The sequence below is a fragment of the Flavobacterium sp. 3HN19-14 genome (genome assembly GCF_051373205.1).
In the GTDB taxonomy this organism is placed as follows: domain Bacteria; phylum Bacteroidota; class Bacteroidia; order Flavobacteriales; family Flavobacteriaceae; genus Flavobacterium.
In genome coordinates this window covers 2,881,723-2,939,393 of sequence record NZ_JBPPZT010000001.1, presented here as the reverse complement: position 1 = coordinate 2,939,393, position 57,671 = coordinate 2,881,723, and the positions used below count along the sequence as shown (strand labels likewise).

General features: G+C 41.4%; 45 protein-coding genes, 2 tRNA genes, 3 rRNA genes and 8 pseudogenes (2 of these 58 only partly in view). 31 read left to right on the top strand and 27 right to left on the bottom strand.

Annotated features, from left to right (window positions below):
• The 4 genes and pseudogenes from ACSLFW_RS15845 to ACSLFW_RS15830 form a co-directional block, all read left to right on the top strand.
• Positions 1–83, top strand: partial view of a hypothetical protein gene (locus ACSLFW_RS15845; protein ID WP_436556564.1) — the final stretch only. 298 nt of this gene lie to the left of the window's left edge; 83 of the gene's 381 nt are visible here — the last part of the coding sequence; the start codon falls outside the window, past its left edge; its stop codon occupies positions 81–83.
• A gap of 88 nt (positions 84–171) precedes the next feature.
• A pseudogene (locus ACSLFW_RS15840) lies at positions 172–1,246 on the top strand (efflux RND transporter periplasmic adaptor subunit).
• 26 nt (positions 1,247–1,272) lie between these two features.
• Positions 1,273–4,430, top strand: a pseudogene (locus tag ACSLFW_RS15835) (efflux RND transporter permease subunit).
• A gap of 1 nt (position 4,431) precedes the next feature.
• Positions 4,432–5,860: pseudogene (locus ACSLFW_RS15830) on the top strand (TolC family protein).
• Positions 5,861–6,104: 244 nt separating this feature from the next.
• On the opposite strand, the gene ACSLFW_RS15825 reads toward ACSLFW_RS15830, so the two are convergent.
• On the bottom strand, positions 6,105–6,422 hold the full coding sequence (locus ACSLFW_RS15825; RefSeq protein ID WP_436556563.1) for a GIY-YIG nuclease family protein: 318 nt from the start codon (positions 6,420–6,422) through the stop codon (positions 6,105–6,107).
• A 458-nt stretch (positions 6,423–6,880) separates the two neighbouring features.
• Between ACSLFW_RS15825 and ACSLFW_RS15820 the strand changes: the two genes are divergently transcribed.
• From ACSLFW_RS15820 to ACSLFW_RS15805, 4 genes are all read left to right on the top strand, one after another.
• Positions 6,881–10,510: a two-component regulator propeller domain-containing protein gene (locus ACSLFW_RS15820; protein WP_436556562.1), complete on the top strand. Its 3,630-nt coding sequence runs from the start codon at positions 6,881–6,883 to the stop codon at positions 10,508–10,510.
• Positions 10,492–11,013 carry a response regulator gene (locus ACSLFW_RS15815; RefSeq protein WP_436556561.1) on the top strand — a complete coding sequence of 174 codons (522 nt, stop codon included), beginning with the start codon at positions 10,492–10,494 and terminating at the stop codon, positions 11,011–11,013. The genes ACSLFW_RS15820 and ACSLFW_RS15815 overlap by 19 nt, the downstream gene beginning before the upstream one ends.
• Positions 11,014–11,112: 99 nt before the next feature.
• On the top strand, positions 11,113–12,231 hold the full coding sequence (locus tag ACSLFW_RS15810) for a dipeptidase (protein ID WP_436556560.1): 1,119 nt from the start codon (positions 11,113–11,115) through the stop codon (positions 12,229–12,231).
• Between the two features lie 77 nt (positions 12,232–12,308).
• Entirely contained in the window at positions 12,309–13,013 is a 705-nt protein-coding gene (locus ACSLFW_RS15805) for an aspartyl/asparaginyl beta-hydroxylase domain-containing protein (RefSeq protein WP_436556559.1), read from the top strand.
• A gap of 95 nt (positions 13,014–13,108) precedes the next feature.
• On the opposite strand, the gene ACSLFW_RS15800 is transcribed toward ACSLFW_RS15805, so the two are convergent.
• Positions 13,109–14,398 carry an alkaline phosphatase family protein gene (locus ACSLFW_RS15800; RefSeq protein WP_436557476.1) on the bottom strand — a complete coding sequence of 430 codons (1,290 nt, stop codon included), beginning with the start codon at positions 14,396–14,398 and terminating at the stop codon, positions 13,109–13,111.
• Positions 14,399–14,711: 313 nt separating this feature from the next.
• Here ACSLFW_RS15800 and ACSLFW_RS15795 point away from each other — a divergent pair.
• Positions 14,712–15,577: pseudogene (locus tag ACSLFW_RS15795) on the top strand (DUF808 domain-containing protein).
• Here ACSLFW_RS15795 and ACSLFW_RS15790 read toward each other — a convergent pair.
• Complete coding sequence (locus tag ACSLFW_RS15790) at positions 15,578–16,477, bottom strand: phospholipase A (protein ID WP_436556558.1); 900 nt, start codon at positions 16,475–16,477, stop codon at positions 15,578–15,580.
• Positions 16,478–16,630: 153 nt separating this feature from the next.
• Between ACSLFW_RS15790 and ACSLFW_RS15785 the strand changes: the two genes are divergently transcribed.
• From ACSLFW_RS15785 to ACSLFW_RS15765, 5 genes and pseudogenes are all read left to right on the top strand, one after another.
• Positions 16,631–17,137: a hypothetical protein gene (locus ACSLFW_RS15785; RefSeq protein ID WP_436556557.1), complete on the top strand. Its 507-nt coding sequence runs from the start codon at positions 16,631–16,633 to the stop codon at positions 17,135–17,137.
• 224 nt (positions 17,138–17,361) lie between these two features.
• Positions 17,362–17,801, top strand: a pseudogene (msrB, locus tag ACSLFW_RS15780) (peptide-methionine (R)-S-oxide reductase MsrB); the annotation flags it as partial.
• A gap of 66 nt (positions 17,802–17,867) precedes the next feature.
• A complete protein-coding gene (locus ACSLFW_RS15775; RefSeq protein ID WP_436557475.1) occupies positions 17,868–17,996 on the top strand; it encodes a peptide-methionine (S)-S-oxide reductase in 129 nt (42 codons plus the stop codon).
• Positions 17,977–18,354: a peptide-methionine (S)-S-oxide reductase gene (locus tag ACSLFW_RS15770; protein ID WP_436556556.1), complete on the top strand. Its 378-nt coding sequence runs from the start codon at positions 17,977–17,979 to the stop codon at positions 18,352–18,354. Before ACSLFW_RS15775 ends, ACSLFW_RS15770 begins: the two co-directional genes overlap by 20 nt.
• Positions 18,351–18,857 carry a peptide-methionine (S)-S-oxide reductase gene (locus ACSLFW_RS15765; RefSeq protein WP_436556555.1) on the top strand — a complete coding sequence of 169 codons (507 nt, stop codon included), beginning with the start codon at positions 18,351–18,353 and terminating at the stop codon, positions 18,855–18,857. Before ACSLFW_RS15770 ends, ACSLFW_RS15765 begins: the two co-directional genes overlap by 4 nt.
• A gap of 312 nt (positions 18,858–19,169) precedes the next feature.
• On the opposite strand, the gene ACSLFW_RS15760 is transcribed toward ACSLFW_RS15765, so the two are convergent.
• From ACSLFW_RS15760 to mnmE, 10 genes and pseudogenes are all read right to left on the bottom strand, one after another.
• Positions 19,170–19,493 carry a hypothetical protein gene (locus ACSLFW_RS15760; protein ID WP_436556554.1) on the bottom strand — a complete coding sequence of 108 codons (324 nt, stop codon included), beginning with the start codon at positions 19,491–19,493 and terminating at the stop codon, positions 19,170–19,172.
• Positions 19,494–19,653: 160 nt separating this feature from the next.
• Entirely contained in the window at positions 19,654–20,160 is a 507-nt protein-coding gene (locus tag ACSLFW_RS15755) for a hypothetical protein (protein WP_436556553.1), read from the bottom strand.
• A 109-nt stretch (positions 20,161–20,269) separates the two neighbouring features.
• Positions 20,270–21,526, bottom strand: a complete 1,257-nt coding sequence (locus ACSLFW_RS15750; RefSeq protein WP_436556552.1) for a lipase family alpha/beta hydrolase — start codon at positions 21,524–21,526, stop codon at positions 20,270–20,272.
• Between the two features lie 514 nt (positions 21,527–22,040).
• Positions 22,041–22,607, bottom strand: a complete 567-nt coding sequence (locus ACSLFW_RS15745) for a hypothetical protein (RefSeq protein WP_436556551.1) — start codon at positions 22,605–22,607, stop codon at positions 22,041–22,043.
• 20 nt (positions 22,608–22,627) lie between these two features.
• The gene (locus ACSLFW_RS15740) at positions 22,628–23,803 is read right to left on the bottom strand and encodes a protein NO VEIN domain-containing protein (RefSeq protein ID WP_436556550.1); all 1,176 of its coding nucleotides are present in this window, start codon (positions 23,801–23,803) and stop codon (positions 22,628–22,630) included.
• 170 nt (positions 23,804–23,973) lie between these two features.
• Complete coding sequence (locus ACSLFW_RS15735) at positions 23,974–25,155, bottom strand: AlbA family DNA-binding domain-containing protein (RefSeq protein ID WP_436556549.1); 1,182 nt, start codon at positions 25,153–25,155, stop codon at positions 23,974–23,976.
• Between the two features lie 148 nt (positions 25,156–25,303).
• Entirely contained in the window at positions 25,304–25,978 is a 675-nt protein-coding gene (locus ACSLFW_RS15730) for a hypothetical protein (RefSeq protein ID WP_436556548.1), read from the bottom strand.
• A 99-nt stretch (positions 25,979–26,077) separates the two neighbouring features.
• The gene (locus ACSLFW_RS15725) at positions 26,078–26,491 is read right to left on the bottom strand and encodes a helix-turn-helix domain-containing protein (RefSeq protein WP_436556547.1); all 414 of its coding nucleotides are present in this window, start codon (positions 26,489–26,491) and stop codon (positions 26,078–26,080) included.
• A gap of 127 nt (positions 26,492–26,618) precedes the next feature.
• Positions 26,619–26,930, bottom strand: a complete 312-nt coding sequence (locus ACSLFW_RS15720; RefSeq protein WP_436556546.1) for a hypothetical protein — start codon at positions 26,928–26,930, stop codon at positions 26,619–26,621.
• Between the two features lie 276 nt (positions 26,931–27,206).
• Positions 27,207–28,600, bottom strand: a pseudogene (gene mnmE / locus ACSLFW_RS15715) (tRNA uridine-5-carboxymethylaminomethyl(34) synthesis GTPase MnmE).
• Between the two features lie 295 nt (positions 28,601–28,895).
• Here mnmE and ACSLFW_RS15710 point away from each other — a divergent pair.
• Together ACSLFW_RS15710 and ACSLFW_RS15705 are read left to right on the top strand one after the other, a co-directional pair.
• Positions 28,896–29,735 carry a universal stress protein gene (locus ACSLFW_RS15710; RefSeq protein WP_436556545.1) on the top strand — a complete coding sequence of 280 codons (840 nt, stop codon included), beginning with the start codon at positions 28,896–28,898 and terminating at the stop codon, positions 29,733–29,735.
• 53 nt (positions 29,736–29,788) lie between these two features.
• On the top strand, positions 29,789–31,555 hold the full coding sequence (locus tag ACSLFW_RS15705; RefSeq protein ID WP_436556544.1) for a MutS-related protein: 1,767 nt from the start codon (positions 29,789–29,791) through the stop codon (positions 31,553–31,555).
• Here ACSLFW_RS15705 and ACSLFW_RS15700 read toward each other — a convergent pair.
• The gene (locus tag ACSLFW_RS15700) at positions 31,552–32,097 is read right to left on the bottom strand and encodes a hypothetical protein (protein ID WP_436556543.1); all 546 of its coding nucleotides are present in this window, start codon (positions 32,095–32,097) and stop codon (positions 31,552–31,554) included. The genes ACSLFW_RS15705 and ACSLFW_RS15700 overlap by 4 nt on opposite strands.
• Before the next feature lie 169 nt (positions 32,098–32,266).
• Between ACSLFW_RS15700 and ACSLFW_RS15695 the strand changes: the two genes are divergently transcribed.
• The 3 genes and pseudogenes from ACSLFW_RS15695 (at position 32,267) to ACSLFW_RS15685 (ending at position 33,630) form a co-directional block, all read left to right on the top strand.
• Positions 32,267–32,656, top strand: a complete 390-nt coding sequence (locus ACSLFW_RS15695) for an aldehyde dehydrogenase family protein (RefSeq protein WP_436556542.1) — start codon at positions 32,267–32,269, stop codon at positions 32,654–32,656.
• Positions 32,608–33,371, top strand: a pseudogene (locus tag ACSLFW_RS15690) (aldehyde dehydrogenase family protein). Before ACSLFW_RS15695 ends, ACSLFW_RS15690 begins: the two are co-directional and overlap by 49 nt.
• A complete protein-coding gene (locus tag ACSLFW_RS15685) occupies positions 33,307–33,630 on the top strand; it encodes an aldehyde dehydrogenase family protein (RefSeq protein WP_436557474.1) in 324 nt (107 codons plus the stop codon). The pseudogene ACSLFW_RS15690 and the gene ACSLFW_RS15685 overlap by 65 nt, the downstream one beginning before the upstream one ends.
• Positions 33,631–33,803: 173 nt before the next feature.
• Here the strand turns inward: ACSLFW_RS15685 and dnaN are convergent, their stop codons facing one another.
• The 7 genes from dnaN to ACSLFW_RS15650 all read right to left on the bottom strand — a co-directional run bounded on the left by dnaN (position 33,804) and on the right by ACSLFW_RS15650 (position 39,222).
• Entirely contained in the window at positions 33,804–34,922 is a 1,119-nt protein-coding gene (dnaN, locus tag ACSLFW_RS15680) for a DNA polymerase III subunit beta (RefSeq protein WP_436556541.1), read from the bottom strand.
• A 151-nt stretch (positions 34,923–35,073) separates the two neighbouring features.
• A complete protein-coding gene (gldG, locus tag ACSLFW_RS15675) occupies positions 35,074–36,102 on the bottom strand; it encodes a gliding motility-associated ABC transporter substrate-binding protein GldG (protein ID WP_436556540.1) in 1,029 nt (342 codons plus the stop codon).
• A complete protein-coding gene (locus ACSLFW_RS15670; protein WP_436556539.1) occupies positions 36,087–36,794 on the bottom strand; it encodes a DUF7088 domain-containing protein in 708 nt (235 codons plus the stop codon). The genes gldG and ACSLFW_RS15670 overlap by 16 nt, the downstream gene beginning before the upstream one ends.
• A 23-nt stretch (positions 36,795–36,817) precedes the next feature.
• Positions 36,818–37,543, bottom strand: a complete 726-nt coding sequence (gldF, locus tag ACSLFW_RS15665) for a gliding motility-associated ABC transporter permease subunit GldF (protein WP_436556538.1) — start codon at positions 37,541–37,543, stop codon at positions 36,818–36,820.
• A gap of 99 nt (positions 37,544–37,642) precedes the next feature.
• Entirely contained in the window at positions 37,643–37,939 is a 297-nt protein-coding gene (locus tag ACSLFW_RS15660) for a putative quinol monooxygenase (RefSeq protein ID WP_436556537.1), read from the bottom strand.
• A gap of 20 nt (positions 37,940–37,959) precedes the next feature.
• The gene (locus ACSLFW_RS15655; protein WP_436556536.1) at positions 37,960–38,355 is read right to left on the bottom strand and encodes a hypothetical protein; all 396 of its coding nucleotides are present in this window, start codon (positions 38,353–38,355) and stop codon (positions 37,960–37,962) included.
• Positions 38,356–38,358: 3 nt separating this feature from the next.
• Entirely contained in the window at positions 38,359–39,222 is an 864-nt protein-coding gene (locus ACSLFW_RS15650; RefSeq protein WP_436556535.1) for an SAM hydrolase/SAM-dependent halogenase family protein, read from the bottom strand.
• A 105-nt stretch (positions 39,223–39,327) separates the two neighbouring features.
• Between ACSLFW_RS15650 and ACSLFW_RS15645 the strand changes: the two are divergent.
• Positions 39,328–40,277, top strand: a pseudogene (locus tag ACSLFW_RS15645) (PhoH family protein).
• Between the two features lie 78 nt (positions 40,278–40,355).
• On the opposite strand, the gene ACSLFW_RS15640 reads toward ACSLFW_RS15645, so the two are convergent.
• Positions 40,356–41,549 carry a hypothetical protein gene (locus ACSLFW_RS15640; protein ID WP_436556534.1) on the bottom strand — a complete coding sequence of 398 codons (1,194 nt, stop codon included), beginning with the start codon at positions 41,547–41,549 and terminating at the stop codon, positions 40,356–40,358.
• 739 nt (positions 41,550–42,288) lie between these two features.
• On the opposite strand from ACSLFW_RS15640, the gene ACSLFW_RS15635 reads away from it, so the two are divergent.
• The 3 genes from ACSLFW_RS15635 (at position 42,289) to ACSLFW_RS15625 (ending at position 44,190) form a co-directional block, all read left to right on the top strand.
• Complete coding sequence (locus ACSLFW_RS15635) at positions 42,289–43,236, top strand: phosphoribosylaminoimidazolesuccinocarboxamide synthase (protein WP_436556533.1); 948 nt, start codon at positions 42,289–42,291, stop codon at positions 43,234–43,236.
• Positions 43,237–43,410: 174 nt separating this feature from the next.
• Complete coding sequence (locus ACSLFW_RS15630) at positions 43,411–43,728, top strand: hypothetical protein (RefSeq protein WP_436556532.1); 318 nt, start codon at positions 43,411–43,413, stop codon at positions 43,726–43,728.
• A gap of 75 nt (positions 43,729–43,803) precedes the next feature.
• The gene (locus ACSLFW_RS15625) at positions 43,804–44,190 is read left to right on the top strand and encodes an ankyrin repeat domain-containing protein (RefSeq protein WP_436556531.1); all 387 of its coding nucleotides are present in this window, start codon (positions 43,804–43,806) and stop codon (positions 44,188–44,190) included.
• Between the two features lie 116 nt (positions 44,191–44,306).
• Here the strand turns inward: ACSLFW_RS15625 and ACSLFW_RS15620 are convergent, their stop codons facing one another.
• The gene (locus ACSLFW_RS15620) at positions 44,307–45,395 is read right to left on the bottom strand and encodes a M42 family metallopeptidase (protein WP_436556530.1); all 1,089 of its coding nucleotides are present in this window, start codon (positions 45,393–45,395) and stop codon (positions 44,307–44,309) included.
• Between the two features lie 173 nt (positions 45,396–45,568).
• Between ACSLFW_RS15620 and ACSLFW_RS15615 the strand changes: the two genes are divergently transcribed.
• Positions 45,569–46,171 carry a DUF4294 domain-containing protein gene (locus tag ACSLFW_RS15615; protein WP_436556529.1) on the top strand — a complete coding sequence of 201 codons (603 nt, stop codon included), beginning with the start codon at positions 45,569–45,571 and terminating at the stop codon, positions 46,169–46,171.
• Between the two features lie 65 nt (positions 46,172–46,236).
• Here ACSLFW_RS15615 and ACSLFW_RS15610 read toward each other — a convergent pair whose 3' ends face one another.
• The 4 genes from ACSLFW_RS15610 to ACSLFW_RS15595 all read right to left on the bottom strand — a co-directional run bounded on the left by ACSLFW_RS15610 (position 46,237) and on the right by ACSLFW_RS15595 (position 49,840).
• Complete coding sequence (locus ACSLFW_RS15610) at positions 46,237–47,139, bottom strand: ASPIC/UnbV domain-containing protein (RefSeq protein ID WP_436557473.1); 903 nt, start codon at positions 47,137–47,139, stop codon at positions 46,237–46,239.
• Positions 47,140–47,285: 146 nt separating this feature from the next.
• Positions 47,286–48,722: an FG-GAP repeat domain-containing protein gene (locus tag ACSLFW_RS15605; protein WP_436556528.1), complete on the bottom strand. Its 1,437-nt coding sequence runs from the start codon at positions 48,720–48,722 to the stop codon at positions 47,286–47,288.
• A gap of 30 nt (positions 48,723–48,752) precedes the next feature.
• A complete protein-coding gene (locus ACSLFW_RS15600; protein WP_436556527.1) occupies positions 48,753–48,881 on the bottom strand; it encodes a hypothetical protein in 129 nt (42 codons plus the stop codon).
• Positions 48,882–48,904: 23 nt separating this feature from the next.
• The gene (locus ACSLFW_RS15595; RefSeq protein ID WP_436556526.1) at positions 48,905–49,840 is read right to left on the bottom strand and encodes a hypothetical protein; all 936 of its coding nucleotides are present in this window, start codon (positions 49,838–49,840) and stop codon (positions 48,905–48,907) included.
• A 790-nt stretch (positions 49,841–50,630) separates the two neighbouring features.
• On the opposite strand from ACSLFW_RS15595, the gene ACSLFW_RS15590 reads away from it, so the two are divergent.
• The 7 genes from ACSLFW_RS15590 to ACSLFW_RS15560 form a co-directional block, all read left to right on the top strand.
• Positions 50,631–52,141, top strand: a 16S ribosomal RNA gene (locus tag ACSLFW_RS15590).
• Positions 52,142–52,235: 94 nt separating this feature from the next.
• A tRNA-Ile gene (locus ACSLFW_RS15585) sits at positions 52,236–52,308 on the top strand.
• A gap of 122 nt (positions 52,309–52,430) precedes the next feature.
• Positions 52,431–52,504, top strand: a tRNA-Ala gene (locus tag ACSLFW_RS15580).
• A gap of 105 nt (positions 52,505–52,609) precedes the next feature.
• Positions 52,610–55,489 (top strand): 23S ribosomal RNA (locus ACSLFW_RS15575).
• Positions 55,490–55,612: 123 nt separating this feature from the next.
• A 5S ribosomal RNA gene (gene rrf / locus ACSLFW_RS15570) occupies positions 55,613–55,721 on the top strand.
• The 16S, 23S and 5S rRNA genes sit together here with 2 tRNA genes alongside, the layout of an rRNA operon.
• Before the next feature lie 438 nt (positions 55,722–56,159).
• A complete protein-coding gene (locus ACSLFW_RS15565) occupies positions 56,160–56,450 on the top strand; it encodes a hypothetical protein (protein WP_436556525.1) in 291 nt (96 codons plus the stop codon).
• A gap of 84 nt (positions 56,451–56,534) precedes the next feature.
• Positions 56,535–57,671, top strand: partial view of a proline dehydrogenase family protein gene (locus ACSLFW_RS15560; RefSeq protein ID WP_436556524.1) — the 5' portion only. It continues 33 nt past the right edge of the window; the window shows 1,137 of its 1,170 coding nt (coding positions 1–1,137); it begins with the start codon at positions 56,535–56,537; the stop codon falls past the right edge of the window.

Here is a 57,671-nt window from a genome sequence, read left to right as displayed (position 1 = left end):
CCTTCACAAAATTTAAAAACTTTCCGGCCGTCATCGGCTATTCTTCTCCGATTTACATCGTACATCGGGTTTTACGAATTTGATTATTAGTATTTGGTGAACACTGATTACCGATCACTGATCACCGAACACTTTACACAATCACATTCTAAAAAATCCACATTTGTTACTATGAAAAATCTATTCACGGGTTTAATCGCCCTGTTGTGCCTTGCAAGCTGCACGACTAAAAAAATTGAAAAGAAGAAGCCGGAAAATTCAGTGTCACCAATCCAATAGCAATTGACACTTCATTTACCAAAGAATACGTGTCGCAGATTAAATCTGTGCGCAATGTTGAAATCCGCGCCCAGGAAAAGGGTATCTCCAGAATATTTATGTCGATGAAGGGCAATACGTTCAGGCCGGACAAGTATTATTCCGCATCATGCCGACCTTGTACCAGGCAGAATTGCAGAAAGCAGAATCTGAAGCCAAAGCCGCTTCAATCGAATTCCAGAATGCAAAAATGTTAGCCGATAAAAATGTCGTTTCCAAAAACGAGCAGGCGATGGCACAAGCGAAATTAGAACAGGCGAAAGCTGAGGTTTCCTTGGCGAAATTACACCTTTCGTTTACTGAAATCCGCGCCCCGTTTTCAGGAACAATCGACCGTATTCCTTTAAAATTAGGAAGTTTAATCGATGAAGGCGAATTGCTGACAAGCCTTTCAGACAACACCCGCATGTTTGCTTATTTCAACGTTTCCGAACCGGAATACATCACTTATCAGACCGATGTAAAAGACCGCGGCAATAGTGAAGTAGGTTTATTATTGGCCAATGGTGAGCCTTTGAAATACAAAGGAAAAGTGGAAGTCATCGAAAGCGAATTCGACAACGAAACCGGAAATATAGCATTCCGGGCAGGTTTCCCGAATCCCGATAAACTACTAAGAAACGGCGAAACCGGAAAAGTCTTAATGACAATCCCGATGAAGAAAGCACTAATCATCCCGCAAAAAGCGACCTATGAAATCCAGGACAAAATGTATGTTTTTGTGGTGGATAAAAACAATGTCGTCAAATCAAAAGAAATCACGATCAAAGGTGAAATTCCCGACTTATATATTGTCAACAGCGGCATCGACGTAAACGACAAAATCCTTCTTGAAGGCGTACAGACTGTCAAAGACGATGACAAAATCCAGTATGCTTACCAGAAACCGCAGGATGTCATCGCTAACCTGAGACTCAAAGCAGAGTAATCCGTAACCCTTAAAAATTTAAAGCCATGTTTAATAAATTTATACAGCGGCCGGTTTTATCTATCGTGATATCACTGATCATTGTTTTTTTGGGTGTGATTGCACTCATACAACTGCCCGTTACGCAATTCCCGTCGATTTCTCCGCCAAAAGTTAACGTTACCGCTGAATATCCGGGCGCTAATAACGAGTTGATGATTAAATCGGTCATCATTCCGCTCGAAAGAGCGCTCAACGGTGTTCCCGGAATGAAATACATCACTTCCGACGCCGGTAACGACGGTGAAGCGTCGATCCAGGTGATCTTCAACTTCAGGAACCGACCCGAACCAGGCGTCTTTGAACGTGCAGAACCGTGTGGCTTCTGTAGTGAATAAACTCCCGCCAATCGTTGTGCGCGAAGGCGTAAAGATCACGCGTGAAGAATCGAACATGCTTTTGTATGTGAATCTTTTCAGTACCGATCCGCACACCGACCAGAAATTCCTCTTCAACTTTGCCGATATTAATTTATTGTCTGAATTGAAAAGGGTTGATGGCGTAGGAAATGCCGATATCCTCGGAAACCGTGAATATGCGATGCGTATCTGGCTGAAACCTGACCGCATGCTGGCCTACAAAATTTCTGCCGATGAGGTAATGGAAGCACTGAGCCAGCAAAGTCTCGAGGCTTCTCCGGGAAAAACCGGTGAAAGTTCAGGAAAACGTTCTGAAACTTTCGAGTATATCCTGAAATATCCGGGAAGGTTTACTACAAAAGAACAATACGGAAATATTGTCATCAAAGCGAGCCCGAACGGTGAAATCCTTCGTTTGAAAGACGTAGCAAATGTCGAATTCGGGAGTTCGATGTACGATATTTATTCGAACCTGAACGGACGCCCTTCTGCGGCGATCGTTTTGAAACAATCATATGGCAGTAACGCCAGCCAGGTAATTAAGGATGTAAAAGCGAAACTCGCCGAGATCAAAGCCAGTTCTTTCCCCAAAGGAATGGATTATGAAATCAGTTACGACGTTTCGAAATTCCTTGACGCTTCCATCGAAAAGGTGCTCCACACTTTGATCGAGGCGTTTATCCTGTTGGATTGGTGGTGTTTTTATTCCTCGGCGACTGGCGCTCGACGCTGATTCCGGCCATTGCGGTTCCGGTTTCGCTTGTCGGAACATTTATGTTCATGTCTTACTTCGGAATTACATTAAATTTAATCACATTATTCGCATTGGTATTGGCGATTGGTATCGTGGTTGACAACGCAATTGTTGTCATCGAGGCCTGCCCACGCCAATATGGAGACGAAGCATCTCGGGCCGATAAAAGCCACCAAAGCGGCAATGCAGGAAGTAAGCGGCGCGATTATCGCAATCACGTTCGTAATGGCGGCGGTATTTATTCCGGTGGCATTCATGTCGGGTCCGGTTGGAATTTTCTACAGGCAGTTTTCGATTACAATGGCAACTTCCATCATTCTTTCGGGATTGGTAGCTTTGACATTAACGCCGGCATTGTGCGCGATGATGCTTAAAAATACGCACGGAAAACCGAGAAAGAAAACGCCTTTAAACAGGTTATTAGATGGCTTTAATAATTGGTTCAACGGATTGACCGGAAAATACACGAATTTCCTGACCAAAATCGTAAGCAAAAGATTGATCACATTCGCAATGCTGATTGGTTTCTGCGTTGGAATCTTTTTCTTAACAATTCGCTTCCGACAGGATTTATCCCGAATGAAGACCAGGGAATGTTCTATGCCGTAATCCAGACACCGCCGGGTTCTACACTCGAAAGAACGAACCAGATTGCCGAAAAATTACAGAAAATTGCAGAGAAATTACCTGATGTAAAATCGGTTTCTTCGTTGGCGGGTTACGAAATCCTGACTGAAGGAACGGGTTCAAACTCAGGAACCTGTCTCATCAACCTGAAAAGCTGGGATGAGCGTTCACACACCGCACAGGAAGTAATCGACGAACTTGAAGCCAAATCGAAAGACATCACCGGTGCGACCATCGAATTCTTCCAGCCACCTGCCGTTCCCGGTTATGGTGCCGCGGGCGGATTCGAATTGCGTTTGCTCGACAAAGCCGGTTCCGGTGATTATAAAAAGATGGAAACTGTCGGGAATGATTTCGTAAAAGAACTCAACAAACGCCCGGAATTATCTTCGGTATTTACATTCTACAGCGCAAGTTTCCCGCAATATATGCTGCATATCGACAATGATCTGGCGCAACAAAAAGGCGTGACGATTGAAAATGCGACGAATACTTTGGCGACGCTAGTCGGTAGTAATTACGAAATCAGTTTTATCAAATATGACAGGCAGTATAAGGTAATGGTGCAGGCTTCTCCGGAATACCGTGCGCTTCCTGAAGATATTTTGAAATTATATGTGAAAAACGACCGCGATGAAATGGTGCCTTTCTCTGCTTTCATGACAATGGAAAAAGTTTACGGATTATCTGAAATTACACGCCATAACATGTACAATTCTGCCGAAATCAGCGGTCAGGCCGCACCGGGCTACAGCAGCAGCCAGGCCATTGCGGCAATCAATGAAGTCGCCGAAAAGAAATTGCCTAGAGGCTTCGGAATCGACTGGGCGGGTATTTCCAAAGATGAGGTAAGCCGTGGTAACGAGGCGATTTACATCTTTATTATCTGTCTCGCGTTCGTTTATTTGATTCTGGCGGCACAATATGAAAGTTTCATCCTTCCGTTTACGGTCATCCTGTCGCTTGTCGCGGGAATTTTTGGGGCGTATTTAATGCTGATGATCTGCGGCCTCGAAAACAACATCTACGCTCAGGTCGCGATGGTAATGCTTATCGGATTGCTCGGTAAGAATGCGGTATTGATTGTTGAATTTGCCGTACAGCGGCATGCCAACGGCGATTCTGTTTTCAAATCTGCGATTGAAGGTTCTGTCGCGCGTTTCCGTCCGATTTTGATGACGTCGTTTGCATTCGTTGCCGGATTGATTCCGCTGGTATTTGTATCTGGGCAGGGTAAAGTCGGTAACCGCACGATTGGTTCTGCCGCTTTCGGCGGAATGCTCATCGGTACGATTTTCGGGGTAATTATCATTCCGGGACTGTACTATATTTTCGCGACCATTTCCGAAAAAACGAAATTCGTTAAGAAGAAGAAGAAAATCCGTTAACCGAAGAAATCCAATAACATGTATAAATTCAAATCATATTATCTTATTCCGCTGGGCTTGTGCCTGGCGGTGATAAGCTGTAAAGCGCCTGCGATTGCAACGCAAAATGACAAAGCGCCGGTTCCTGAAGCTTATGTTTCAGGAAAGGATACAACGAATATGGCGACTCGTTCAATGGCGAAAATTCTTCAAAGACCAGAACCTTGTTGACCTGATTGACATTGCCCTGAAAAACAACCAGGAACTCAACATCACTTTGCAGGAAATCGAAATCGCTAAAAACGACATCCGTGTCAGAAAAGGCGCTTTATTGCCGACAGTCGGTGTAAGGGCAGGGCCGGAGTAGAGAAAGTAGGCCGTTATACAAGTCAGGGTGCAGGCGACGCTTCGACAGAAATTGCGCCAGGCACAGAAGTCCCGGATCCGTTAACAGACTTAACACTTGCCGCTTATGCCAATTGGGAAGTTGATGTTTGGAAAAAACTCCGCAATTCTAAAAAAGCCGCGGTAAGTAGATATTTGTCAACTATCGAAGGTAAGAATTTCGTCACTACAAATCTTATTAGTGAAATCGCCGATAATTATTACGAATTATTGTCGCTTGACAGCCAACTCGAAATTGTAAGACAGAATATCGGTTTGCAAAACAATGCGCTTGACATTGTAAAAGTGCAGAAGAAGCCGCGCGTACCACGGAACTTGCGGTGCAGAAATTCCAGGCGGAAGTATCGGCTTCGAAAAGTATGGAGTTCGACATCTTACAACAGATAAAAGAAACGGAAAACCGCATCAATTTCTTACTGGGCTGTTATCCGCAGGAAATCAAACGGGATAAAACCAATTTTATGACGTTATTGCCTGCCGAAGTCAACTCGGGGATACCCGCACAATTGCTCGATAATCGTCCGGATATCAAACAGGCAGAATTGGAATTGGCAACTGCAAAATTGGACGTAAAAGTGGCGCGTGCTGAATTTTATCCATCGCTTGACATTTCGGCAGCGGTAGGATTACAGGCATTCAAACCTTCTTATTTCCTGAAATTCCCGGAATCGGTTTTGTATTCGCTTGTCGGAGATGTTGCCGCGCCGTTGATCAACAGAAATGCGATCAAGGCAGAATTCAATAGCGCCAATTCAAGGCAATTACAGGCACTATACAATTACCAGCGCACGGTTTTGAATGCTTATCTGGAAGTGTCTAATCAGCTTTCGAAAATCGAGAATCTTGGCAAAAGTTATGCGTTGAAATCACAGCAAGTGGCTTCTTTGAATTCTTCGATAGATATTGCCAACGATTTATTCAAATCGGCACGCGCCGATTACTTTGAAGTACTGATGACGCAACGCGATGCACTCGAATCAAAATTAGAATTGATTGAAACGAAAAAGAACAGCTTAACGCTGCAGTGCACGTTTATCGTGACTTAGGCGGTGGCTGGAAATAAATTAGATTTTGGATTGTGATTGTTGAGAAGCCGGTGATTTAATTGCCGGCTTTTCTTTTTATTAAAGATCAATTGTAGTATCCAGCCCCTCGACTGCGCTCGGGGTGACAAAATTCGGTCGCCGAAAATACTTACATTTAGTAGCAGGATCTGTCACCCCGAGCGCAGTCGAGGGCCATTATAGAAAGAAGTTTAATTGCAGCAAAATCTGTCACCTTGGGAGAAGTCTGGGAACTATATAATTTTATTTTTCCGGTTTATAATTCGAATGTGTCGCATTTCTACATTCTGCCAGTGTCTGTATCAGATCAAAATCTCCTTTTACAAGCGCTTCCTTCTTTAATTTTGACCAATTTTTTAATTTCTTTTCAAAGTAAATCGCTTGTTCCGGATCGGTGAAGTCTTGGTAGAATACTAAATGTACGGGTCTTCGCGAATGCGTATAAGCATCTTGGTACTTTCCTGCATTGTGCTCGATAATTCTTCTTTCTAAGTTGCTGGTGATTCCGGTGTATAATGAGTTGTCCTTACATCTTAAAATGTATACGTAGTAAAATTTCATCTGGTTGGCGTTTATTTTATTATTCAAATGTAATAATTAAAAGCCCCTCGACTGCGCTCGGGGTGACAAAATGAGGTCGCGAGCATACTTGCAATTAGTTGCAATATCTGTCACCCCGAGCGCAGTCGAGGGCCACTGTAGATAAAACGTCTAATTTGGTAGTAGAACTGTCACACCGAGCGCTTCCGAAGAGTCGGGAGGGGAGCTTCTCAGATATAATTTTTTTTTCAAAATCAAATCCATCTTCCTTAAAATTTCGTAACTAAGTCGGAACGACTTAAAGTCAAAATCACCAGACCAGTTGAAGATTTTCCCTGAATTTTTATCGACTGGTAATGTTATCTTTGTAACTTTAAGCCGATTTTTAACCTAAAACAAATAATCCACACCCCCGGGATTCCACGATGAAATACATTTCAGGAAGAATGCTTCAGGTCTCAGAAAAGAAGCGTCTCAACATGAAAAATATCTTTTTATGGTTGCTGCTTGCAGTCGTAACACCTTCGTTTGCGCAAATTTCACAAGAGCGCCTGCACCATATCAGTACTGAAAATGGCCTCAGCAATACCACCATCAACTGCATCGCACAAGGCTATCGTGGATTTATGTATTTCGGCACACGTGACGGGCTCAATCGTTACGACGGTGTGAAAATGACTGTTTTCCGGAACGACCCCGAGAATCCTTACAGCATCAGCGATAATTTTATCCGTTGTATTTATGAATATAAAAACCATGAATTCTGGGTGGGAACTTCTTACGGGCTCAATCAATTTGACCGTGTTGCCAGCATGTTTAAGGTATACAGGCACAATCCGAAATATCAGAATAGTCTTGCATCGAATGTAATTACCGGCATCGCCCCTGCTGATGAAAATCATCTCTGGATTGGTACTTTAGACAGTGGACTTGATTATTTCGATACCAAATCGGCTGTTGCGAAGCATTTCAGGCATACTGTGCAGCATCCACAGACAATTAGTTCTGATTCCATCAATTGCCTGTTCAAAGATTCTAAAAACCGACTGTGGATTGGCACGCAAAATGGTATCGATATGATTGATGCGAAAGGCATGGTTATTAGCAGCAATGTTCTGAAAAACCACAATTCTGTTACCGCGATTACTGAAGATATATACGGAAATCTTTGGTTCGGTGTAGAAAATTACGGCCTCGTCAATTATAATGCTAATACCGGTAGTATATTGTCTGTCCAAACAGAAAAAACGGGCGCAAATAAAAATACCATACTGCATCTTTTCGCTGACAAAAAAGGCAACGTTTGGGCGGGTAAAGTCAACTATGGTTTAACACAAATTAATGTCAGAAACCAAAAGACTTTTAATTATCACCCGGATTTTGGCGTTTCAGGCGGATTGTCAAGTGCCACGGTTTCAGCGATTTTCGAAGACCGCCAGGGCAATTTATGGTTTGGCACGCACCGTGGCGGCGTCAATTTGTATGCTGCCGGAGCGGATAAATTTAAATTGTACCGCAAAACCGCCAATCCGAATTCACTTACCTATAACGATGTAAAAACTTTCTTCGAAGACAATGACGGCAGTATCTGGATTGGAACCGACGGCGGCGGCCTCAACCGCTTAAATCCTGAAACCGGAAATTTCACGCTTTATAAGAACCAGCCAGACAATCTGAAATCCATCACGTCAGACGCCATACAAACTGTTGCTGTCGATGCAGAAAATAATATTTGGGTGGGCACATGGGGCGGTGGCGTTGATTTATTTAATAGAAAAACGGGAATTTTCACGCATTTCCGTCACGATGCAAAAAAACCGGGAACGATAAGTTCTGACTTCCTGCAAAAATTATATCTCGATAAAAACGGCAATTTCTGGGCGGCTACCTATTACGGCGGGCTCAATTTATGGAATCCGAAGACCCAGACATTTTCGCGCGTTACTCAAAGTGCAGATAAAAAAACTTCCTTTTCGGGAAATAATGTTGTGTCAATCGGCGAAGATAAAAAAGGAAATCTGTGGTTCGGAACTGATGACGGCGGATTAAACCGATACGATGCCAATACGCACCAATTCGCACATTATTTCAACGCAACCGGGCAAAAATCTGATTCGCGTGTGCTTTTCACCGACAGTAAAGGACAGCTTTGGGTCGGTATGAAAGGGCTTTATTTATTCGATGAAACTAAAAATACGTTCTCACTTTTTACTAAAAATGGCGGCTTGGGTGTCAATTTCATCAAAGGAATTACGGAAGATAACAATCATTTCTTATGGATTTCAACTTCTTCCGGATTGGTAAAAATGAATCTGAAAGACAAATCTGTAAAAGTGTTCAATACATACGACGGCCTTCAGAATATGGAATTTGAAGCGAATTCCTATCTCAAAACCCGAAATGGCCAGATGTTTTTCGGTGGCATCAACGGCATGAATTCTTTTTATCCCGAAGATGTAAAAATCAACGATTTCGTACCGCCGGTTTTTATCACCGATTTCCAACTCTTCAACAAACACATTTTTCCGTCTGAAGCTGCTGATGCCGGACTTCACAAAGATATTTCCTATACTAAGGAAATCGACCTGAATTATAAGCAGTCGTCGGCCACTTTTAGTTTTGCAGCGCTCAATTACATCAATTCCCAAAACAACAAATACCGTTACCGCATGGAAGGTCTTGATCCTGAATGGTCGATTCCGGGTGAAGACCGCAAGGCGATTTACACCAATATTCCGCCCGGAGAATATACTTTTCGCGTACAGGCTTCCAATAATGACGGAAAATGGAACCTGGTTGGTGCCGCAATAAAAATCAACATTGCACCGCCATTCTGGAAAACCTGGTGGTTCAAATCAATCGTCACCTTTTTAATCCTGCTCGGGTTTTACATCTTCTATCGTCAACGACTCAATCGTGTAGAAAAACGCAATAACGAACTCGAAAGGCAAGTAAAGGAACGTACACAAGAACTGGCCGTTTATGCCGATTCGCTACAGGAACTCAATGTTGAACTGACTGAACAAAAAGAACACGAAGCCGAAGCGCGCGAAGAAGCCGAAAAAGCCAATCAGGCCAAAAGCATATTCCTTGCGACGATGAGCCACGAAATCCGCACGCCGCTTAACGGCGTTATCGGAATGGCATCGCTGCTTTCTGAAACGCAACTCGACAATGAACAGCATGAATACACCGATACCATTGTAAATTCCGGTGAAAGCCTTTTGATGGTCATCAACGATATCCTCGATTTTTCTAAAATTGAATCGGGAAATATGGACATTGAGCATGAAGATTTTGATTTGCGCCTGGCACTCGAAGAGGTGATGGATATTTTCACATCGCGCCTTGCCAAAATGCAAATTGATTTGGTGTATGAAATCGATAAAAACGTGCCGCAACACATCATCGGCGACAGCCTGCGACTCAAACAAGTGTTGATCAACCTTGTCGGAAATGCAATGAAATTCACATCTAAAGGCGAAATTTTCGTAAATGTTGCTGTAGAAAAACAAGTCGGAGACCACTACGAAATCCGATTCAACGTTCGCGATACCGGAATCGGAATTCCCGAAGAGAAACAAGGGCAGTTATTTCAGGCATTTTCACAAGTCGATTCTTCGACAAGCAGGAAATATGGCGGTACCGGACTCGGATTAGCGATTTGCACGCGACTTGTGGCACTGATGAACGGAACGATTTCGGTTGAAAGTACGGTTGGAGAAGGCTCCGAATTTTCATTCACTATAAAAACCCAATCGGGAAAAATCGCTGCAAAGCAAAATGAAACCTGCAATCTTTCAGCATTCAAAGGAAATAAGGTTTTGATTGCAGATGACAACGAGACCAACCGCCGGATTCTGCAGCGTCAGATGGAACAATGGGAATTGGAGCCGGTATTGGCCGCTTCAGGCAAGGAAGCCTTGGAAATTCTGGCCGGAAATAACGATTTCAGCTTGGTAATCACCGATATGGAAATGCCGGAAATGAGCGGTGTAAAACTCGCAAAAGCAATCAGGAAAACCAATGAAAGCCTGCCGATAATCATGTTGAGCTCTATTGGCGACGAAGCAGGAAAAAACATCCGGGATTGTTTACCGCCATCCTGACCAAACCGGTAAAACAGCACCTTTTGTGCAGCGGAATCCAGACGTCATTGAGCGGTGCACCATCTGAACCGCAGCAGGAAAAACCACAAAGCATGCTGTCTGATGCATTTGCACAAACTTATCCGTTGCGGATTATGGTGGCGGAAGACAACAAAATCAACCAGAAATTTATCGAGCATATCCTGAAGAAACTCGGTTATTCCATTGATATGGTGCATAATGGAATGGAAGTGCTGAATCTGATGGAAACCAATACTTATGACGTCTTGCTGATGGATGTCCAAATGCCCGAAATGGATGGTTTTGAAGCGACTTCCATCATCAGAAGCAGACCCGGCTACCAGCCGATAATTGTTGCGATGACTGCCAATGCGTTATCTGATGACAAAGACTTGTGTATACAAAATGGTATGGACGATTATCTCGGAAAGCCAATGAAAATTGAGGAAGTGATGAACCTGCTGGTCAAGCTTTCCAATCAATTGCGCAGTGATAATTCCTGATTTTTCAGATTTTGTCGATACATTACAGGTTTCCGTCGAATGTAAATCCTAATTCTGACTGAAGTGTTTATATTTGAATAGCAATATAAGCAACTGAATATGGAAAAATTACATTACGATTGGTCACGGAGAAGCTTCATCACCACAATGGCAACTGCCGGAATGGGATTCTTGATAGACCCGAAATTGTCATGGACTACAACCCAAACCGATCCAAAAGTAACCGCTCTCGTTGCTAAAATAATGGGCATCGACACGCACAACCACATTGATGTTCCGCTCAACGCAGCAGATTTACCGGTTACTGATCTCGATTTAAAAGGTGAAATGAAAAAATCAGGCTTATCAGCCATTTGTATGACATTTGCCGTTGATTACCAGGAACTCCGTAATCCGGGCGACGCTTATGAGCGCTTTCTGAACGGAATGACGGCTATAGATAAAGTCCTCGAAAATAATAATATGAAAAGGGCTTTTACAGTTGCCGATTTAAACAAAGCGCATCACGAAAAACAGCCAATCGTAATCCAATCTGTCGAAGGCGCGCATTTCCTGGAAGGTCATATCGACCGCCTCAAAATTGCCTATGACAGGGGTTTACGACATCTTGGATTGCTGCATGATCATGATGCTTCGGTACCTTTGGGCGATGTTTTTACCAATCCCGCGCAGTGGGGCGGACTCACAACTTTCGGTTCAGATGTCATCAAAGAATGCAACCGGCTTGGGATTTTGGCAGACCTTTCGCATGCCACTAATGAAACCGTAAACGCTGCATTAAAAATAGCGGAACATCCCGTGCTTGTTTCGCATACCGGCCTCGATACCCGATTGGGCAAAAATGAACAAATGGCCAAAATGATGCGACCAAGGCTCATCAGCAAGGAGCAGGCTAAAATTGTAGCAGAAACCGGCGGCGTTGTTGGCGTGTGGACACATCTGGCGGATTCTCCACAAGAATATGCCGAAAATATCCGGGCAATGGTTGACGTTATTGGCGCTGACCATGTGTGCATCGGTACCGATACGAAACTGGCTTCAAAAGGCGGGCGACCGGGGCAAGGCACCAACGAATCCTGGAAAGACCAAAACGACGGTTTCCTTTATGTCGTAGTCGAAGCAATGTTAAAGGCTGGTTTTTCCGAAAATGAAATCGCTAAAATCGGAGGCGGAAATTTCTGCAGGATTTTCGAGGCTGCGACCGCCGGGCATCAATAATAAAACAGGTATTTCTACGCGTTGCTGCTCCGAATGTATTAAGTAACTTTCGGCTTTCGATTAAACTTTCGACTACCATGGATAACTTAATACGCTCGATAAAATTCCCAATCACTTTTGATGTCAGCAAACTGCAAAACGACCTGGACAAAATCATAGGCGGTAATTGGATTGATCATTACAACACTTTCGTGTATTCAGGAAAATGGACTTCCATCGCACTTATGTCAAAGACAGGAAAATCTGATGTGATCAATGCCCATCTGGAAATGAATGAAGAACTTGTTCCCACTGAAATTTTAAATATCTGCAGTTATTTTCAGGAAATTCTTGATGGATTTTTATTCGAAAAGACTGCGGTACGTTTATTAAAACTTGATATTGGTGCAGTAGTAAATCCGCACAAGGATTTCTGCCTCGGTTATGAAGACGGCTATTTCAGGCTGCACATCCCAATAATTACGAACAGCGAAGTCGAATTCATTCTGGACGACAAACGCATCATCATGAATGAAGGCGAATGCTGGTATATCGACGCTAATTTCACACATTCAGTTGCCAATCGCGGGAAACAAGACCGCATCCACCTTGTTATTGACGGCGTCAGGAACGATTGGAGTGACGCGATGTTTTATAAAGAAGCTGCCAGAGAAAGATTTATAAAGCAGGAGCGCGTTATCGCTGAGCCGCAAACGGAACAAATTATTGCTGAATTGCTTAGAATGAACACGCCGGCCGCACAAAATATCCTGAAAGATTTAGGCTATTTTTCTAAAAAATAATTTTCAACTACTAAACTCCCCGGATTAAAGTTGCTGTGCTACAGATTTAACGAATTCGCGCGCCTGGCCTCTTGTAACAATCGTCATGAATTCTGCTATTTTTGCACCGCGCACCAATTCGTTTTCTTCTTTTCGAGCTCGGCTTTCAGGGCGATTTGCAGAAACCCGATGTGGTTTCCGGCAGAAGATAAAGGCAGTAAATCAAGCGTCTTTTTATCAGCAAAATTCAAATCGTTTTTCTTCTGCTGCCCGTCATCAAAGGCATCAGGCAATTTTTTCGGGCAATCTGTCCTCGCTTCTGAAAGGTTTAAGATGCTTAAAAGGTCGCTGGCACTTCCGTCGCGGTCTGTCAATTGCCCCTGGCTAAACAGCGCATTCAATGTAGCGATAACTGAAGAATGGTCGTACACGGTTTTCGAAACCGTATTTTTCGCAATAAACGGAGAAATAACCATCGCAGGCACACGCACTCCGTATTTCGTAAAATCAAAATTATATTGCGAATATAACGCCTGACCATCATCCGGAGGTTGTGCATTGCCCGGAGCAACTGAATCATAGAAGCCGCCATGTTCGTCGTAAACAACAATCAATACGCTGGATTCCCATAAAGGCGAATTCCGTAACGCCTCATAGGTTTGCTTGATCAGCAGTTCGCCCTGATAAGTGCCATCCATAGGATGCTGTGAGGAACCGCCAATGTAAGTGCTGAAAATATCGCCATAAGAAGGCTCGATAAAAGTATATTGGTATGGATAATCGCCTTGCAAATCGTTTTCGAAATGGTCAAAATTGTGAATATCATCAACGTGCACATTCTTAATAGAGAGCACTTGCGGAATCCAGCCTTCTGCACGGCCCAAACGCTGGTTGTAAATCCGGCAGTTGGCCATTCCGAGCTTGTCGAAAATCGAACCTTTCGCATAAATGAAGCCTTCTGTGGCAAATTTAACGCTGTCCCAGAACGTAGGACTGTTATCCAATCCGCTCGAAGAAGCACCGTGCAGAAGAAGCGGTTCGGCCAGGTCTGGACCCGGAAGCGAGGAAAACCAGTGATCGCAGACGGCAAATTCGCTGCCAAGCGCATAGGTTACGGGTAATTCGTTCTGTGTATCGAAGCACTGCATGACGTCCTGCACTTCATCGGCAGTAGGAGGGCGGTGCGGCGGTTCGGTTGTTGATGTGGCATAATCTGATGCGAATCCGGAGTTGTCGATTGTCGGATAGCCATCTTTCGAATTGTATTCGGTTGTGCCGGTAAGTTGTTGCAGTGTGTCTAAAAATTCATGGCCAGGATCAGTCGGCATACTTGTCGGAGCACCTTTCTGCACGTTATAAGTTTTTCCGTTATACGAATTGGAATCCTGTGTCGTAGCAACGGTCAGGCCGGAATTCCCGACATGGCAAAAATATTGTCGAAAGAATGGTTTTCGAGCATGAGTACGAATACATGCTTAGGTGTAGCCATAATGTTGATTTTTAGTTTGTAATGCTGTAATTTTTCAAATGTAAATGAATATTTTGTAGCGTTTATGCGTATTTATACCTGATTTTAAAAAGGGAAATTCCAAAAAGCAAATTCTAACCATCCTAATCTTCAAAATCGGAATTTGGAATTTGTTTTTTGGAATTTATATATGTTCTTAACGGGGTAAATTCGTCGATTAATTCCTTATTTTTGCGATTAATTACAAATTTATGGCTTCAGGATTTTTTGCAATTCTCGACGACATCGCCGCTTTGATGGACGATGTTGCCGTGACCACCAAAGTAGCAACAGGAAAAACCGCCGGGATATTAGGCGACGACCTCGCGGTAAATGCTGAAAAAGCTACCGGATTTCTGTCCTCAAGGGAGTTGCCGGTATTGTGGGGCATCACAAAAGGTTCTTTGGTCAATAAATTAATTATTGTCCCAATCGCTTTATTGCTCAATGTGTTTTTTCCGATTGCGATAAAAATTGCACTTGTTTTAGGCGGATTTTACCTGGCTTATGAAGGCGTAGAAAAATCATCGAATATTTCTTTCATGCTAAAACTGAGGAGGGCCATGATGTAATCGAATCGGCAAATTATGACCTGGATATTGAAAAATCGAAGATAAAATCTGCGATTACTACTGATTTTATTCTGTCTGTTGAAATTGTAATTATTGCTTTAGGCACCGTACTCGAGGAAAGCGTAACCGTACAAGTCATCACCGTTTCTGTCGTCGCATTACTAGCAACTATCGGTGTTTACGGCATTGTTGCCCTTATTGTCAGGATGGATGACGCCGGTTACAAGCTTATCAGATACGGCAATAACAAAGGTTTTCTTTCTGCTCTTGGAAATGTTCTAGTGAAATCGCTTCCGGTTATTATAAGACTTTTGGGTGTAGTCGGAACCATAGCATTGATTTTAGTGTCCGGCGGAATTTTTGTCCATAACATTGGTTATTTGCATCATCTGCTTCCTTCGCTTCCGGACATTCTTAAAGAAGCACTTTTTGGGCTGGTTGCCGGACTGCTTACTGTTGTTTTGGTGACGGCCGTAAAGAAATTCATTGTTTTGATAAGACGATGATTAAAGCCATTCCACCAAAGAAATCCCTACGCCAACCGTCGTCTGTAAATGATTATAATCGATCATCGTTTCGCCGTAACCGTGCGATGCCTGTAGATAAGCTTTCAAATTGCCTTTGATCGGATACGACCACGAAAAGGTAAGATTTCCTTTTACAGCAGTGCCGAAACTTAAATTATGGCTGCCGATTAGCGAAAATACCTGTCCGTTGTGCGTGTAAATCACGTTCAGATCAGCACGCCCAAGCTTATCGGCAATATCCGGGTTATCATCTTCGGTATCACTTAACCGCAGCCAGGGCCTTGCATAAATACTCCACGCGCCTTTTTCAATCCCGACGTGAAAAATAATCCTGTTCCAGCTTCGTGAAAAAGGAAGGCTTTTTCCGTTGGATTGGTGGTTGAACGCAATTCCGGCCATTCTTACATTAAATCCTAAAATCTTAAAATGCAACGGAACGTTCAGGATAAGCTCAGGTTCATAATTGATTTCCCGAAACGGGCGCGACAACGAAGTCGTATACAATTGCCAATGTGAAACCTGCGTGTAACCTGCCCAAAGATCACAGCGATTCCACAAAATGCCCTGCAATAATTTGGTCTTAAAACTGATCTGGAATTTGACCTCGATATTATTGTAATTACTGCCTTCAGGAACGATATATTCTTCAGAATCATTGCCGGAATACGGCGTTTCGTTCGTACTGCTTGTCCATCGCACCGGCAGCATGAATATAGGCTTGTAGGGCGTAATCAGGAAAGTGCCTCGTGTTGCGGTCGAATCCAATTCCCAGCGTTGCGACATGGTTCTCGGTTTTTTAGTATCGCGTTGCAGCGCGTCAATCTGTGAAAAAGCGCTTAGTGAAGTTAACAAAAACAGCAGGAATAAAATTTTCCTCATGGTCAGGATATGTTGATTTTCTCAAAGATATTGCTTTTCACGCAGTGAAGACGACTAAAATCGCGTATTTCTACGCGCATTTATTCCAAATTTAGCTTTTAATTTTATCGAAGCATAAATTCAAAAGCCAATCAATATGGACCAACAAAAATAATGATTATCCGCCATGCCGAAAAACCGGGCGATTATGGCGGTTATACTTTAAACGGCATCAATCGCGCAGGACAGGCCGATGCTGAATCACTCGTTACGGCAGGATGGGAGCGGGGCGGTGCAATCGCCAATCTTTTTTATCCTACTAATGGCGCCTTCCAAGATGCAGCATTAGCGACACCGGATACAATTTATGCTTCAGATCCAGCCGATAAATCAAGCGGCAAAGAGCCGAGCCAGCGTCCGTATCAAACCATTACACAATTATACGCCAAGATCGGTTCGTCAGTAAATCTCATCCTGTCTTTTAAGGATAAGGACTATCACGATATGGTCAAAGATGCGCTCAAACAGTCCGGCACCGTTTTGATTTCATGGCAGCATCAGGATATTCTTCCCGAAAAAACAGGCGATGAATGTATCCTCACGCACCTGCTGAAAGAAACAGGTACAACGCCATCAAGTCTGCCGATTCCTACAGCTTCCGTGGCCGGGTTCGCGTTATGATATGGTGCTGGTTTTAGACAGGCCGTCGGGAACGGGAGCTTTTACCGCTTTCACGCAAGTGCCGCAAATGTTATTGGCTGGCGATAGTTCGGAACTCTTTCCTACGTAAAAGATTTATTTGCACTGCCAAAAAGGCGTGAATAGTTTCCAAAATCCATCCGGTAGTCGTTTGGCATAATTTTTATACTTCTCAGTACACTAATTATTTAAGAAAGGAAATTACCATGTTAAAATGGATCGATGTTATCAAATTCGCCACAACCGGCAACCCTGTCCGGACAAAAAAGTTACCAAAACTAATGATGAGTGGCGTGAGCTGCTTACACACGAACAATTCATAATTACGCGCCTCAAGGGCACCGAACGCGCGCACAGTTCAGAAATGTGTTCGCTGTTCGAACCCGGAAAATACGCCTGCGTTTGTTGCGGCACACCGCTTTTTGACGCTTCTGAGAAATTCGACAGCGGCACGGGCTGGCCATCGTTTACGCAGCCGGTTCAGGAAAACGCAATCGCTTACAACAAAGATGCCAGTCACGGAATGGTACGCGTAGAAACCGTGTGCAACACTTGCGATGCACATTTGGGGCACGTATTTCCTGACGGGCCAAAACCGGCTGGGCTGCGCTACTGCATGAACGCCGTTGCGCTTAAAAAAGTAGAGGGTAACGAGAAGAAAGCAGTATTCGGCGGAGGTTGTTTCTGGTGTACAGAAGCCGTTTTCAACCAGCTGAAAGGCGTTACGAATGTCGCAAACGGTTATGCCGGCGGGCAAATCGACAACCCGACTTATCGTGAAGTATGCAGCGGCAGGGACCGGACACGCCGAAGTAATCGAAGTGACTTACAATCCGGATGAGATTTCGTATGAAGATTTGCTGCGCATACACCTGAGTACGCACAACCCGACAACGCTGAACCGCCAGGGCGCAGATGCCGGGACGCAATACAGAAGTGTAATTTATTACAAAAATCAGGAAGAGCAGGAGCGTGCCCGACAAATCGTTGCCGAAATGCAAGCTGTTTATGAAGATGAAATTGTAACTGAAATCGCGCCGTTCGGGCATTTCTTCAAAGCGGAAGCCTACCACCAGAATTATTATGCGAACAACGCCACTGAAGGTTATTGCCGCGCCGTAATCGACCCGAAGCTCAAAAAGTTCAGGGAACTCTTCAAAAGCAAATTGAAAAATACCGAAGAAAATCCGGCTGTATGATAACCCAGGCCGGATTTGGCGGCGGTTGCCATTGGTGTACGGAAGCGGTTTTCAGTGCGCTCAAAGGCGTCGTATCAGTTCGTCAGGGATGGATTGCTTCAGATGGCGAGAACACGTCGTTTTCAGAAGGCGTTTTGGTGGCTTACAACCCTGAAATCATTCCGTTTGCTACGCTGATTGCGATTCATCTTTACACCCATGCCAGTACAAGCCAGCATTCTATGCGCGGGAAATTTCGCTCTGCAGTTTATACGTTTAATGATGAAGACAGCCGATCGGCAAGTGAGATAATCAGCAGTTTACAGTCAGATTTCGCAGCACCGATTATTACGCAAATTTTACCTTTCGCTGAATTTTCTGAAAGCAGGTCGGAGTTGCTCGATTACTATTTCAGCAACCCGCAAAAGCCGTTTTGCGAGCTGTATATCAATCCGAAATTGAAGGTGATTCTGGAGCAGTTTGCTGATTTTGCTGATGCAGGGAAATTGGGGCATTTGCTATAATGCCTGCTTTAATAAAACAGAAACACAAATTACCTTACAACATTTTCCAGCGAAAAGTTATATATCTTTTTTTTGTCGATGATGCGTTCGGTCATGACGATATCGGCGCTCTTAATGCCAAAAATATTCAGCTCGGTATTGATTTTTGAAATTTGTGCCGAGTTTAATATTTGCCCTTCTTCAGCCTGCGAAGTAATACCGATGCAAATAATAGGGCGAAATTCAAAAACTGCTTTCTGTTGCGGCGACAGTCCGTTTTTGATTGCAAGGAGTTTCCGCCCCTGAAGCAATGCGCATTAACGGTTCCTTGCATCAGGTGGTTGTGAATTTCGATTTCTTTTGGATTGATGGCAGTCCCGTAATACTGCATCGCATCGCCTGATATTGACCGTACAACTTCAAATGCCTCTCCGCCATAAGCCTCGGACGCCGGCGTATAGTTGCCCATGCATCGCTCGCCGAAACCTGAAAAATGAGCGGAAAAACAAACGGATGGTTATCGCCCGGCCCTAAAACTTTAATGACCTTCCACGCCACGGCAAGTTCGCTATAGTTGTCGGCATAATTTTTCTGCATGATCACAACTTCAAGGTTGTCTTCGTTAGCTAAGCTGATAAGGTTTAATTGGATTTCCATGTCGTTTAACTTTTGATTTTTTGGATTTGTTATGCTAAATTAGGGAAATGGATGGGTTTGGTTGCAGGTAGAAATACGTGGTTTGAAGAGAAAATGTAAGATTTCTACTTTTAGTATTTGTTATTTTTGTCCTAAAGGTTGCTGTTGACAGCAGTTCAAATCAACAGCCACAATAATATTCCAAGACTGTTTTTTCTTTAAATGTTTTTATTTGTAAGTAACAACCCGGATTACCATCTTCTTTTGGTTGATATCTTGTTTTGTCATTGTTCCAATCATTTTCGTTGGTCTTAAATAACCATTCTACATACTTTACGATTTCGCTTTTGGGATAAAACGGGAAGACTATTTTCACGTTATTTCCAGATTCTGAACAAAAATTTTGAGTCAATATTATCCCGGTTCCGAATTTATATTCCGCCGAACAAACCTGTTTGGATTCATCGAAACGTTCTAAAGTTTTTTCAGATTTTTTTCCAAGATATTTAGAAAGATATATTAAATCAGCATTGTCTTTAATATGAATTTGTTCGAGAAACGATTTTGATGGCACAGGTAATTTATTCGTTTGCCCGAAACAAATGATACTGAAATGAAATGCTAGCAGAATTATAATATTTTTCATGGGTTGGTGCTGACGCCTGACAGTCTTTGAAGTTGCGGGCAATTTCGAAGCGGAGTTCATTCGGTGACTGGAAACGAAATTACGGAAAATACTGGTTCAATTTTGCAGATTGTGCCGCAATTTTGTCACGATACTTGTTATAGGCAGTGTTTTATCCAAGACCAACATAATAGTTATGTAGAGATTTCCAATTAGAATTGTTGTCAAATACATCATTATGCTTTTTGTAAAAATCATAAGCGTAATGTGTTAAAACATGAATAACTTTCTGATTAATAAATGGTGGCGGAAAAAAATCATATAGATTGTAAGCTTTTCTATATCTAAGTGAATTAAAGAAAACATTTCTGTCAAGTCCATCGCCATTCCGTTGTACAATGTCGTCAAATTCGATATCATCTAGATAAATTGGAAATACAAAGTCAATTTCAGCATCGTCAACTCTCAATGGAATATAACATTCTAATTTAAGTTTATTCAACCTTTCAAGATTGGGGAATGCTCCAATTCCGGAATAGTTTAATTGATGATCTGAAATTATTTTCATTAAAATATCGGAATAAACTTCCAATTTATCATATCTAAATAAAGATGCTGAACTTAAGTCAAATAATAAATTTATTTTAAATTGTAGTATTATTTTTAAATCGTCAAAGAAGTCCAAATATCTTTTTGTATCTAATATTATTTTTTTGTTTTCATGAGAATCTTCGAGGGTCAATAATTTTGATATTTTATCTCTATATTCTTGTTCTTGTGATATACAAATGATAATATCATATTCTGATTTACGATCTTTTTTATATAAGATTTCCTCACAAAATAGTTGCACATTAGCATGAGTATCTATAATGTCAAAATAATGTGTATCAAAATTAAAGTCAACAGTTAATTTTAATTCACTATCCTTGATAGTTGCCGATTCTTTCTTGCTTGTTTTGGTAAGTTTATTTTTAATTTCAAGCATTAATGAACTATCTCCGGCAGGGCAAATAATTGAAGAGTGATCATCATTAGTGAAATTTATGCTTCCGCTTTGGAAGTCAATTGCCTTTGCTGAATTTTCTGTTACTACCCGATCTTCTTTGCCTATGAAATAAGTTGTTTTTGGAATTGATGATGAATACTGTAGCCATTCTCTTGTCATTTGGTCTGTCAAATTGCTTAAAACAGATAAATTTACCAATTGCATATTTTTCAAAGCTATTGAACCAATATTAGCTAATTGAGCACCTTGGTGCGGAACAGCTAATGAAATAAAAGATTTTACCTTCAACTCCCTGTTTTCCTTTATTTCGTTCAGTATATAATGTTTGCAAATTAGCCCTCCCATACTGTGAGCGATTAGTACAATATTTTGATAATCTGTACATTTAACACGTATCTCGGTTTCGAGAAGATCAGACAAATCGATTACACTTAGATTAAGCCTTGCTCTTCTTTTCGTCCCATAAATTTACTTATAAAACTCAAAGGAAGTTCGGTAATGTCTGTAAGTTTGGTGAAATAGTCGAAAATGCCGATATCATAATCGTGTAATATTTGATTGTCATCCAATAAATGTTCAAGAATTGATTTGCTATCGTCCGTTCGAAGCCAAGTTTCACGTCCTCCAATCAAACCATGTACAAATATTATTATACTATCCCTTTTTTCTTTTTCAAAAAGTCTAAACCATGAGTTCGATTTCCCTTCATGTCTTCTAATTATTTAGCCTTTTATAAGCTGTTTTCTTGGTGTAATTTTTAGTTTTTTTGTCTTATATATCGTTATATTCTTGATTCCGCGATAACATTGCCTGTAACGGCTTTGCGAAGCTGCTGCAGTTTCGGAGCCGAGTTCTTTCGGTGACCGTAACGAATTTATAAAAAAATATGCAAAGAATTTCGCAAAAAAATGTCCTAATGGAGTGAACGGGCTCATTAACTACTCGATAAGTTCTTTGGGTTTTTGGGATCATTTTCCCACCAGCGGTCATTTATTTCATAAATTAATTCGCCTAAAGTAAAACTAATTTCTTCTATATTATAAGCAATGCACAATATAGCGTCAGCCGTGATTTCTTCTCTATGTTGTCTGTAACCGCCTTTTGCTCGTGTTACATTTTTGTGACGCACTATTGTTTTGCTTTTTTCATGCATTCCATAAAATGAGTGGGTAATTGTATTTCGTTGCTGTTCTAATAACGTTGCTTGCTTAACAATTTCCTTGAACCTTAAACGTTCATCTTTTGTCGGTTCAAATAAGTCATGTAATCCAACTGAGACATTTACAAGTTGACGAAAACTAAATTCAGATAAAACAAGCTCGTTGTAAGGATATCCGGTATTCATATGCATGCCTGCAAACATTGAAAACATAAATTCTAAGTGTGCAAAATTAAGAGTTAACTTTCCAACAGCACTTGTAAATTCTTCGCTAAAACCTTGTGTTCCTAGAAGAATAGAATCTTTTTCTTCTGATTCTTCGTCCATATTTTTTTTTCTCATTGTAGGTTAACTAATGTTATTTACCTGCCGGTTAATAGTGTCAAAAATATTCTTTCTTCGTGTAGTATTTCGGGAGTTAGTAAATACGGGACGACTTGTCCATTTAGTATGCTGTCTAAAAGATTATCTATGCAAAGAGCATTCATTGTTGAATCAACATTAAAAACACGATATACCTGATATTTGCTTCTCATTCCTAAAAAATATTTCCACTCTTTCGGAGTCAAATAAAATGTAGGCTTTTCCTTGCTTGTTCCCTTACATTCAATAACTAATAAAATTTCGTGTCCCTCATCAAGAATTTCAAAGTCATGTGATTCACCACTTTCACCGTCTTTATTTAACCAAACTACATTTTCAGAATTAAATTTCTTACACAACAATTCATATACAAATTTTTCACTCTTAAATCTTAATTCTTCGCTGTATTCGTCATCAATAGTAAGTGTAGTCGATGTTAAACCCGTATTTAATAATTCTTCGACTCGATGTGAATTAGAATTTGATCGAGTTGCAGTTGCAGGAATGGCATCTTTAACCTTTCTTAAGTTATCAATCGTATCTTTTAGAACAGCGATTTTTAAAGGTTCAAGTACTTTTTGAACTTCATTACTTTCAATGATTTTACTTTTAATATTTAAGTAACCACCAGTCGCAATTGCTCTAGCTTTTTTCTCCGCAGATTCATCTTGCGCAAGTCCAACAATAAAAATTTTACAATCTATATCATCAAATCTTCCTATATTACGAATTGTTTCGATGTAATTTCCGTTACCATTCTCTTCTCCATCTGTCAGCAAAATAATCTTTTTATCATTTGATGGGAAATTTTTTAAGTCTGTTACTGCTTGGTCAATTGCAGCCGTAATCGGCGTTCCGCCTGGCATTGGGTCGATTAATTTCTCGATTTCGTTAAAAACGTCTTGTTTGCAAAATTCGCCTTTATAAATTAATGGAGTTGTTGGAACATCTGCCCATTCACCGTCAATCTGTTTCCTTTCATGTCTAAATGTTCGAATAATTAAGTGATTGGTATATTCTATCGTTGGTATAATTTGTTCAAGAAGAATTTTTTTGATTAGGCTCATTCTTGTGACACCATCTATAAGATATTTATCTTCATGATCTTTAAGTCCTTTCATGTAGCCCATGCTGCCAGAGTTATCAACCAAAATAACGATTGTAGTATTTTTCATGGTTTAAAAATTGGTGTTGATTAAATGGCAGGTAACGGCAAGGGCTTTGAGATGTTGCGGCAATTTCGAAACCGAGTCTTTTCGGTGACGGAGATGGAAATCATGAAAATTAATGATTTGATTTTGCAGATTATGCCTCAATTTTGCGAAGCCTACGTTAGCAAACGAATTCATATTATTTTTAATTTTAAATACTCAGATATTGGTTCTGGTAAGTTCTTACCATATAGTTTAATTTCAAGATCAAGAACATCTTGCTTACAATTTTTTGTTAAAACTAAACGAAAAGGGACTTTTAAAGCTGTTTGGGAAATTTGATGTTTAATATTTCCAATCTCTTGAAAAATTTTGATATTATCCATTGCGAAACTAACTTCAGGGTAATTTATACTTTTCCATGAGGGTCTACTTCCAGCAAGGTTTATAGGTTGCAGGGGGCTAGTAGGTTTTTCTGGTTTGGGACATATCGATTTGCAAACTATAATCTTATCAGATTTTTTTATACAAATTTCTATCGATGCGTCTTCAATATATTCATCGTTATCATTCGTGATAAAGAAGTTTATTTTATGGGCGGTTTCTTCTAGTAAGTAATATGTGTCATCATCTTTATATGTTTCATTCACATTTTCAAGGTTTTTTCTTAGAGTTGGTAAATCCCTTTCCTCATAAGTTGAATTTCCGAATAGTGAATATATACGAGGCATTTGATACATCATTGAGACTGGTTTATGATTTTCTGCAAATTCTTTTTGAGAAATAATTTTTTTAATTTTCTGTTCAGCTTTTGCTGAAGGTAAAACTATCTCATTTTGCTCAATAATTTTTTCGGCGGAAATTTCAAATTCTTCAAATGAAAATGTAACTTTCCCTTTAAATTTATTTTCTTTCGATTTATTGGAAAAAATCTTGTCTAAATCACTTCTTATTAGCTTTTTTTGATGTGAGCCTTTTCTAATGAAACTATCTCCTTGTTTTAATTTTCCATAATCTTTTTTCATCATATAAGGAGGGTTTGAAATTTCCTTAAGTTGAAAAATACCTAACTTTTTTGACTTAAACTCTAAAGGGAAGTACTGAAAAACGATTTCTGGCTCAACATTATTTATAATGATTTGTTGATATGTTCCTTCATCGATGAATTCCTCACTAATTCCTAAAATATCGCGTTCCCCGTTACCTTTTAATTTAACGCCAACAATAATATATTTATCCTCTTTTGTAATTGCATTGGCAAGTGAAATAATATCTTTTATGAAACTCTCAAATTGTTCTTTCTTATATTGAACTGCTTTGAAATCCAACGAAGTGTTCTCATTTTCAAACTCAATTATATCGAAAAGTTCTTTCATAGGAGAAATTATGTTTGGTAAAGACCTAGGCTTCGAAAAGTTGCAGCAACTTCAAAACCTCTCGGTGACTGAAAACGAAGTTATGGAAAATACTGCTTCATTTTTCAGATTGTGTCGCAATTTTGCCAAACCCATGTTGGCAGTCGTATTAGCTAATTAACCTGTATTTGCTTTTGTCAAATTTAGGATTTTTCTTAAGAATTTGATTTGTTTTTGGTGCATTGAATTGTGTGAAATAGGTTTTTCTATTTTCATCTTGATACTCAATAATAAAATTTGTTTTTTTAAGTTGATCATTGAACTTAACAGACAATTCATCTAGTGATTGTTGCTGTGTCATATTTTCACCAAATTCATATTTTACTTTTATGACTTTCGGCTTATTTATCATCAAAGGTTCAAGTGAACTTGTATAATTTTGAAATTTTAAAAAGTATTTATCTTCAACATAGATATTTACATTATATGCATTGTTGATTGAATTGTTGCGAATAACTAAATCATATTGATGTTCAAATTCGTAATGATAAATTCCATCTTCCTCACTTAAGTAATATCCTTCATTATTTTGTGGACTAATACCTGGCGCCATCATCATTGGGCTATCATTACTACCAGTTTGATTTAACTCAACTTCTACGATCGGTCTGACATTTTCTACAAAAATTTTAATACCTAAAAATGATAAAAGCCCTATTACTGAAACTGAAAGAAGAATTACAGGTTCATAATCCCAACTAGTTTTTATTGCCCAGATAAGGCCGCCAATAGTTCCAACAATCGATGCAAGTAATGTATTTGTGTCTTCTAAAATTCTTTTCATGTCCTGATTTAAGTATAACTGCTAAGCTATAAAACATGCAAGTTCCATTTACAAATGACAATATCCGTAAAAATTACAAGCATTTGTAAACAGTTGTAATTACTTATTATTCAACAACTTCTCCAAATACTCAACCTTATCCTCCTGAGCCTTCAACAACCGCTCATAAAGCTGCTTATTTTCTTCGTGTGATTCAATTAGCTTATCAAGTGGGTTAAATGTACAATTGGTAGCGAATATGCTACCTGTTGTAACAACATTGTCGTGAAAGCTATTAAAGTAATTAATCACCCCTTCATCGCTAAAATTTTTAATCGCCTCCGGACTAACGCCCAGCTCCTTTGCTATCAGCTCTAGTTTCTCCTCTTCAACTTTTTCACTGTTCTCAATTATCGAGATGGTCTGCTGGCTTACGCCAATGGCCATAGCCAATGCGTCCTGCTTCATGCCACGCAGTTCCCTGATCCTGCTAATGTTTCTTCCTATGTGTTTTGGCTTAATGTTGGTTTCCATAATGATTTTGGTTTAAGATTTAATATTAAAATCGCAGGGTGGTCAAAACAAAAATACAAATTTTAGGGACGCACGATACAATAAATTGTAGCGTAAATTACGCAACAATGAAAATGATAAATCCGCACTAACGCTCTTTCCATACGCGCCGCTTTTTGTCACCCTGTACAAGCGAAAAAATATCCCGTTCCGTATCAACCATAAATTTCAGATTCGGCACATAGGCAGCCAATTTGTTAAGCTGCAACAGCATCTGCCGGTCTTTAACGGTCACAATAATTAGTTCCCATTCAACCACATCACTAAATTCCTGATCACTTAGCGTAATGCCGGTAATCGCAAACAGCACCCTGATTTTGCTTTCATGCAATGTTTGTATCGCAGCATCAAGTTGTCGCAATTCAGCTTTATATTTTTTCGGGATTTCAAGAACAGGCATGGTATGATATTTACTGATATAAACTTACGATTAATATCGCTAATACACGCTCATCTGCAATTTTGGAGATACCAACTTGCGCCATAAGTCCTGTTAGAGTGCACCTAAAGTGCAGGATAAGCCCACTATGGTGACACAATTTTAACGTTCGCTGACAATGACAAATTTATAATTCCACGCAACTGACACATTTTCTAATCTCCGCATATTTTGCGGTATTAGAGCTGTTATTCTACGCAAAGTTGAAATAGACAGTTTTTTCTTCTACCAGTACAATTATTTCCCGATGCAGAAATTCGCAAAAATGTTCCCCAACAATTCATCATTAGTCACCTGTCCGGTAATCTCACCGAAATGATACAACGCCTGACGGATATCGATCGCCATTAAGTCTGACGGCAGGTTCGTCTGCAAACCATAATTCACTTTCTGGATTTCCTCAAGTGCTTTGAGCAGCGAATCGTAATGCCGTGTATTGGTCACAATCGTTTCATTATTGCGCAAAGCACCGGTGTTTACAAATGACAATAGTTTCGATTTTAATAAATCGACACCGATATTTTCTTTAGCGCTTATCAAAAGGATATCAGGAATTTCAGCTTTGATATTTAAAGTTTGGCTTTGATTCAGTTTATCCGATTTGTTACCGATGATAATAAGCGGTTTTAACGGGAATTGATTTTTGATTTTCTCAATTTCAACTTTCACGACTTCAAGGGAATTGTCAATTATCAATTGCCCGTTATCAATTAAGTAAACAACGACCTGTGCCTGATCCATCTTTTCAAACGTCTTGCGGATGCCGATGCTTTCGACCACATCGGTCGTCTCGCGGATACCGGCAGTATCGATGAATCGGAATCCAATGCCGTCAATGACCAATTCGTCTTCGATGGTGTCGCGCGTTGTTCCGGCAATGTCGGAAACGATGGCGCGTTCTTCGTTGAGTAAGGCATTCAATAACGTCGATTTCCCGACATTCGGTTCACCGACAATCGCAACCGGAATGCCGTTTTTGATGACATTTCCAACGGCAAATGAATCGATTAGTCTTTTCAGGACGAATTCAATTCGGTTTAATAATTCGTAAAATTGGGTACGGTCGGCAAATTCAACATCTTCTTCTGCAAAATCTAACTCAAGCTCAATTAAAGAAGCAAAATTCAGGAGTTCTTCACGCAGTCGTGCAATCTCATTGCTAAAGCCGCCGCGCATTTGCTGCATCGCAATCTGGTGCGACGCTTCGTTGTCTGACGCAATCAAATCGGCTACAGCCTCTGCCTGCGACAAATCGAGTTTGGCATTCAGGAAAGCCCGCAGCGTAAATTCACCCGCCTGCGCCATCCTGCAGCCGTTGCGCAGTAATAATTGTATGATTTGTTGTTGTATGTAAGGCGAACCGTGGCATGAAATCTCAATCGTATCTTCGCCTGTGTAGGAATTCGGCCTTTGAAAACCGACACAAGTACTTCATCCAAAGTCTTATCGCCGTCGATGATGTGTCCCAAATGCAGCGTATGCGATTTTTGTTTCGTCAGTTCTTTTCCCTTCACGGAACGAAAAATCGAATTCCCTATAGCAATCGAATTAATTCCCGAAATGCGGATAACGGCAATCGCGCCGGAACCGGAAGGTGTTGCGAGTGCTACTATTGGGTCGTTGTGGAGCATCTTTTTTTTGCAAAAGTAAGCAAATTTGATGGAACGCAGATGACCACGGATTTTACAGATTGTTGCAGATTTCTATATATTGTTTAACACGAATTGCACAAATTTCCACAAATTCAGCGTTTAACAAATTTGTGAAAATTTGTGTAATTCGTGTTATAATTGAGTTTCAATATTCTACAAAGAAATTCGTTTCATCTGTAAATCTGTATGCTATTTCCGTTAAATAATTCCAAAACCAAACCCATTCCGCCCAATTGCGTTGTAACTTTATACTTACATCTAATTTCCCATTGCCATGAAAAAGATACTCTTCCCAACAGATTTTTCCAAAGCTTCACTCAATGCATTTCGATATGCGCTGGAACTTGCACACAGCTGTGACGCCGAGATCATAACACTGCATGTGTACATGGTGCCTGCCATAGACCAGGGTGCAGAATTTGGCGCGGCGCCATACCTGCTTGAAACTTACGATATTCTGGAAATGAGCAATTTTGAAAATTTCAAAGGAAAAGTGCCATTGCTGCATACAATTGCAGAAGAGCAGGGCAAAGGCGATGTCTGCATCAGCAATGTGCTTAAAGAAGGTGATCTGGTCAGCAATATCCTCGAATTGATCAAAGCGGAACATATCGATTATGTTGTGATGAGTACCAAAGGCGCATCGGGGATTGAAGAAATTTTCCTCGGTACCGTTACGGCAAAAATCATGACTTCAACAAAAGCTGTTGTACTTGGTATTCCGGAATCGGCAGTTTTTCAGCCTGTCAAACGTATCGGGTTCGCCACGCATTTCAAGGCAGATGAAGTCAAATCGCTAAAACGCGTCATTTCGATTGCTGAAAATTTCAATGCCCGCGTCGATTGCATTTATGTAAGGACTCCGGGTGACAAAGTCAATGAAGTGGTCATTGCCGATTGGGAACTTAACTTTAAAGATAAGGTCACCTTCAATATCATTGAAAATGCAAGCGTTGAATCGGCAATTATTGATTTTACAATGTCAAACGGCATCAATATGCTGGCGATGTTCAACCACCGGCACGGGTTTTTCGAAAGCCTTTTTCATGAAAGCCGGACTAAGAAAATGGCTTATCACACGCACATTCCGCTCATGGTAATGCACGAAGATTAAGCGTTTATAATTGACAATTATTGGTTACTTTCGCCTAACATTGTCAATTATCCATGGAAGTCTACAAAACACGCGCCGCGCAATTCAACACAAAACTCGGGAAGATTAAAAAGCAGTACAATACCATCAGTTTTTTAAGGCTGATGAGTATTTTGCTAATGCTGGTTTCTTTGTTTTACCTGATCAAAACCGGCAATACTATTTTTACGATTGCCGCAATGCTGCTTTTTACGGCTTTTATTTTTTTGATGAGAAGGCATACAACGCTTTCGCGTAAAAAGGCTATCTGCGAAGCCGTCATAAAAATAAACACTGATGAAACTGACTATCTGGAACGAAAGGCAATTCCGTTTGAAAACGGCGTCGGTTTCAACAGCAATTCACATCCTTACGCTTATGATCTTGATATATTTGGTGCCAATTCACTTTTCCATAATTTAAACCGCACGACAACTTATCCCGGAAAACAGGCTTTAGCTAATGGATTGTGGGAACTTTCACCAAACGAAACCATCTGCCAAAACCAGGAAGCGATTAAAGAATTATCCCAAAAGCTCGAATGGCGCCAGGATTTTATGGCATTGGGAAGAACCGGAAAAGATTCCCATTCTCAATTCACTGCCTTGCAAAAATGGGCAAAATCGGTTATGGCACCGGTTTCTAAGCAATCGTTGCAATTGGCTTATGTGACGCCGGTTTTGTTTTTCGGTGTTATGATAGCCTATATCATCACAGGAAATATTGAGTATACGAAAGTGCTCTCCTTTATTTTTGTGCTGAACATGTCTTTCCTTGGGAAATTTTTCAAGCGGATCAAAGCTGAAATCCAATATGCCGACGGCATCGATAAAACCATCAGGCAATACGGGCTCATCATTGAAAAAATCGAAAACGAAACATTTACTTCTCAAAAACTGTTTGCGCTGCAACAACAACTGCGTGACCAAAAAGCCAGCGTGCAACTGAAAAAGTTGTCCGAATTGTTTTCTTATATGGATGCGATTGGCAATTTGGTTACGACGATGCTTTTCAACGGCACTTTTCTCTTCCACATCCACATTCTGAATGCGCTTCTGAAATGGAAAAAACAAAATGCACAATTGCTCGAATCATGGCTTGAAGTTATCGGTGAATTTGAAATGCTGAACAGTTTAGCGAATTTCTCTTACAACAACCCGGATTTTGCTTTCCCTGAAATCAATTCCAATAAAGAAATCAGCTTTACAAACCTGAGCCATCCACTGTTGAATAAGGCAACACGCGTTGGCAACGACGTAAATTTCCAGCCACAATCATTTATGATTTTAACAGGTTCAAACATGTCCGGGAAAAGTACATTTTTGAGAAGCCTCGGTGTTAACATGGTTTTATCCGGAATGGGAGCGCCGGTCTGCGCCGAAAAGGCGAATGTACATCCGATGCCGGTGATGGTTTCGATGCGATTGTCTGACTCATTGACTGACAGTGAATCTTATTTTTATGCAGAAATCAAGCGCCTTAAGCAAATCATGGACGGACTCGAAAACCAAACGGCTTTTGTATTGCTCGATGAAATCCTGCGTGGCACCAATTCCGACGATAAACGCAGCGGCACTATCGCGGTCGTTAAGAAAATGATTGCCAAAAATGCCATTGGCGCTATTGCCACGCATGATATTGAAGTTTGCCTTACGACCAATGAATTTCCTGAAAAACTCACCAATAAATGCTTCGAAGTTGAAATCATCAACGACGATCTGCATTTTGATTACAAGCTCCGCGATGGCATTTGCAAAAATAAGAGTGCGACATTTTTGATGAAGAAAATGGAAATTATCTAATAATCTTTCAGCAATTTTTTAATTCCAAAAATCCGTGATTTCGCCAAATTGCGCCTCATTGTCCTGTTGGTCATCATATTTGAACAGGTTGTCCCAGGTACCTGGCCGCCAATCTTGATAAAAACTTTATAATATCCTTTTTCAAGACCAGTGATATCAAGGTTGATATGGTCTGACGGTTGCGCGTTAATCGACAAATCAGATTTCGCTATGATGGAAGTTTCGGTATACAAACCTGAATTTAAGATTGCGTTGAAATCCGTATCCTGATAAATCTTCTGAGGGTCCGATGGTACCACCCAAATATTGGTAATATTTTCCTGCGATAAAATATAAACATTTGACGTGGCAGGATTTGGAAATATGACGAATTTGTTATTTACGAAAATGTTTGGATTTCCAATTTTCAAAGGCGCATCGTCGAAGTTTTGCCTGCAATTGATGCCGGTAATTAAGTTTAAGGCAGTTGCATCAGGTAAATTGTCGTCTCCGCTACAGCTTAAAGCGAAAATTGAAATAATGATTAAAAGTTGTTTTTTCATGATTGAGATTGAAGGTTTTTATAGTTCCGACAAATGTAATTGAATAGTTGTTATTTTTCATATTTTCCTGAAGCATCTTCGCAACTCAAACAAAATTTAAAGTTACCTTAAAACCCGATGTTTTTCAATGAAGTGTATGTAACTTTAATACAAATTTTAAATCAAAAACATGCCAATCCAAACCACCAATCCATACAACAACAAAGTTGTTAAGACTTTTGAAGAAATCACTGATACCGAACTCGAAAGCAAAATAGCGAAGGCACATCAGGAGTTTCAGCAATGGCGGCATACAAACGTAAAAGTCCGCGCCAAATTATTGTCAGATGTCGCTGCCATTATGTTACGCCGAAAAGATGAACTCGCCGCATTGATTACACTCGAAATGGGAAAACTCATTGCACAAAGTAAAAGTGAAGTCGAAATGTGCGCTTCTGTCTACCAATATTATGCCGACCACGCCGAAAGATTCCTGGAAGACAAGCCTCTTGAAGTGAAGGATGGAAAAGCATTCGTGCGATTTACGCCAACCGGAATCATTCTGGGTGTCGAGCCCTGAATTTCCCTTTTAACCAGGTAGGAAGACTTGCAGCGCCCAATATCGCTGCCGGAAATGTCATCATGATCAAGCACGCGTCGAATGTGCCGCAATGCGCACAGATGATTGAAGATATTTTCAGGGAAGCCGGTGCGCCTGATGGAATTTACACGAATTTATTCCTCAACAGCAGCAAAATCGCCAGGTTGGCAGAAGATGACCGCATTACCGGAATGTCGCTTACAGGAAGCGAAAAAGCAGGTTCAAGCCTCGCGGAAGCTGCCGGGAAAAATCTCAAGAAATCAGTATTAGAACTGGGCGGAAGCGATGCATTTATCATTCTTGACGATGCAGACATCGATTTGGCGGTTGAAAAAGCAGTTTTAGGAAGATTCAACAATGCCGGTCAATCGTGCACTTCTTCAAAAAGGATTATTGCGGTTGAAAATGTTGCTGATGAATTCCTTGAAAAATTCACGCAAAAAATCACCGGATACAAAGTTGGCGACCCATGCAAAGCGATACGAAAATCGGTCCGATGGTCAGCGAAGAAGCCGCGGAAAAAATAAGACAGCAAGTTGATGATACAGTCAAAGCCGGAGCACGAATTGTTGTCGGAGGCAAACGAATTGACCGTGAAGGCGCGTTTTATGATTTTACAATCCTGACAGATATTCCAGAAGGTTCAGTCGCTTACAAAGAAGAATTATTCTGGACCTGTCGCTTCATTTTATAAAGTTAAAGATGAAGAAGAAGCGATTTCGCTCGCCAATGCCACCGGTTTCGGACTTGGCGGTTCCGTTTTCAGTAAAAATATTGACCGTGCCGTGAATGTAGCCAGCCAAATCGATACCGGAATGGTTTTTATAAATGAGAATTTAGCATCGCGCCCTGACTTGCCTTTCGGCGGAACAAAACGTTCCGGTTATGGAAGGGAATTGTCACCTCTTGGAATTGAAGAGTTTGTGAATAAAAAAGTGATAAAAGTTAGTTAGATGGTTATAGAAAGATAACACGGATTGCACAGATTTTCACCAATTATTTCTTTTATAATTTGTGCAAATCTGTGCAATCTGTGTAAACAAAAAACTGCAACATTTACTGTCGCGGTTTCACAAATTTGGTTGGGTTGGTTATAATCGTTCCGAATGGGTACGGCAAAAATTATCTAGTTGTTGAGCATTACCGGCATTACGAGCATCGTAACGGTTTCGCCATCTTCGAGTCCGTCAACCGGAGTAAGGATTCCCGCGCGGTTCGGCATCGACATTTCCAGTAAAATCATGTCTGATTGTAAATTCGTAAGCATTTCTGTAAGAAAACGTGAGTTGAAACCAATCTGCATGTCATCACCTTGGTAATCACAGGTCAGACGCTCTTCGGCTTTGTTGGAGTAATCGATGTCTTCTGCAGAAATATTCAATTCTGCACCTGCAATTTTCAAGCGGATCTGGTGCGTGGTTTTGTTAGAAAAAATTGCCACACGACGCACAGAACTTAGGAACTGCGATCGGTCGATCATCAATTTATTCGGATTTTCTTTCGGGATTACCGCTTCATAATTCGGGTATTTCCCGTCAATCAACCGGCACATCAAAACGTAATTATCGAAAGAGAATGTTGCATTTGAATTGTTGTATTCGATTTTCACTTCTGCATCCGAAGCACCTAAAATGCTTTTCAAAATGTTCAAAGGTTTTTTCGGCATTATGAAATCGGCTACCTGTGACGCTTTCACGTCAGTGCGTGCATATTTCACTAATTTGTGGGCATCAGTAGCTACGAAAGTCAATCCTTCTGGGGAAAACTGGAAGAAAACGCCAGACATAACCGGACGCAAATCATCATTTCCGGCAGCGAAAATCGTTTTGCTAACCGCAGTTGCCAAAACATCTGCAGGAACCAAAGTTACAGACGGATCGTCAAGGTTTACCGCTTTCGGGAATTCTTCGCCCGGCGCATAAGCCAACGCATATTTTCCAGAATTCGAGCTGATTTCAATCGTACTGTTTTCTTCAACGGTGAATGTCAACGGCTGTTCCGGGAAAGTTTTAAGTATTTCCAATAAAAGTTTCGCGGGAACGGCTACACTGCCTTTGCTTTCCGAATCGATTTCTAAAGTTGCAGACATCGTAGTTTCTAAATCTGAGGCTGAAACCGTCAGGGTTTTACTGTCAAGCTCAAAAAGGAAATTATCTAAGATAGGTAAGGTGTTGCTGCTGTTGATGACGCTTCCCAATACCTGTAATTGTTTTAATAAGTACGAACTCGATACAATAAACTTCATTTTCGTGTTTTTTTTAAATCTTGGTAAAAATCAGTATAATTTTTACATTTTACAAACATATATTTTTTATTTGCTACAATTTTATCAACAGTTTAGCGGCTGTATTTTCTTTTCCTGAGGAACGTAAATAATACACCGAAAACCAGCAAAATCAATAGCGGAACGCCAATCGTAATGATTTGCGACTGCGTATAATTTTCATAAACTTTCTCTTTGTCCAAAGCCGCCAGGCTGACGTTCTGCTGCGTATGGAAATCAGGCCGTTATCATCCAAAAGATAATTCACGCAGTTCATCGCAAACTCTTTATTTCCGTAAACAGCACCAACCCATTTGTCGTAGCCCAATTCCAATGGCTGGAAATTTTTGTCAAGTTGATTGCGGATGACATCTCCGTCAGAAACGACAATCATCTTGTTGGCGGCGCCATCGTCTTTGAAGGTCTTATCGTCGAAAGCTTTCACGCGGTTTTTGAAGACCGAAGTGAATTTTCCCTCGAGCAATAAAGCTACAGGAAAATTTCCTTTTGAATTGGCATAATCGGCTTTAGTCGCTTCTTCAGAAACCATGCTGAGTTTCACTTCAACCGGCGTTCCTATTGGTTTTGAGAACGGTGAAGATTTTAATAAGACTGTTTTTTTAATGTCATTCTGCAATACGTCAATCGGATTGGCAAAATCGAATTTAATGCCGTCGAGGTTCTTTACAATGGGATTGGCATCTTTTTCTCCGGGATAAATCAGCGGTGCATATTTCCAGAAATATTGGGTGTATTGCGTGCCGCTGCCTTCTTGTCCTGTTGCAAGCTTAATTGGCGTAGATTGCTCGTCTTTAATCAGTTCAGGCTCAATCCTGAAGCCGTATTTGAAGAACATATCGTTCAGTCCCACATCATTCGGGTAGGCGAGGGTGGAACCGGTTTGATTCAGGCTGTCCATTTCAATATTTACTGCATCCATCAGCCACAGCGTTTTTCCGCCATTGATGACGAACTGGTCTAAAACCTGCTTTTCTGCATCGGTAAATTTTTCTTTTGGTTTTGCGATGATCGCCAAATCGTATTTTTTCAATGCGGCTGCACTTTGAACCGGTTGTTTCGCGACAGAATCGAGCGTAAATGTGCCGATGTAATATTGTTCGCGGATTTGCTTGATGAAATCGGCCATCAGCAAATCGTGCATTTCGCCGTTGCCTTTAATGACCGCAACTTTCTTCTCTTTTTGTTGGTGACGATGTTGAACGCATTCGCGAAAGCATATTCCATGTGCTGTACCGAACTTTCGACTTTATTTTGCGTTGAAGCTCCCATCAGGTTTTTCAGAAGCGGAATTTTAACCGTACGGTTTTTGTAAGTCGCAATCGCCCACGGAAAAACGACTTCCTGCGTTTGCTTGCCTTTATCTTCAAGCGTTACATTAATCGGAAGCATGCCATTGCCTAAGAATGTGTCTTGTATGGCTTTGTTCAAATCGGTAACCGCTGCGATACTTTGCTTGATTTCCTTTTCGTCTTTTTCAGATTTTATCTCGCCGCTGAGTTTGAATAAATCGTAAATCAACTGGCGTTTCTGCTCTTCCATGCCTTCGGAATCATCAACAGGATTGATGAAACGGAATTCGATGTCAGGATTATAAGCTTTGAATTCCTCAAGTAATTGACGTGTTTCCGTCTGCAGCCTTTTGAATTCTCCGGGAAATTGTCCTTCAAGAAAAACATCAACATACAAAGGCTCTTTCACCTGTTCAATAATCCCAAGCGAAACCGGCGATAAAGTATATCTTTTGTCTTTCGTTAAATCGAATCGGTGGAACCAGAAATGTCCGGCAATATTAATCAAAATCAATAAACCGATGGTAACGAACAGTTTTTTCAAATTGTTTTTTTTGTAGGTACTCATTACGATTTATAGGATTTTAATTTGAAAACGGTTAGCGACAGGAAAACGGTCGAAAGGCTCAGGAAATACAGGATATCACGCGTATCCAGAACGCCGCGCCCCATGCTTTTAAAATGTGCCTGCATTCCGAATGATGCGATTAATGAGTCGAATCCTTTCACGTAAGTGGCAATTCCCTCAAAACCAAAATAGAACACAAAGCACAGGAAAACCGATAATATAAACGCCACAATCTGGTTGTCAGAAAGCGTAGATGTGAAAATGCCAATCGCAGAATAAGCGGCAATGAGGAATAATAATCCAAAGTAAGAACCGATGGTGCTTCCCATATCGATGCTGCTTCCGTCAATTGCCAAATCTGAAGTCACTTTCACATAAATAAAAGTCGGAATGATAGCAATGACAATGAGTAACATCGCACCCAGAAATTTCCCATTCACAATCTGCCAGATGGAAATCGGTTTTGTCAGTAAAAGCTCCAAAGTTCCCTGTTTCTTTTCGTCTGAAAAACTGCGCATCGTTACGGCCGGAATAAGGAAAATCAAAATCCAGGGCGCTAAAGTAAAAAACGGTGCCAGATCGGCATAACCGGAATTCAGGATATTAAAATCGCCTTCAAAGACCCAAAGGAAAAGCCCGTTGAGCAACAGGAAAATGGCGATGACGAGATATCCGATCGGCGAACCGAAAAAGGATTTTATTTCTCTAAGGAGGATTGCTTTCATTATATTTTAGTCAAAAGTTTAAAGTCGAAAGTCGAAAGTCGAAATCCGAAACGCAAAATTACACACAATCTGCTACTTTCCAACTTTCGACTTTTGACTTTAGGCTAATGTTATCAATTTATCAACGCTCCAAGCTTCAGGTTTTGCATTGAACAGTTTTTTTGTGAATGCCCAGACGTCGTAAAATAATTCAGACTGGCGGTAATTTTCCAGATCTTCGTCGGTTTCCCAATAGCTGTAAGTGAAGAAGATGCATTTGTCATTCTTATCCTGGTACAGTTCTAAGAAACGGTTTCCGGGCGCGTTTCGTATTTTTTCCTTCATCAATTCGAAATTGGCAAGGAATGCCGGGATATTTTCTTCGTGGAAGGACATTTTTACGATTCTTACAAACATGGGCATCAATTGAAAGGTTATTATTTTTGCACTTCTCGTTCAAATTTGATGTTTTTAGAATAGACTATAATTTGGTCATATAAATTAGACATCAATCGGTAGCTTTTAAACTCGAGTACGCCGCCTTTAATTTTCATTTCGAGTTTGTCAGTTTTCGGTTCAGATAGAAACGGCGATTTTATATTTTCGATGTAATATTTTTGGTTCACTTTCACAATCGTTCCCGTAGCATATTGCGTCATGTCGTCAGGGCCATTTTCATCTTTTTTGACATAGAATTTGATTTGTGAGCCATTTTGAGAAATTTCGGCACCATAAACAGCATCATGTTTCTGGTTCTTGTAACGCCCATCGATAATTCCATCCTGAAATAATAAGAAAAGCGGCAATACTGAGATCAATAATTTCAATTTCATAATTTAAAGGTTTTGGTTGGTAAAAAAGTTTATGGTTATCACATCACGATAAGTCAATCCTAATAAGCTGGCTGCGCTTCCAACACTCGACGGATTGCTTCGGAAAATCGCTATTTCCAGAAATCCGGCTTCATTGAAAATCGCCAGTTTGTCGCCTTCATAATATTTCACAGGATATTTATCTGATACTGCAATATCAGAATATTTCGGCCAGATGTTTTTGATGTTTCCTTTATTGCCGGGCTTAGCGCCTTGTGAAAGCATCACTTCATACGGACGCCCTTTTGCAGTTTCGACAAAAATCTTCCGGCTGATATTGGTTACCAAATTCCCGAAATGGTCAATGTAGATCACATATCCTTTTATCGAATTCTGGTCGGCAGCAATCACCGGTTTTATTTCGGTAAATTGTTTTATGGATTTGATTTCTTTTCCAATGACATTTAATAAACCGCCTTTGGCGAGATGACAGGCGACTTTCACGAATACATCCAAATCAGTCGCTTCGATATTCAATCGGTCATGGATATTAATCGTGACCATTTTCTGCGGCATGACATTCTGCATCAGCATGCTCAAAATGCCATTATCGGCGCAGATGAAATAATGATCGTTCCACTGTACGGCGATGTGCTGGTTCTCTTTGTTGAGTTCTGCATCAACGCCGATTAAGTGCACTGTGCCTTTCGGAAAAGCCATATACGCCGCACCGATCATATAACTGGCCTCGGCAATATTGAACGGATCGATGTCGTGTGAGATGTCTACGATTTTTGCGTCAGGAAATTCTGTAAAAACCTTACCCTTCAAGGCGCCAACGAAATGGTCTTTAAGTCCGTAATCGGTCGTAAGGGTAATTATTGACATAAAATTGTTTATAACTAAAACAAAAACGTAAGCTGAATTTTCATTAAATTTGGATACAAAGCTAATAATTATCATCGACTATTTTTTAATTAAATACTACTCCATTTGAACGAAAGAATCATTGAGCTCATAGACATCGCTCCGAAAGATTTTTGGGGCGCTCAAGACACTCATCTTGAAACCATTAAAAAATACTATCCGAAATTGAAAATCGTTGCGCGCGGCACGACGATAAAGGCTTTTGGTGAAAAAGAAGTGCTTGATGAATTCGAAAACCGTTTCCACAGGCTCATGCTGCATTTTACGCGTTACAATAACATTGACGACAATGTCATCGAGCGTGTAATCGAAGGCGGAAGCCAGCAGGTAGAGCGCATGGGCGACCACGACAAAATCCTCGTTCACGGCGTAGGCGGCAAGATCATCAAGGCGATGACGCCGAACCAGCAGCTTCTGGTCGATACGATGAACAAGAACGACATGGTTTTTGCAGTCGGCCCGGCCGGAACCGGGAAAACCTACACAGGAGTGGCGATGGCGGTAAAAGCTTTGAAAGAAAAGCAGGTCAAGAGAATTATCCTGACACGTCCTGCAGTTGAAGCCGGTGAAAATCTTGGTTTTCTTCCGGGAGATATGAAGGAAAAACTCGATCCGTACATGCAGCCATTATACGATGCGTTGCGCGACATGCTTCCTAATGAAAAACTGGAAGATTATATTTTGAAGGGAATTATCCAGATTGCACCGCTGGCATTCATGCGCGGACGAACGCTGGACAATGCTTTCGTAATTCTTGACGAAGCGCAGAATACAACGCATTCCCAAATGAAAATGTTCCTGACCCGTATGGGGAAAAACGCAAAATTCATGATTACTGGCGATCAGGACAAGTCGATTTGCCACGTAGGACAATTTCGGGATTGAAAGAAGCATTGCTGGTTTTAAAAGATATCGACGGCATCGGCATTATTTACCTCGATGATAAGGATATCGTTCGCCACAGACTCGTTAAAAAAGTGATTGACGCTTATAAGCAGATTGAAAATCACGATTAAAAATCGACGATCATTACATGTATTAAAGGCCGAAACACCCACAATGTTTCGGCTTTTTCATTATCAATTGTCAATTTTTCACCGATTCCCTTCAGATAACCAGTGAAACTCCTTATTCGCCAGCTGGAATTTACGGTGATTGTTGACCAAATCAAAAATCACAGAATCTCCTTTGATTTTTGTCTTCAGTTTCAATTTGTCTTTTCCATCAAAATCATAATGCGCGGTAAATAAGTAAATGCTATCCGCCTTTTTATAAGTAAAGCAAGTCAATGTGTTTTTCACTGAATCGCGTGCATAATAAAAATATCCACGCCGGTACCTGCGGCTTAAAATTGTATCCGTTGTATTGACGCTGATAACTTGCCATTTGTCAAAAATAATATCCTTCCACGCCAGTGAATCATTCGCTAAAACCGGAATTGTGTCGTTGTTGACGATGTAATGCTGAACGTCATAAACACCTTCCGCAAAACCCTTTTTGTCCTGCATGGCATAATATTCATAAGTGTCGTAAAGCACAAATGCATTCAATGCAAAAAAGATAATTTTGAGTATAAGCCTTGTTATTCGCATCCATCTTTTTGCCGATGAAAAATGATAAGCCGAACTGATGTGTGTCGGACGGTTAAAAATGAAAAAAGTAAAAATCCTCTTTAAATCGGGCGTCAGCATCAAAAAGCACATGATTACCAAATGTATCGAAAACAGCTTTACAGGAACATCGTAACACAAATTCAGCATCATCACATTAATGAAAACGCCAAGCCCGATGAATAATCCCAGCGTTACCGTGCGGCGGAAAAGCAACAGGAAAAACACAACCATTTCCATCAATCCCGAAAAGAACTGATAAGCGTCGGAATAACCTATAAAAGCCCAGGTAAACCGCATCGGCAGGTAATCACCCAGCGGTGTCGCCAGCTGGCTCAGGGATGGAAATCCCATCTGCATCATAAAAAGTTTAATACTGCCGTAAACAAACGCGATAAAGCAAATGAAATACCGCATGGTTGTCCAGATGATATAATCGAGCTTGCGATAATTTTTGCGGTTGTAATCCAAAGCCGTCCAAAGCACCGTTCCTACCGTAGCAATTGTCAGGTATAAAATTACCTGAACCCATCCGTAAGAGGTATCTCCGCTGCCATTTAAAGGCACGAGTTTGTCCTGAAAATGTAAAATGTAATCGTTGAATCCGTAAACCATCCAGTCAACAATTGCTACTTGCGGTTTAGTGAGCCAAATCATCAGCGCGCCAAAATCGGTCATCGAAAACGACAGGATGTAAAAAACAAAATACAGGAAGAAAAACCGAAAAAGGATTTTGTGCCATTGGGCCAATGAGAATTATCAGCAGTCATATATTTAAATATAATGTTTTGTAAATCAAATATATAATTTTTATTTAATGTGCTAATCGATATAAAACATTGTTCTACTAAGGTTTGTAATAATTATGCCACATGAGATGATACATTTCCATTTAAAACTTTAAGAATTTCTACGGCTTTCCCGTAATACAACCAATCGATAAAAATTGTATTTTACCTTGAGGGAAGGGGAGGATGCATCCCTACGGAAAAAATAAAATTTACGGTTATGGGTTTGCCATAAAAATTGTTAAAGTTTTCTACTCGTTTTAACGTACTCATAGAGAAAAAGCAATATAATTTTAATACTTTTCAATATTGGCGGGACTTAACGACCTATTTCTGGACTTAACGACCTCTACCTTGGTCTTCACGACGTCCACCTTAGTCTTCACGACCGTTTCTTTAGATTTCACGATGCATTTCTAACATTTCACTACCTGTTACTGACACCTCACGACCACTTCTTGATGCTTCACCACGCATTTCCAATAGCTCACGACCTGTTTCCCAGACTACACGACGCATTTCTAAGCCATAACCAACCTAGTGAACTTTCATTCGTCAAAATCTAAAATCTAAAATCTAAAATCTAAAATCTAACTCATATCTTTGCAGCCTAAACTACAAAACATACAATGAGCAGCACAATCACAACAACAAACTTCAATTTTCCCGGGCAAAAATCGGTCTATCATGGCAAGGTCAGGGAAGTATACAATATCAACGACGAATTATTGGTAATGATTGCCACCGACAGGCTTTCCGCTTTTGACGTTGTTATGCCGAAAGGAATTCCATACAAAGGACAAATCCTGAACCAGATCGCCACCAGATTCATGGAACTGACGCAAGACATCGTTCCGAACTGGCTTATTGCCACACCAGATCCGAACGTAGCAGTCGGGCATTTGTGCGAACCATTCAAGGTAGAAATGGTAATCCGCGGTTATCTTTCAGGTCACGCAGCACGCGAATATACTTCAGGCAAAAGAACTTTATGCGGCGTAACAATGCCCGAAGGTTTAAAAGAAAACGATAAATTTCCGCAACCAATCATCACACCTTCCACAAAAGCCGACAACGGCGAGCACGACGAAGATATTTCTCGTGAGGACATCCTTGCAAAAGGGATTGTTTCTGAAGAAGATTATTTAGTATTAGAGAATTACACCAGAGCATTATTCCAGCGTGGGACTAACATCGCGGCGTCACGCGGACTCATTCTCGTCGATACAAAATATGAATTCGGGAAAACCAGAGACGGTAAGATCGTTTTGATTGATGAAATCCACACACCTGATTCTTCGCGTTATTTTTATGCCGAAGGTTATGAAGGCAGGCAGGAGCGAGGCGAGGAGCAAAAGCAATTGTCGAAAGAATTCGTAAGGCGCTGGCTTATTGAAAACGGTTTTCAGGGCAAAGAAGGACAGCAAATTCCAGACATGACCGATGATTATATTGCAACTGTTTCAGACCGATACATCGAGTTGTATGAAAAAATCCTCGGCGAGCCATTCGTAAAAGCTGATATTTCGAACATTCAGGAACGCATTGAAAAAAATGTGCTCGAATATTTAAAATAAATTTTAAAAAATATTTTATCACGTGAAACCGCTCTGTCAGGCGGTTTTTCCGTTTTTATGCAATATGAAATTTCAGGTTCAGATGTTAAAATATTCTAAAAAAATAAAATTACTGTAACAATCTGCAAGCGCCTTCGTCTATTCTATATCATCATTAATCAAAAATCAATCATCATGAAAAATTCAATCACAATGCTCGTAATCGCATTAACAACTTCTGTTTTTGCCAACACTACAAATGCTGCAACCTCTAAAGTGTCTGACATATCTGCAGTAACAATCAGTCCGAAACATTCCTTTTACAACGACCTTGAAGGTACAAAATATGTTTCTTATGCTGATGCCAACCTTATTGCAACAGAATTGGGTTCGCTCAAAAAATCACCAAAAACCATGTCTGACATCATCGGTGCCGATTTAAAAATCACCGAAGCGAAACTGGACAAAAAAGTTGTCTTGAAAAAAAAAACAAGCAAAAAAACAATCATTTAAGAAAGCATTGAATAATTAATTCTGACGCATTTCTTATTACTTCACCGTAATCATTAATCATTAAATAAATCAATCATGAGAAAAACAATCATTTGTTTGGCTATGGCATGCATGTCATTCACCAATTTCGCACTGGCTGCAAATAGTCAAAATGCTGTCACGGCTTCAATAGCTAAAACTTACAGCGAAGGAACACCACTTTGTCTTGCCATTTGCAAAGGCGATGTAGAAATCGTAAAAAAATTCATCGAATATGGCGCAGATGTCAACGAAAATTCCAACGGAATGACGCCACTGATGTACGCCGCACGTTACAATCACGTAGAAATCATGAAATACCTGATTGAGAACGGCGCCGATGTAAAGCAGAAAGACGGCAAAGGCAACACTGCCCTGAAATATGCAGAAATGTCAAAAGCTTATGCAGCTGTTCAATTCCTCAAAGAACTTCCGAAAAAATAATCCTTTTCATAAATGCAAAAAGCACCATTAGCGATAATGGTGCTTTTTTTATGCTTTTAGGCCACGAATTAGCACGAATAAAATTTGTGCGAATTAGTGGAAATTCGTGTTTAAAATTAATCCTTAAAATAAGAAAAAGTTTCGTTATTCTCGATTTTCAAAAGTGCCTCATAAATCAGTTTGATGACATTTTCAACGTCATTTCTGTGAACCATTTCAACAGTGGTATGCATGTAACGCAATGGCAATGAGATTAAAGCTGAAGCCACGCCGCCATTGCTGTAAGCGAAAGCATCGGTATCGGTTCCGGTAATCCTTGAAGACGCCAGTCTCTGAAACGGAATTTCTTTTTCAGTTGCCGTATCGAGAATCAATTCCCTTAAATTATTCTGAACCGCAGGCGCATAAGTCACAACCGGGCCTTTTCCGATTTTGATTTCGCCCTCGATTTTTTTATTGATCATCGGCGTTGTCGTATCATGGCAAACGTCTGTTACAATAGCGACATTTGGCTTGATGGTTTTCGTAATCATTTCGGCGCCGCGCAATCCAACTTCTTCCTGAACCGAATTTGTAATGTACAAACCGAAAGGCAATGTTTTTTTATTTTCGTGTAATAAACGCGCCACTTCTGCAATCATAAACCCGCCCATCCTGTTGTCAATCGCACGGCATATGAATTTATCACCATTCAAAACCATGAATTCATCAGGATAAGTGATAACGCAACCAACATGAACGCCGAGTTTTTCAACCTGTTCTTTATTTTCGCAGCCTAAATCAATGAAAAGGTTGTCGATTTTCGGACTCTCCTCTTTATCGCGATTTCGGGTATGAATGGCCGGCCATCCAAAAATGCCTTGTACAATGCCATTTTTTGTGTGGATATTGACGCGTTTTGACGGCGCAATCTGGTGGTCGGAACCGCCATTTCTTATCACATAAATCAAGCCGTCCTCGGTGATGTAATTTACATACCACGAAATTTCGTCGGCGTGGCCTTCAATCACCACTTTATATGGCGCATCAGGATTTATAACCCCAACAGCCGTTCCATACGTATCTGTTATAAAAGTGTCAACGTAAGGTTTCAGGTAATCCATCCAGATTTTTTGTTCGGAAGATTCGAAACCGGTAGGAGAGGCGTTATTCAGGTATTTTTCTAGGAATGCCATCGAGGCGTCGTTCAGTATTGTAGTATTCATTTTATAAAATTTTTGCTAAATTATAAATTTGGCATCACAGTTGCGTATATAATGTATAATTTTGAAATTTAAATTTGCTTTATGAAATTCTTCCCGTATTTATTGATTGCCCTGTTTTTTTCTGTCGCCGCGTTTGCCCAGACAGATGAGGAAGACGCGAAAAAGAAGAATACTTGAACCAACCGATGGATACAACTTTACAAAGGCCAATTGAGCTGCCGGAATTGTATCTCGACCCCAACCAGGCAAAAGCAGATGCATTAACCAAACAGCAATTCGACAGACTGCAACGCCGTGTTTATAAAGTTTATCCTTACGCAAAAACCACAGCTGCGACTTTAGTTGCGCTTAATGAGGGAATGGCGAAGATGAAAACCAGTCGCGAAAAGAAAAAATATTTCAAGATTGTTGAGGATTACCTAAATAATACTTTCGAGGAACAGCTTAAGAAATTGTCTACAAAAGACGGCCAGATTTTGATAAAGCTTATTTATCGGCAGACAGGCGAGACTACTTTCGATTTGATTAAAGAATATAAAAGTGGCTGGAAAGCGTTTTGGTCAAACAATACCGCCAAAATTTTCAACCTTAATTTAAAGGCAAAATATACGCCGATGGACGTCCATGAAGATTACTGGATTGAAACTATTTTGTACCGCGCCTTTGAAAACGGAAGATTGGTAAAGCAAGATGCCGTTTATAAAGTCGATTATGATGCGATGTCGAATTTTTGGGTAGACAAACTCTCGAAAGCCAAAAAGCAAGCTGCTCAATAATTTTGTTGATGCAATAAAAAAGTCCTGTCGTAACTGACAGGACTTTTTAATTCAAAACAGTCGTATTATTTTTTGAGGAATTTCCTGGTGTATTTTTTTCCGTCGGTAGCTTTTATCAATAAGATGTAAGTTCCGGTTGAAAGGTTTTTTACTGAAATTGCATTATTTGAAATTGCCGGGCTTGCAACCAATCTTCCCGAAAGATCAAATATTTGTACTGATTCCGAAGTCGACATCGCATTTCCAACTTTGATATTCAATTGATCTGCAACCGGGTTAGGATAAACGCTGAATGTATTGCTGTCAACATTTTCAGTGCCAAGCGTAGTGCCTTCAGTAACACTCATTCTGTTATTAATCGCAGGATTATAAATGGTATCTACAGTTCCTGACGGCCATTTAATAACGATTTTATCAATTGCGGTAGCAGTACCCAATCCGAAATGCATGTTCAATGTGCTCATATATCCAAAGCCTTCACCGCTTCTCACATCCCTGATTTGTTTGCCCCAGGCACCGTAAATTTCGACTCTGGCGCCAATTCCGTTGCTGTTGGTTTCGATTCCGTGCAAAGTTATCGAAGTCCAGTTGTTACCGTTCGGAGTGGCAAAACGAACCGTATTTCCGTTCAGGATATCAAGGAAACCATCACCATTCAAATCACCTACAGCACCAATATTGATGCCGCCAGGGTAGGCAACCAATTCAAAAGTGCCATCTCCTTTTCCGAACATAATTTTGTTACTGTTGGCGAGCACGTCCATGTTTCCGTCATTGTCAAAATCGTAAGAAATCCAGTCTCTGGCGGTCGATGTATTGGTATCCCAACCAGACCCTGCAGTTATATTGGTGTAAGCTTCTTCAGTTGTATTGGTCGTATCTAGGTTGTTTCTGAAAAATCTTGTTGCTGCGCCACCATTTGAACCGATTAAGATATCCATATCACCATCGTTGTCAAAATCTTCAATAGCAGAAGACCAGGAAACTTACAGGTTGAAAATTAATTCCTGCAATTGCTGAAATATCAGTGAAAACGCCATTTCCGTCATTTCTGTGAATTTCACATGGCGGCCCTGAACATTTTGAAATGAACATGTCCTGATCGCCATCGTTATCAAGGTCGGTTCGATAATGAAGCGTAATTTCCGCCGCCCGGCGTAATTCCCAGAGAATAAGCGCCAGCTGTAACGCCTGACTGGTAATATGTGTAGGTTCCGGAACCGTTGTTCAGGTAATATACATTCGGATTGATATCGTGGCATGAAAAAGCATCTAGATTTCCATCATTATTGATATCGATGAAATTCGTTCTCTGGCAGAAAATAGACTGTGGAGGTGTATAATTCGTATAAGCAGTTCCGGTTGAATTGGAAATCCACAAAGTCAATCCGCCGCCGCTTCCAAGCAATAAATCATTGAATCCATCTTTGTTGAGATCTCCCGCTGCAAGACTCCATCCCGGCATACGGCTTGTTCCGTTTATCGGATAATTTGTCGGAGTGAATGTGCCATTATCCCCCTGGACATTTACCCTTAAATTGTTATTGTCGACGCTGGCGATATCGTCCTTCCCATCACCATTCATATCAACGACACACATATTATAATCGCTCGTATTGACGGTTGAAATTGTTTGCGACGTATAATGCACCGGTACAACGATTACATCTTCGATGATTTGGAAATCAAAACCGGCATCGCTCCATTTGTTATCCCAGGCTATATAATAAGTAACTCCCGCAAGTGCATCAAAGGTCTTTTTGGATAAATTTGAAAATGTATTTCCTGAATTACAGGCAATTGTTCCTGAATTGTCATCGCTGGTTACACAAGTCAACCCACCTGAGCAAGAACCGGTATATACACTGAAATTGGTGTCTTTGCAGATATTCTGCGGCAAGTCTGAAGTTATCGTTACATGCGCATCCTCTGCAACAGAATAGGTATACCATTTTCCTTTTGCGGCAGTTGAACATGAAGTTGTCTGGTTTGTGCCATCAAGAGCTGCAACAGTTGTAACTCCGGCTGTAACCGGCACGGCAGTCGTACACGGACTTGGTACAAATGGCGCTTCGATGATTTGGAAATCAAAACCTTGCGTTTGCCCCCATTTGTTGTCCCATACAATATAATAAGTTGTTCCTGCAACGACTTCAAAGGTTTTTTTAGATAGGTAGGAGGTGCCGTCGGAACATACAACGGTTCCGCCGTCATCATCCCCGACATAACAAGCGAGGCCGCTGCAATTACCTGTGTAGACGTTAAAGTTGGTGTCTTTACAGATGTTTTGCGCAAGGTCGGAGGTAACTGTAAGGCTGTAATTTGCTGTGGGAGTATAAGTATACCATTCCGCCAGTGTTTCGCCTGAACAATTCGACGTGATGTTTTGGCCATCGATCAACGCGATAGTTGTCACACCTGCGGTTATCGGCACAGCAGTGTCGCAGGTATCTTGTGAATAGGATTGCTGGAATCCCAACGCAAATAATACTACAGCTATCTTTCTATAAAGATTACCGTAGATTATCGGTTTGTTTTTTGTAAAGTTCATTTTCATTTTGTTGGTGTATTAAGGTTTGTATTATTCGCAATCATTAAGTGAATTGATCCATTGTCTGACAAGCTCGAGGCCTTCTTCGTGAATCAATGTGCGTCCGTGAAGCGGCATTCTGTAGGTTTCGTTGGTTGTATTGAGTCTGTAATACATCATCGACCTAGCAATTCTTCCCGGTGCTACAATTTTGTCAAGCTGCGGAGGCAAATCCTGTAAATCCTGGTGTTGACGCAAACACCCATATTGGCGTCATTATTCCCGGTTTCACTAAATGCAAAACGCATCGGCCTGTAATCGCAATGCCTGTCGGTCATATGGCAATGGGAGCAGTTGGCATCAACGTAAGAACGTACCCGCAACGAAAGAGATTTCGAAGTATCGCGATAATCGATTGTCGAGTGCTCCTGTGTTGGGAGCGTGAAATTACCGTCGAGATAACCTGCTTCAATCCATTTCATGAGTTGGTTTTTATTTCCGTCTTTATAATTATAGTCAAAATTGAGATTTTGCGGTTTGATACCAATTGGAATATAGGTTGTGACTTCTGTTTGTTTCGATTTGTGGCATACGATGCATTGCGGCGCGGTCGGAATCCTGTAATCGACGGTCTTGAGCACATCGTTCTCATTTTTCCATTCGATATGTGTTATACTGCCTTCCAAGTCGAAAAAAGCTTCGGTTTGGTCATCATTCCAAATATAATCTGCAAAAATCCAACCGTCTGCTTTGCGAATCATCACTCTTGTTTCAACGATTCTTGTTCCGCCGACATTGGCAATATTCTGGACGTTATCGTAATAAAACGTTTTTATCAGTGCCGCACCGACGGGCAATTCGAGCACTGTGTTATCGCTGTTGAAAGTAGCTTTGACGCCTTTGGGCATCCAAATAAAACGTTTTTTCAGGGCATAATCTGTAAACAAAGCGCTTGCTGGCTGAAAAGGCAATACATTGAGTGCCGGATTTTGCAATTTCATTTCGCCTTCAAAGAACTTGTATTCTGATAATTTTTGGTAAGGGACTTTCGTCAAATCTACTGTTACAGGAGAAGTTTCAACTGGAATATAGCCATCATCTTCTGTTTTTGAGCACGGACCAGTCTGATGATAATACAAAAAATTGCCAGCGTATATAAGAAAAGGTAACTTTTTTTCATAAAATCGGTAGGTTTCCTTGTCAAAAGTATCAAAAAAATGATTAAGTATTTGTTCTTTAGAATGTTAATTTTGATTTTTTGTTATGTAGTTTTTACTGTCGTGACGTTTAGCATGTGTAAATGGCTGCATTCTTCAAAACTTGATAACAGTCAAGTGTTGATTTACCCTAATCTGGGAAGAGAATAAATAGTGTTTTAATGCGAAAACGATTTCGTTTTTATTCAATCTTTAATGAACTTCGGAATGGTTAAAAAATAATTTATTTGCAAAAAACATAAAACCAGTTACTTAGGGATTTTGCAGTGAATTTCTCGAAAAAAAGCCATTGAAAAGTTTGCATAAACCGAAAAGCGGTGTACTTTTGCACCCGCATTCAGAGCGACGTTCATTTATACAGACTGCAAGATTTAAGGAATTGAAAAAAGCGAAAAAATATTTGCGCAATGCGATGAAGATATTATCTTAGCCCTCCGCAAAATATTTAACAGCTTGATTTTGTTTTTGATAAGAAAAAAGAAAATTTTTTTCATTTTTTTTCTTGCACAGGTAAAAAGAAGTTGTACTTTTGCACCCGCTTTGGGAATGAAGCGGAGAAGAGAAGAAGACACGTTCATAGACATATTGGATTGACAGCCGTTACGGGAGAGATTCCGTAACAAAGAAAAAAAGAGTAAGGTGAATCGGAAGATTTACGAAAAACGTTAGCTATTCGTCTAAAAATTAGCTGAAGAGATTCAGCAAACAATATACGATGAAGAGTTTGATCCTGGCTCAGGATGAACGCTAGCGGCAGGCTTAACACATGCAAGTCGAGGGGTATAGTTCTTCGGAACTAGAGACCGGCGCACGGTGCGTAACGCGTATGCAACCTACCTTTCACAGGGGGATAGCCCAGAGAAATTTGGATTAATACCCCATGGTGTATCAGAGTGGCATCACACAGATACTAAAGTTCCAACGGTGAAAGATGGGCATGCGTCCCATTAGCTAGATGGTAAGGTAACGGCTTACCATGGCAACGATGGGTAGGGTCAGTGGAGGGAGATCCCCCACACTGGTACTGAGACACGGACCAGACTCCTACGGGAGGCAGCAGTGAGGAATATTGGTCAATGGGCGCAAGCCTGAACCAGCCATGCCGCGTGCAGGATGAAGCATCTATGGTGTGTAAACTGCTTTTGTACGGGAAGAAACACCGGTTCGTGAACCGGCTTGACGGTACCGTAAGAATAAGGATCGGCTAACTCCGTGCCAGCAGCCGCGGTAATACGGAGGATCCAAGCGTTATCCGGAATCATTGGGTTTAAAGGGTCCGTAGGCGGCCAGGTAAGTCAGTGGTGAAAGCCCATCGCTCAACGGTGGAACGGCCATTGATACTGCCAGGCTTGAATTCTCGGGAAGTAACTAGAATATGTAGTGTAGCGGTGAAATGCTTAGATATTACATGGAATACCAATTGCGAAGGCAGGTTACTACCGGTGGATTGACGCTGATGGACGAAAGCGTGGGTAGCGAACAGGATTAGATACCCTGGTAGTCCACGCCGTAAACGATGGATACTAGCTGTTCGGGGCAACCTGAGTGGCTAAGCGAAAGTGATAAGTATCCCACCTGGGGAGTACGGGCGCAAGCCTGAAACTCAAAGGAATTGACGGGGCAGCACAAGCGGTGGAGCATGTGGTTTAATTCGATGATACGCGAGGAACCTTACCAAGGCTTAAATGTAGATTGACAGGACTGGAAACAGTTTTTCCTTCGGGCAATTTACAAGGTGCTGCATGGTTGTCGTCAGCTCGTGCCGTGAGGTGTCAGGTTAAGTCCTATAACGAGCGCAACCCCTGTTGTTAGTTGCCAGCGAGTCATGTCGGGAACTCTCGCAAGACTGCCAGTGCAAACTGTGAGGAAGGTGGGGATGACGTCAAATCATCACGGCAGCTTACGCCTTGGGCTACACACGTGCTACAATGGCCGGTACAGAGAGCAGCCACCTCGCGAGGGGGAGCGAATCTACAAAACCGGTCACAGTTCGGATCGGAGTCTGCAACTCGACTCCGTGAAGCTGGAATCGCTAGTAATCGGATATCAGCCATGATCCGGTGAATACGTTCCCGGGCCTTGTACACACCGCCCGTCAAGCCATGGAAGCTGGGGGTGCCTGAAGTCGGTGACCGCAAGGAGCTGCCTAGGGTAAAACTGGTAACTAGGGCTAAGTCGTAACAAGGTAGCCGTACCGGAAGGTGCGGCTGGAACACCTCCTTTCTAGAGAAAGACGCAATACTGACGATGTTAATCGGAAGTTCAAATTACTCTTTGCTGTTGATTCAAATAATACAATCCAAGAAAAAAAGTACAGAGTCTCGTAGCTCAGCTGGTTAGAGTACAACACTGATAATGTTGGGGTCCCAGTTCGAGTCTCGGCGGGACTACTATTTTTTATTTAAGATTTTAGAATTCAGATTTTAGAATTGAAAAGGCTTGGGAAAGGAAATTCTGGAAGTTGAGGGATTCAATCAATCTGAATTCTGAAATCTAAGATCAGAAATCAATTGGGGGATTAGCTCAGCTGGCTAGAGCGCCTGCCTTGCACGCAGGAGGTCATCGGTTCGACTCCGATATTCTCCACTATCCGCCCCGGCGGAAACCGTTCATTGACATATTGGGATAAGAAAATATTTAAAAAGTAGAAAGACACAGTTTTTCCATATTCGTATGGGAGAACAAAAAGTACAATAAGCAAAATAAGGGCGTATGGGGGATGCCTAGGCTCTCAGAGGCGAAGAAGGACGTGATAAGCTGCGAAAAGCGCCGGGGATGAGCACACATCAGTTGATCCGGCGATATCCGAATGGGGCAACCCAATGCATTGAAGATGCATTACCCGATAGGGGCAAACCCGCTGAACTGAAACATCTAAGTAGGCGGAGGAGAAGAAAACAAAAGTGATTCCGTAAGTAGTGGCGAGCGAACGCGGATTAGCCCAAACCAATGTTGTCACGGCAAGATTGGGGTTGTACGGCAGGCGAGATTGAATGCAAAGTGAACCGGAAAGGCCTGGAAAGGCTCAGCCATAGAGGGTGATAGCCCCGTATGGGTAAGCGATGATATTCATAGTGGTATCCTGAGTAGGGCGGGGCACGTGAAACCCTGTCTGAATCTGGCAGGGCAGATCCGCTAAGGCTAAATACTCCTGAGAGACCGATAGTGAACCAGTACCGTGAGGGAAAGGTGAAAAGAACCGTGAATAACGGAGTGAAACAGATCCTGAAACCATACGCCTACAAGCGGTCGGAGCCCATTCGTTGGGTGACGGCGTGCCTTTTGCATAATGAGCCTACGAGTTAACGTTGCCGGCAAGGATAAGGACTTCAGGTCCAGATCCGTAGCGAAAGCGAGTCTGAACAGGGCGCTTTAGTCGGTAGTGTTAGACGCGAAACCGTGTGATCTACCCATGGGCAGGATGAAGCTGTGGTAACACACGGTGGAAGTCCGAACCGGTTGACGTTGAAAAGTCTTCGGATGACCTGTGGGTAGGGGTGAAAGGCCAATCAAACTCGGAAATAGCTCGTACTCCCCGAAATGCATTTAGGTGCAGCGCTGGATATAGTTATATAGAGGTAGAGCTACTGATTGGATGCGGGGGCTTCACCGCCTACCAATTCCTGACAAACTCCGAATGCTATATAATGTTTACCAGCAGTGAGGGCTTGGGTGCTAAGGTTCAGAGTCCGAGAGGGAAAGAACCCAGACCATCGGCTAAGGCCGCCAAATATATGCTAAGTTGAAAGAACGAGGTTTGTCTGCCCAGACAGCTAGGATGTTGGCTTGGAAGCAGCCATTCATTTAAAGAGTGCGTAACAGCTCACTAGTCGAGCGGACGAGCATGGATAATAATCGGGCATAAGCATATTACCGAAGCTATGGATTGATAGCAATATCAGTGGTAGGGGAGCATTCCATCAGGGTTGAAGGTGTGTCGTAAGGCATGCTGGACCAGATGGAAAAGAAAATGTAGGCATAAGTAACGATAATGCGGGCGAGAAACCCGCACACCGAAAGACTAAGGTTTCCTCAGCTATGCTAATCAGCTGAGGGTTAGTCGGGTCAGTAAGGCGAACCCGAAAGGGACAGTCGATGGCCAACGGGTTAATATTCCCGTACTACTCATTACTGTGATGGGGTGACGGAGTGATGAAAGCGCCGCGAACTGACGGAATAGTTCGTTGAAGGCTGTAGCTATATTCTTTACAGGCAAATCCGTAGAGAATGGCAAAGGCCGATAGTACACGGAGTCTTCGGACAAAGTGATAGTGCGCCTAAGGGCTTCCAAGAAAAACCTCTAAACTTCAGGTAGTGAGTACCCGTACCGTAAACCGACACAGGTAGTCGAGGAGAGAATCCTAAGGTGCTCGAGAGATTCATGGCTAAGGAATTAGGCAAAATAGACCTGTAACTTCGGGAGAAAGGTCGCCCCGTGCAAACGGGCCGCAGTGAAGAGGTCCAGGCGACTGTTTATCAAAAACACAGGGCTCTGCAAAATCGTAAGATGAAGTATAGGGCCTGACACCTGCCCGGTGCTGGAAGGTTAAGAGGAGATGTTATCTTCGGAGAAGCATTGAATTGAAGCCCCAGTAAACGGCGGCCGTAACTATAACGGTCATAAGGTAGCGAAATTCCTTGTCGGGTAAGTTCCGACCTGCACGAATGGTGTAACGATCTGGACACTGTCTCAGCCATGAGCTCGGTGAAATTGTAGTAACGGTGAAGATGCCGTTTACCCGCAGTGGGACGAAAGACCCTGTGCACCTTTACTATAGCTTAGTATTGACTTTGGATAAGTGATGTGTAGGATAGGTGGGAGACTTCGATCCTGCGTCGCCAGGCGTAGGTTAGTCATTGTTGAAATACCACCCTTTGCTTATCTGAAGCCTAACCCCGTGCTGCGGGGACATTGCTTGGTGGGTAGTTTGACTGGGGTGGTCGCCTCCAAAAGAGTAACGGAGGCTTCTAAAGGTTCCCTCAGTACGCTTGGTAACCGTGCGTAGAGTGCAATGGCATAAGGGAGCTTGACTGAGAGACATACAGGTCGATCAGGTACGAAAGTAGAGCATAGTGATCCGGTGGTTCCGCATGGAAGGGCCATCGCTCAAAGGATAAAAGGTACGCCGGGGATAACAGGCTGATCTCCCCCAAGAGCTCATATCGACGGGGGGGTTTGGCACCTCGATGTCGGCTCGTCACATCCTGGGGCTGGAGAAGGTCCCAAGGGTTGGGCTGTTCGCCCATTAAAGTGGCACGCGAGCTGGGTTCAGAACGTCGTGAGACAGTTCGGTCTCTATCTACTGCGGGCGCAAGAAATTTGAGTGGATCTGATTCTAGTACGAGAGGACCAGAATTCGACCGACCGCTGGTGTATCTGTTGTCCCGCCAGGGGCACCGCAGAGTAGCTACGTCGGGAAGGGATAAGCGCTGAAAGCATATAAGCGCGAAACCCACCACAAGATGAGATTTCTTTTAAGGGTCGTGGAAGATGACCACGTCGATAGGCTACAGGTGTAAAGGCAGTAATGTCATAGCCGAGTAGTACTAATAACCCGTAAGCTTATGTGCGCTCCTCCCGCCCGCAAGGGCGGGAAGAAACTTTCTTTCAAATGAATATTTACTTTATCCCAGTACGTCAAAGATATTAGTGATTGTTGGCAGATTCAATCTGCCACCCTTCGCAAAACGACTTAAGGTGGTTATTGCGGCGGGGCTCACCTCTTCCCATCCCGAACAGAGAAGTTAAGCCCGCCTGCGCAGATGGTACTGCAGTTTGTGGGAGAGTATGTCGTCGCCTTTCTTTAGTGAAGCCCAGCTTGAAAAAGCTGGGCTTCTTTTTTATAGGTGCGACGCAGTTCGGGCATAGCCCTCGGGTCGTCGCCTTTCTTTTGAAAACCCTTCATGGAAACATGAGGGGTTTTTTGTTATAACAACGTCCCAACCTTCGGGGTTGTTTGGCAGTGTAGTTGATTGAATTCTGCGCGTTAGGGATGGGAGTGGAAAGCCCGGAGCCGATTTTATAGCTCAATCAATGGTGGGATACCGTGGCGAGGACTTGCAGCGACAGCCCGACGGCGCTAACCATAAGTTCATTCCAAAACAGGAAGTTCCTGCGCCGGAACGCCAAAAAAATCTTATTATGAAAATAGAATTTATATATTCATCGCAAAGAAAAGATTGTGCGATAAAGCAATAATTCAGGAAAAGTATTTATATTTGGATTTCTAAATCTTTGTTTATGAAAAAGTTGTGTTTCCTTGCCGTGTTTTTGTTGTCATTTGCGTCTTACGGAAAATCGATTCCGACGCCCTTATTGTACAGGCTTTCGAAAAGAATACTGGCTGAAACAGAGCATTTTATATCAGACAACAACACAACTAAAACTACCATCAAAACCAAAAGCGGTAAACAAAAACTTCCTAAATCGTGTCCGCTGAAATGCCAGCCAAAAAAGGAAATTAAAGTTATATTTCCGGCTTTTCTCAGCAATGAAAAAAGATTTGACCCGTGGAATGATGATTCAAAATAATTGAATTATCAAGTAACATCTGTATTTATTCTTAACTGATAATTACAAAACTCTGTTTATCTTTGTGTAATCTACAAAAAACACATGGAAAAGATATTCAATAATACACAAGTCGCATTTTCTCTTAAAACAGATACTGAGCTTGACCGGGCTTATTTTTTATTCAAACTTATTGCGAATGAACCGTTGGTGCGTATTGGTACTGCCGTTACCAATTTTGCTATTAAAGCGCATCTTCCGGTTGAAGGATTAATCCGGGCAACTGTCTTTGATCATTTTTGCGGTGGCGTAAATGAAGCTGACTGTCTTCCGGTGGTGGATAAAATGTATACGAAAGGCGTTTCATCTGTGCTCGATTATTCTGTTGAAGGCAAAGAGGAGGAAGCGCAATTTGATGCTGCATTGGAGATGACGCTTAAAACCATTCATTTTGCCGAAGAAAGAAAGTCTATTCCGTTTGCCGTTTTTAAGCCTACAGGATTTGGCCGTTTCGAATTATATGAAAAGCTAGGAGAAAAAAAATCGCTTACTCCTGAAGAACAAAAAGAATGGGACAGGGTTGTAGCGCGTTTTGACAAAGTCTGTAAAACTGCTCATGATAAAGACGTTGCATTGCTGATTGACGGCGAAGAAAGCTGGATGCAGGATGCTGCCGACGACCTCGTTGCCAACATGATGCGCAAATACAATCAGAAAAAAGCGATAGTTTTCAACACATTGCAAATGTACCGATGGGATCGATTGGATTACCTGAAAAAATTGCATGATCAAGCAAAATCCGAAGGTTTTTATATCGGAATGAAACTGGTTCGCGGTGCGTATATGGAGAAAGAAATCAACCGTGCTGCCGAAAAAGGTTATATGTCGCCGATTTGCGCTACTAAAGAAGCGACTGATGAAAATTACGACGCTTCCGTTCTTTATATGGTTGAACATCTTGATGCAATGTCGATTTTTGCGGGAACACACAATGAAGAAAGCTCCTATAGACTCATCGATTTAATGCAGAAAAATAATATTGCCAAAAATGACGACCGCATCTGGTTTGGGCAATTGTACGGAATGAGCGACAATATCAGTTATAATCTGGCTGAAAATGGGTACAATGTTGCGAAGTATTTGCCATTCGGACCGGTTCGCCATGTCATGCCTTATTTAATAAGACGTGCAGAAGAAAATACTTCGGTTGCCGGTCAGACAAATCGCGAATTGACGTTGATT

Excerpts from the sequence above, each read along its gene's own strand:
- ACSLFW_RS15825 (WP_436556563.1), bottom strand. The coding sequence starts at position 6,422 with ATGAAATTTTACTACGTATACATTTTAAGATGTAAGGACAACTCATTA.
- ACSLFW_RS15820 (WP_436556562.1), top strand. The coding sequence starts at position 6,881 with ATGAAAAATATCTTTTTATGGTTGCTGCTTGCAGTCGTAACACCTTCG.
- ACSLFW_RS15810 (WP_436556560.1), top strand. The coding sequence starts at position 11,113 with ATGGAAAAATTACATTACGATTGGTCACGGAGAAGCTTCATCACCACA.
- ACSLFW_RS15805 (WP_436556559.1), top strand. The coding sequence starts at position 12,309 with ATGGATAACTTAATACGCTCGATAAAATTCCCAATCACTTTTGATGTC.
- ACSLFW_RS15790 (WP_436556558.1), bottom strand. The coding sequence starts at position 16,477 with ATGAGGAAAATTTTATTCCTGCTGTTTTTGTTAACTTCACTAAGCGCT.
- ACSLFW_RS15785 (WP_436556557.1), top strand. The coding sequence starts at position 16,631 with ATGATTATCCGCCATGCCGAAAAACCGGGCGATTATGGCGGTTATACT.
- ACSLFW_RS15765 (WP_436556555.1), top strand. The coding sequence starts at position 18,351 with ATGATAACCCAGGCCGGATTTGGCGGCGGTTGCCATTGGTGTACGGAA.
- ACSLFW_RS15760 (WP_436556554.1), bottom strand. The coding sequence starts at position 19,493 with ATGGAAATCCAATTAAACCTTATCAGCTTAGCTAACGAAGACAACCTT.
- ACSLFW_RS15745 (WP_436556551.1), bottom strand. The coding sequence starts at position 22,607 with ATGAGAAAAAAAAATATGGACGAAGAATCAGAAGAAAAAGATTCTATT.
- ACSLFW_RS15740 (WP_436556550.1), bottom strand. The coding sequence starts at position 23,803 with ATGAAAAATACTACAATCGTTATTTTGGTTGATAACTCTGGCAGCATG.
- ACSLFW_RS15735 (WP_436556549.1), bottom strand. The coding sequence starts at position 25,155 with ATGAAAGAACTTTTCGATATAATTGAGTTTGAAAATGAGAACACTTCG.
- ACSLFW_RS15730 (WP_436556548.1), bottom strand. The coding sequence starts at position 25,978 with ATGAAAAGAATTTTAGAAGACACAAATACATTACTTGCATCGATTGTT.
- ACSLFW_RS15725 (WP_436556547.1), bottom strand. The coding sequence starts at position 26,491 with ATGGAAACCAACATTAAGCCAAAACACATAGGAAGAAACATTAGCAGG.
- ACSLFW_RS15720 (WP_436556546.1), bottom strand. The coding sequence starts at position 26,930 with ATGCCTGTTCTTGAAATCCCGAAAAAATATAAAGCTGAATTGCGACAA.
- ACSLFW_RS15710 (WP_436556545.1), top strand. The coding sequence starts at position 28,896 with ATGAAAAAGATACTCTTCCCAACAGATTTTTCCAAAGCTTCACTCAAT.
- ACSLFW_RS15705 (WP_436556544.1), top strand. The coding sequence starts at position 29,789 with ATGGAAGTCTACAAAACACGCGCCGCGCAATTCAACACAAAACTCGGG.
- ACSLFW_RS15700 (WP_436556543.1), bottom strand. The coding sequence starts at position 32,097 with ATGAAAAAACAACTTTTAATCATTATTTCAATTTTCGCTTTAAGCTGT.
- ACSLFW_RS15695 (WP_436556542.1), top strand. The coding sequence starts at position 32,267 with ATGCCAATCCAAACCACCAATCCATACAACAACAAAGTTGTTAAGACT.
- dnaN (WP_436556541.1), bottom strand. The coding sequence starts at position 34,922 with ATGAAGTTTATTGTATCGAGTTCGTACTTATTAAAACAATTACAGGTA.
- gldG (WP_436556540.1), bottom strand. The coding sequence starts at position 36,102 with ATGCACGATTTGCTGATGGCCGATTTCATCAAGCAAATCCGCGAACAA.
- gldF (WP_436556538.1), bottom strand. The coding sequence starts at position 37,543 with ATGAAAGCAATCCTCCTTAGAGAAATAAAATCCTTTTTCGGTTCGCCG.
- ACSLFW_RS15660 (WP_436556537.1), bottom strand. The coding sequence starts at position 37,939 with ATGTTTGTAAGAATCGTAAAAATGTCCTTCCACGAAGAAAATATCCCG.
- ACSLFW_RS15655 (WP_436556536.1), bottom strand. The coding sequence starts at position 38,355 with ATGAAATTGAAATTATTGATCTCAGTATTGCCGCTTTTCTTATTATTT.
- ACSLFW_RS15650 (WP_436556535.1), bottom strand. The coding sequence starts at position 39,222 with ATGTCAATAATTACCCTTACGACCGATTACGGACTTAAAGACCATTTC.
- ACSLFW_RS15640 (WP_436556534.1), bottom strand. The coding sequence starts at position 41,549 with ATGACCGATTTTGGCGCGCTGATGATTTGGCTCACTAAACCGCAAGTA.
- ACSLFW_RS15635 (WP_436556533.1), top strand. The coding sequence starts at position 42,289 with ATGAGCAGCACAATCACAACAACAAACTTCAATTTTCCCGGGCAAAAA.
- ACSLFW_RS15630 (WP_436556532.1), top strand. The coding sequence starts at position 43,411 with ATGAAAAATTCAATCACAATGCTCGTAATCGCATTAACAACTTCTGTT.
- ACSLFW_RS15625 (WP_436556531.1), top strand. The coding sequence starts at position 43,804 with ATGAGAAAAACAATCATTTGTTTGGCTATGGCATGCATGTCATTCACC.
- ACSLFW_RS15620 (WP_436556530.1), bottom strand. The coding sequence starts at position 45,395 with ATGAATACTACAATACTGAACGACGCCTCGATGGCATTCCTAGAAAAA.
- ACSLFW_RS15605 (WP_436556528.1), bottom strand. The coding sequence starts at position 48,722 with ATGAACTTTACAAAAAACAAACCGATAATCTACGGTAATCTTTATAGA.
- ACSLFW_RS15600 (WP_436556527.1), bottom strand. The coding sequence starts at position 48,881 with ATGATGTATTACAGACTCAATACAACCAACGAAACCTACAGAATGCCG.
- ACSLFW_RS15565 (WP_436556525.1), top strand. The coding sequence starts at position 56,160 with ATGAAAAAGTTGTGTTTCCTTGCCGTGTTTTTGTTGTCATTTGCGTCT.